55 protein-coding genes and 1 tRNA gene (2 of these 56 only partly in view) are annotated in these 57,671 nt (G+C 39.7%); 25 read left to right on the forward strand and 31 right to left on the reverse strand.

The features are described 5' to 3' along the window. From QRD02_RS02165 to rseP, 7 genes are all read right to left on the reverse strand, one after another. Positions 1–1,298 carry the 5' portion of a ribonucleoside-diphosphate reductase subunit alpha gene (locus QRD02_RS02165; protein WP_290253255.1) on the reverse strand. It extends 493 nt beyond the left edge of the window, so only the first 1,298 of its 1,791 coding nucleotides appear in the window; the start codon lies at positions 1,296–1,298; its stop codon lies off the left edge, out of view. Beyond that, on the reverse strand, positions 1,299–2,573 hold the full coding sequence (locus QRD02_RS02170; protein WP_290253256.1) for a ribonucleotide-diphosphate reductase subunit beta: 1,275 nt from the start codon (positions 2,571–2,573) through the stop codon (positions 1,299–1,301). A gap of 308 nt (positions 2,574–2,881) precedes the next feature. Continuing rightward, positions 2,882–3,871, reverse strand: coding sequence for a DNA topoisomerase IB (locus tag QRD02_RS02175; protein WP_290253257.1), 990 nt, complete (start codon positions 3,869–3,871; stop codon positions 2,882–2,884). 168 nt (positions 3,872–4,039) lie between these two features. Then, positions 4,040–4,113, reverse strand: a tRNA-Asn gene (locus QRD02_RS02180). A 159-nt stretch (positions 4,114–4,272) separates the two neighbouring features. Next, positions 4,273–5,007 carry a tetratricopeptide repeat protein gene (locus QRD02_RS02185; RefSeq protein WP_290253258.1) on the reverse strand — a complete coding sequence of 245 codons (735 nt, stop codon included), beginning with the start codon at positions 5,005–5,007 and terminating at the stop codon, positions 4,273–4,275. Continuing rightward, positions 4,994–5,581, reverse strand: coding sequence for an RNA polymerase sigma factor (locus QRD02_RS02190; RefSeq protein WP_290253259.1), 588 nt, complete (start codon positions 5,579–5,581; stop codon positions 4,994–4,996). Before QRD02_RS02190 ends, QRD02_RS02185 begins: the two co-directional genes overlap by 14 nt. A gap of 248 nt (positions 5,582–5,829) precedes the next feature. After that, a complete protein-coding gene (gene rseP, locus QRD02_RS02195) occupies positions 5,830–7,161 on the reverse strand; it encodes an RIP metalloprotease RseP (protein WP_290253260.1) in 1,332 nt (443 codons plus the stop codon). A 232-nt stretch (positions 7,162–7,393) separates the two neighbouring features. Between rseP and QRD02_RS02200 the strand changes: the two genes are divergently transcribed. The 3 genes from QRD02_RS02200 to feoB all read left to right on the forward strand — a co-directional run bounded on the left by QRD02_RS02200 (position 7,394) and on the right by feoB (position 10,578). Next, positions 7,394–8,059 carry an SCO family protein gene (locus QRD02_RS02200; RefSeq protein WP_290253261.1) on the forward strand — a complete coding sequence of 222 codons (666 nt, stop codon included), beginning with the start codon at positions 7,394–7,396 and terminating at the stop codon, positions 8,057–8,059. A gap of 110 nt (positions 8,060–8,169) precedes the next feature. Continuing rightward, positions 8,170–8,394, forward strand: coding sequence for a FeoA family protein (locus QRD02_RS02205; protein ID WP_290253262.1), 225 nt, complete (start codon positions 8,170–8,172; stop codon positions 8,392–8,394). A gap of 84 nt (positions 8,395–8,478) precedes the next feature. Then, the gene (feoB, locus tag QRD02_RS02210) at positions 8,479–10,578 is read left to right on the forward strand and encodes a ferrous iron transport protein B (protein WP_290253263.1); all 2,100 of its coding nucleotides are present in this window, start codon (positions 8,479–8,481) and stop codon (positions 10,576–10,578) included. A 409-nt stretch (positions 10,579–10,987) separates the two neighbouring features. On the opposite strand, the gene QRD02_RS02215 is transcribed toward feoB, so the two are convergent. From QRD02_RS02215 to QRD02_RS02240, 6 genes are all read right to left on the reverse strand, one after another. Continuing rightward, a complete protein-coding gene (locus QRD02_RS02215) occupies positions 10,988–11,404 on the reverse strand; it encodes a hypothetical protein (protein WP_290253264.1) in 417 nt (138 codons plus the stop codon). Positions 11,405–11,494: 90 nt separating this feature from the next. Next, positions 11,495–12,655, reverse strand: coding sequence for a metal ABC transporter permease (locus QRD02_RS02220; RefSeq protein WP_290253265.1), 1,161 nt, complete (start codon positions 12,653–12,655; stop codon positions 11,495–11,497). Beyond that, complete coding sequence (locus QRD02_RS02225) at positions 12,652–13,773, reverse strand: metal ABC transporter permease (RefSeq protein WP_290253266.1); 1,122 nt, start codon at positions 13,771–13,773, stop codon at positions 12,652–12,654. Before QRD02_RS02225 ends, QRD02_RS02220 begins: the two co-directional genes overlap by 4 nt. A gap of 59 nt (positions 13,774–13,832) precedes the next feature. Next, a complete protein-coding gene (locus QRD02_RS02230) occupies positions 13,833–14,570 on the reverse strand; it encodes a metal ABC transporter ATP-binding protein (RefSeq protein WP_290253267.1) in 738 nt (245 codons plus the stop codon). A 17-nt stretch (positions 14,571–14,587) separates the two neighbouring features. After that, positions 14,588–15,493 carry a metal ABC transporter solute-binding protein, Zn/Mn family gene (locus QRD02_RS02235; protein ID WP_290253484.1) on the reverse strand — a complete coding sequence of 302 codons (906 nt, stop codon included), beginning with the start codon at positions 15,491–15,493 and terminating at the stop codon, positions 14,588–14,590. Positions 15,494–15,549: 56 nt separating this feature from the next. Next, positions 15,550–16,203, reverse strand: coding sequence for a metal-dependent transcriptional regulator (locus QRD02_RS02240; RefSeq protein WP_290253485.1), 654 nt, complete (start codon positions 16,201–16,203; stop codon positions 15,550–15,552). Positions 16,204–16,306: 103 nt separating this feature from the next. On the opposite strand from QRD02_RS02240, the gene QRD02_RS02245 reads away from it, so the two are divergent. Together QRD02_RS02245 and QRD02_RS02250 are read left to right on the forward strand one after the other, a co-directional pair. Continuing rightward, positions 16,307–18,613, forward strand: coding sequence for a TonB-dependent receptor (locus QRD02_RS02245; RefSeq protein WP_290253268.1), 2,307 nt, complete (start codon positions 16,307–16,309; stop codon positions 18,611–18,613). Between the two features lies 1 nt (position 18,614). After that, a complete protein-coding gene (locus QRD02_RS02250) occupies positions 18,615–19,088 on the forward strand; it encodes a thioredoxin family protein (RefSeq protein WP_290253269.1) in 474 nt (157 codons plus the stop codon). 30 nt (positions 19,089–19,118) lie between these two features. Here QRD02_RS02250 and QRD02_RS02255 read toward each other — a convergent pair whose 3' ends face one another. Next, positions 19,119–19,850, reverse strand: a complete 732-nt coding sequence (locus QRD02_RS02255; protein WP_290253270.1) for a TerB family tellurite resistance protein — start codon at positions 19,848–19,850, stop codon at positions 19,119–19,121. Between the two features lie 226 nt (positions 19,851–20,076). Between QRD02_RS02255 and QRD02_RS02260 the strand changes: the two genes are divergently transcribed. From QRD02_RS02260 to QRD02_RS02275, 4 genes are all read left to right on the forward strand, one after another. Then, complete coding sequence (locus QRD02_RS02260) at positions 20,077–20,487, forward strand: BrxA/BrxB family bacilliredoxin (RefSeq protein ID WP_290253271.1); 411 nt, start codon at positions 20,077–20,079, stop codon at positions 20,485–20,487. 15 nt (positions 20,488–20,502) lie between these two features. Further along, positions 20,503–20,727 (forward strand): hypothetical protein, encoded by a 225-nt coding sequence (locus tag QRD02_RS02265; RefSeq protein ID WP_290253272.1) that lies wholly within the window; start codon positions 20,503–20,505, stop codon positions 20,725–20,727. Between the two features lie 76 nt (positions 20,728–20,803). Continuing rightward, positions 20,804–21,547: a lysophospholipid acyltransferase family protein gene (locus QRD02_RS02270; RefSeq protein WP_290253273.1), complete on the forward strand. Its 744-nt coding sequence runs from the start codon at positions 20,804–20,806 to the stop codon at positions 21,545–21,547. Continuing rightward, complete coding sequence (locus tag QRD02_RS02275; protein WP_290253274.1) at positions 21,547–22,209, forward strand: HD domain-containing protein; 663 nt, start codon at positions 21,547–21,549, stop codon at positions 22,207–22,209. Before QRD02_RS02270 ends, QRD02_RS02275 begins: the two co-directional genes overlap by 1 nt. 81 nt (positions 22,210–22,290) lie before the next feature. Here QRD02_RS02275 and QRD02_RS02280 read toward each other — a convergent pair whose 3' ends face one another. The 10 genes from QRD02_RS02280 to QRD02_RS02325 all read right to left on the reverse strand — a co-directional run bounded on the left by QRD02_RS02280 (position 22,291) and on the right by QRD02_RS02325 (position 32,916). Beyond that, positions 22,291–23,361, reverse strand: a complete 1,071-nt coding sequence (locus QRD02_RS02280) for a PA0069 family radical SAM protein (RefSeq protein WP_290253275.1) — start codon at positions 23,359–23,361, stop codon at positions 22,291–22,293. A gap of 145 nt (positions 23,362–23,506) precedes the next feature. Next, positions 23,507–23,986, reverse strand: coding sequence for an Hsp20/alpha crystallin family protein (locus QRD02_RS02285; protein ID WP_290253276.1), 480 nt, complete (start codon positions 23,984–23,986; stop codon positions 23,507–23,509). A 183-nt stretch (positions 23,987–24,169) separates the two neighbouring features. Next, positions 24,170–24,952 carry an enoyl-CoA hydratase/isomerase family protein gene (locus QRD02_RS02290; RefSeq protein WP_290253277.1) on the reverse strand — a complete coding sequence of 261 codons (783 nt, stop codon included), beginning with the start codon at positions 24,950–24,952 and terminating at the stop codon, positions 24,170–24,172. A gap of 78 nt (positions 24,953–25,030) precedes the next feature. Next, positions 25,031–26,488, reverse strand: coding sequence for a sensor histidine kinase (locus QRD02_RS02295; RefSeq protein ID WP_290253278.1), 1,458 nt, complete (start codon positions 26,486–26,488; stop codon positions 25,031–25,033). 90 nt (positions 26,489–26,578) lie between these two features. After that, the gene (locus tag QRD02_RS02300) at positions 26,579–27,118 is read right to left on the reverse strand and encodes a CopD family protein (protein WP_290253279.1); all 540 of its coding nucleotides are present in this window, start codon (positions 27,116–27,118) and stop codon (positions 26,579–26,581) included. A gap of 79 nt (positions 27,119–27,197) precedes the next feature. Continuing rightward, positions 27,198–28,295, reverse strand: coding sequence for a T9SS type A sorting domain-containing protein (locus tag QRD02_RS02305; RefSeq protein WP_290253280.1), 1,098 nt, complete (start codon positions 28,293–28,295; stop codon positions 27,198–27,200). Between the two features lie 124 nt (positions 28,296–28,419). Beyond that, on the reverse strand, positions 28,420–29,328 hold the full coding sequence (locus tag QRD02_RS02310; protein ID WP_290253281.1) for a Riean_0653 family protein: 909 nt from the start codon (positions 29,326–29,328) through the stop codon (positions 28,420–28,422). 103 nt (positions 29,329–29,431) lie between these two features. Further along, positions 29,432–30,769 carry an MATE family efflux transporter gene (locus QRD02_RS02315; protein WP_290253282.1) on the reverse strand — a complete coding sequence of 446 codons (1,338 nt, stop codon included), beginning with the start codon at positions 30,767–30,769 and terminating at the stop codon, positions 29,432–29,434. 117 nt (positions 30,770–30,886) lie between these two features. Continuing rightward, positions 30,887–31,927 (reverse strand): ferrochelatase, encoded by a 1,041-nt coding sequence (gene hemH, locus QRD02_RS02320; RefSeq protein ID WP_290253283.1) that lies wholly within the window; start codon positions 31,925–31,927, stop codon positions 30,887–30,889. A gap of 98 nt (positions 31,928–32,025) precedes the next feature. Then, positions 32,026–32,916: an AraC family transcriptional regulator gene (locus tag QRD02_RS02325; RefSeq protein ID WP_290253284.1), complete on the reverse strand. Its 891-nt coding sequence runs from the start codon at positions 32,914–32,916 to the stop codon at positions 32,026–32,028. 192 nt (positions 32,917–33,108) lie between these two features. Between QRD02_RS02325 and hemA the strand changes: the two genes are divergently transcribed. The 15 genes from hemA to QRD02_RS02400 all read left to right on the forward strand — a co-directional run bounded on the left by hemA (position 33,109) and on the right by QRD02_RS02400 (position 45,471). Continuing rightward, positions 33,109–34,368 carry a glutamyl-tRNA reductase gene (hemA, locus tag QRD02_RS02330; protein WP_290253285.1) on the forward strand — a complete coding sequence of 420 codons (1,260 nt, stop codon included), beginning with the start codon at positions 33,109–33,111 and terminating at the stop codon, positions 34,366–34,368. Positions 34,369–34,370: 2 nt separating this feature from the next. Further along, positions 34,371–35,315 carry a hydroxymethylbilane synthase gene (gene hemC / locus QRD02_RS02335; protein ID WP_290253286.1) on the forward strand — a complete coding sequence of 315 codons (945 nt, stop codon included), beginning with the start codon at positions 34,371–34,373 and terminating at the stop codon, positions 35,313–35,315. Positions 35,316–35,363: 48 nt separating this feature from the next. After that, a complete protein-coding gene (locus QRD02_RS02340; RefSeq protein ID WP_290253287.1) occupies positions 35,364–36,014 on the forward strand; it encodes a uroporphyrinogen-III synthase in 651 nt (216 codons plus the stop codon). Positions 36,015–36,061: 47 nt separating this feature from the next. Continuing rightward, positions 36,062–37,090: a uroporphyrinogen decarboxylase gene (gene hemE / locus QRD02_RS02345; protein WP_290253288.1), complete on the forward strand. Its 1,029-nt coding sequence runs from the start codon at positions 36,062–36,064 to the stop codon at positions 37,088–37,090. After that, a complete protein-coding gene (locus QRD02_RS02350) occupies positions 37,090–37,575 on the forward strand; it encodes a DUF6973 domain-containing protein (protein WP_290253289.1) in 486 nt (161 codons plus the stop codon). The genes hemE and QRD02_RS02350 overlap by 1 nt, the downstream gene beginning before the upstream one ends. Further along, a complete protein-coding gene (locus tag QRD02_RS02355; RefSeq protein ID WP_290253290.1) occupies positions 37,575–38,345 on the forward strand; it encodes an EI24 domain-containing protein in 771 nt (256 codons plus the stop codon). The genes QRD02_RS02350 and QRD02_RS02355 overlap by 1 nt, the downstream gene beginning before the upstream one ends. 26 nt (positions 38,346–38,371) lie before the next feature. Continuing rightward, on the forward strand, positions 38,372–39,274 hold the full coding sequence (gene hemF / locus QRD02_RS02360) for an oxygen-dependent coproporphyrinogen oxidase (protein WP_290253291.1): 903 nt from the start codon (positions 38,372–38,374) through the stop codon (positions 39,272–39,274). Positions 39,275–39,370: 96 nt separating this feature from the next. Then, positions 39,371–40,360, forward strand: a complete 990-nt coding sequence (gene hemB, locus QRD02_RS02365; RefSeq protein ID WP_290253292.1) for a porphobilinogen synthase — start codon at positions 39,371–39,373, stop codon at positions 40,358–40,360. Positions 40,361–40,488: 128 nt separating this feature from the next. Then, positions 40,489–40,827, forward strand: a complete 339-nt coding sequence (locus QRD02_RS02370; protein ID WP_290253293.1) for a hypothetical protein — start codon at positions 40,489–40,491, stop codon at positions 40,825–40,827. Positions 40,828–40,906: 79 nt separating this feature from the next. Continuing rightward, the gene (locus QRD02_RS02375; protein ID WP_290253294.1) at positions 40,907–41,377 is read left to right on the forward strand and encodes a hypothetical protein; all 471 of its coding nucleotides are present in this window, start codon (positions 40,907–40,909) and stop codon (positions 41,375–41,377) included. 114 nt (positions 41,378–41,491) lie between these two features. Continuing rightward, the gene (locus tag QRD02_RS02380) at positions 41,492–42,595 is read left to right on the forward strand and encodes a CNNM domain-containing protein (RefSeq protein ID WP_290253295.1); all 1,104 of its coding nucleotides are present in this window, start codon (positions 41,492–41,494) and stop codon (positions 42,593–42,595) included. Further along, the gene (locus QRD02_RS02385; protein ID WP_290253296.1) at positions 42,592–43,068 is read left to right on the forward strand and encodes a methylated-DNA--[protein]-cysteine S-methyltransferase; all 477 of its coding nucleotides are present in this window, start codon (positions 42,592–42,594) and stop codon (positions 43,066–43,068) included. Before QRD02_RS02380 ends, QRD02_RS02385 begins: the two co-directional genes overlap by 4 nt. Then, a complete protein-coding gene (locus QRD02_RS02390; protein WP_290253297.1) occupies positions 43,069–44,208 on the forward strand; it encodes a serine hydrolase domain-containing protein in 1,140 nt (379 codons plus the stop codon). It begins immediately after the preceding gene. Positions 44,209–44,261: 53 nt separating this feature from the next. Beyond that, positions 44,262–44,975 carry a 3'-5' exonuclease gene (locus QRD02_RS02395; protein ID WP_290253298.1) on the forward strand — a complete coding sequence of 238 codons (714 nt, stop codon included), beginning with the start codon at positions 44,262–44,264 and terminating at the stop codon, positions 44,973–44,975. Positions 44,976–45,057: 82 nt separating this feature from the next. After that, positions 45,058–45,471, forward strand: coding sequence for a hypothetical protein (locus QRD02_RS02400; RefSeq protein WP_290253299.1), 414 nt, complete (start codon positions 45,058–45,060; stop codon positions 45,469–45,471). Between the two features lie 76 nt (positions 45,472–45,547). On the opposite strand, the gene QRD02_RS02405 is transcribed toward QRD02_RS02400, so the two are convergent. Continuing rightward, positions 45,548–48,895 (reverse strand): GEVED domain-containing protein, encoded by a 3,348-nt coding sequence (locus QRD02_RS02405; protein WP_290253300.1) that lies wholly within the window; start codon positions 48,893–48,895, stop codon positions 45,548–45,550. A gap of 241 nt (positions 48,896–49,136) precedes the next feature. Here QRD02_RS02405 and QRD02_RS02410 point away from each other — a divergent pair, with 241 nt between their 5' ends. Beyond that, positions 49,137–50,819, forward strand: coding sequence for an ABC transporter ATP-binding protein (locus tag QRD02_RS02410; RefSeq protein WP_290253301.1), 1,683 nt, complete (start codon positions 49,137–49,139; stop codon positions 50,817–50,819). Between the two features lie 378 nt (positions 50,820–51,197). On the opposite strand, the gene QRD02_RS02415 is transcribed toward QRD02_RS02410, so the two are convergent. The 6 genes from QRD02_RS02415 to trhO form a co-directional block, all read right to left on the reverse strand. Continuing rightward, positions 51,198–51,854, reverse strand: a complete 657-nt coding sequence (locus QRD02_RS02415) for a CoA transferase subunit B (RefSeq protein WP_290253302.1) — start codon at positions 51,852–51,854, stop codon at positions 51,198–51,200. Further along, a complete protein-coding gene (locus QRD02_RS02420; protein ID WP_290253303.1) occupies positions 51,854–52,555 on the reverse strand; it encodes a CoA transferase subunit A in 702 nt (233 codons plus the stop codon). The genes QRD02_RS02415 and QRD02_RS02420 overlap by 1 nt, the downstream gene beginning before the upstream one ends. A 102-nt stretch (positions 52,556–52,657) precedes the next feature. Beyond that, the gene (locus tag QRD02_RS02425) at positions 52,658–54,970 is read right to left on the reverse strand and encodes a penicillin-binding protein 1A (protein WP_290253304.1); all 2,313 of its coding nucleotides are present in this window, start codon (positions 54,968–54,970) and stop codon (positions 52,658–52,660) included. 5 nt (positions 54,971–54,975) lie between these two features. After that, positions 54,976–55,461, reverse strand: coding sequence for a gliding motility lipoprotein GldH (locus QRD02_RS02430; protein WP_290253305.1), 486 nt, complete (start codon positions 55,459–55,461; stop codon positions 54,976–54,978). Beyond that, positions 55,454–56,728, reverse strand: a complete 1,275-nt coding sequence (locus tag QRD02_RS02435; RefSeq protein WP_290253306.1) for a PSP1 domain-containing protein — start codon at positions 56,726–56,728, stop codon at positions 55,454–55,456. Before QRD02_RS02435 ends, QRD02_RS02430 begins: the two co-directional genes overlap by 8 nt. Before the next feature lie 200 nt (positions 56,729–56,928). After that, positions 56,929–57,671: the 3' portion of an oxygen-dependent tRNA uridine(34) hydroxylase TrhO gene (trhO, locus tag QRD02_RS02440; protein ID WP_290253307.1), read on the reverse strand. It continues 289 nt past the right edge of the window; only the last 743 of its 1,032 coding nucleotides appear in the window; its start codon lies beyond the right edge, outside the window — the gene reads right to left on this strand; the stop codon is at positions 56,929–56,931.

The raw sequence follows: 57,671 nt of genomic DNA on the forward strand, positions 1-57,671 counted from the left end.
GTCGCATTGCGCCTACCGTAGCCTTTCAATACAGCGGGTTCGCCAAATATCGAAGCTAATTCTTCCGAAGCTTTATAGGATTTCTCTTTTATTACCCTAAAAATCTCACTATTTAAGTCGTAGGCCTTTTGGCTGTTCAATGGTAGCATTTTGGACTGCAATAATGAATGCCATCCTAAAACCCCTAGTCCTAAAGCGCGATTTTCCTTCGCAAAGTTGTACGCTCTTTCCATAAACAAAAAGGTTTGGCGGTCCTCTCTACTTTCTGAATCACGATAAGCTTCCAGTTTTTCAATAAATTCTGTAATTACTGCATCCAGAAAATATACCATGGTTTCTACTGCATCGGTATCCTTCCATTTGTCATAATGAAGTAGGTTTACTGAAGAAAGCACACAAACGAAGGACCAATTGTCATTGGAAGGTAGCATAATTTCGGTACAAAGATTACTTGCGTGGATGGGTAGGTTTTTATCTTTATATACATCTGCCGCGAAGTTATTGGCATTGTCCTTAAAGAATATATATGGGTAGCCCATTTCGCCTCGGCGCTGGAGCACTTTTGCCCAGATGGCCCGTTTTTCTTCGTCGCCATCAACCATTTGCTGCATCCATTGGTTAGTTACCGTTACTCCGTGCGTCAATTCCTGAATTGGGTTTCCTTCGGTTCCAATCTCCAAAAACTCCATAATATCCGGGTGTTCAACTGGCAAATATGGAGAGAAACGTCCCCGCCTAACGGAGCCTTGGCTCACCACATCAACCATGGATTCAAACAATTGCATTATATGTACTGCGCCCGAAGCTTGACCATTGTTTTTAACCTCTGCGCCGCGATGCCTTATTTTTCCGAAATATCCAGAAGTACCGCCGCCAAGCTTGGACATCATTCCCACCTCGGACTGGGTGTAAAGAATATTCCCCATGTCATCGGCTATATGGGAGCCAAAACAGCTTATGGGAAGTCCTCTTTTCTTTCCGAAATTGGACCATACCGGCGATGCCAATGAGAAAAAACCATCGGACATATATTGGTAGAATTTGTCGGAATATCCAGGAATATCAAGAATTTCCTCAGCTCTATTTGCAATTTCCCGAATTCGTTCTTCCGCTGTGACCCCGGGAGCAATGTATCCGGAGGCTAAAAAGTTGCGACTGTGCTCTGTGAGCCATTCAAATCCTTGTTTTTCTTTTTCGCCGTTTTGGTGTAGCGCTTCCTTTCGGGCATTTACAAGATTATTGGTTTCAATTTTGGCTTTTGGAAGCTGGGTCTGGAGATTTAGGTCTTGGTTGTTCATTTAAAAAAGGTCATCACTGGTTATACTTTGGGTTCTTTTGCTGTAATTGATTGATCGTTTTACGAAAAAATCGCCGTGTTTGGTGCCGATAATTTCATCATCAAACCATTCGGTTTGCATTAAAAGATTTTGGTCAATCTCGAAGATTTTTTCTATTCCTATGCTTTCAAGGGATTTATTGAACCGGTTTTTTATAAATTCATTTACCACTTTCTTCGGCAGAAATTCCAATTCGCCATCCTCAAAAATCCAGTCCACAATTCTGCTTTCTGCGGTGTAGGCTTCTTTACATATTTCTTGGATCATACTGTTGTAGCCTTCATCAAACCATTCGGGGTTCTCCTGTTTTATAATCTTGATTACGTCAATTCCGAAATCACCATGTATTTGCTCTTCTTTTGAAGTGGCTTCCACAACATTTGAAATTCCCTTGAGCATATTCTTGTGCTTGTTGAAGGCCATGATTATTAGGAATTGTGAGAACAGCGAAACGTGTTCAATAAAAAGGGAGAATAATAGGATTGACTCGGCGTATTCCTTGTTGTCTTCACTTTTGGCATTTTTAAGGGCAGTTTCCAAATAGTGGACGCGCATCATGATAACAGGTTTTTTCTTCAGGTTCTGAAATTCCTCATTTAGGCCCAAAATTTCTAGCAAATGGGAATATGCGTCGTGATGGCGTACCTCACTTTCAGCGAAGGTGGCGCCCACCGAACCTATTTCCGGTTTTGGCATACGGTGGTAAAGATCGCCCCAGAAATTCTTTACCGCCACCTCAATTTGGGAAATGGCGAGCATAGTGTTTTTAATGGCAGTTTGCTCTACGGGAGAAAGACGGGTTTTGAAATCCTGAACGTCGCTGGTAAAGTTGAATTCCGTATGAATCCAATAGGAATGGCGGATGGCCGGCACATATTCGTAAAGCGCCGGATATTCATAGGGCTTTAAATTTATACGTTTTTCGAAGATATTTAATTTGCGTTTTTGGGACTGCTGGTTTCGATATAGAATGTAGCGCTTGGCCACATCAAAAAATCCGCTTTCCATCAATTTAGTTTCCACGAAATCCTGAACTTCCTCTACTGTGGGAATATATTTTTCATCGCTTTTCTTTCTGTCCAAAAGAGCGCTATAAACATTTTCAGAAATATGTTGCGCATTTTCTGGCCCACCTTGTTCTGCGGCGTTCATGGCTTTTAAAATGGCGTCTGTAATTTTTTGTAAATGAAAGGGTTTGGTGGTAAAATCTCTTTTAATAACGTGGGTAATTTCCATGGCAACGGGACTAAATATTTAGAATAAATTAGAAGTATAAATATGAAAATATAATCGACATTAATAAACGGGAAGCTAAAATTGTTGTCCAATGTTTATCAACAATTTTTTAAAATGGGATGAAAACCGAAAATTGCAGGTAATGCAAATATTCCTGGGGAATTATTCAAAAAAATGGGATGCAACAAAAAAAGCAGGAGCAGATTTTTAGGCGAATTATCCCTAAAGACAGCATTATAAAGTAAGGGGATCATTTAGAATGAACTATTTTGGGTGTTATTTCCCTTTTTGGAAATGTGTCTATTCTATTATTTTTTATTTAAACGATTGCGAAGCAAACACAAAACACCTATTTCTTCCTTTGATAAATTTTCCGCGGTTTTCAATATTTGTGTTATTTCTTTCTCAAAATATTGGAGGGTGCGGCCATTTGTATAATCATCAATAATTCTTGGGTCTATGTATGAACTTCTGGCCACTGAGGGGGTGTTTCCGAGTAGTTCAGAAACTTTGTTTACGGCTTCTTTAATGTTTTTGTCCAATTTGGCTTGTTCCTTTTTATCCACAACTCCAAGTTCGTCCAGCGCAATTGCGGCAATCATGGTGCCGGCCCAGGTTCGAAAGTCCTTTACAGAAAATTCTTCTCCCATTATTTCGTGGATGTAGGCATTAAGATCGTCACTTTTTACATCTACTACGTTGTCGTTTTCATCCAAATATTTAAAGATTTCATAGCCGGGCATTTGATCTATTTCCCGAACAATCTTGGCTAATTTTTTATCTACAATATGCTTTTCCTGTTCTTGTCCGGATTTGCCATTATATGAAAATATGAGTTCATCACCATTTATCGTCAAATGTTTGCTGCGCATTGTGGTAAGACCATAAGTGGCGTTTTCTTTTGAATATGCTTCATTGCCGGGTCTGAAAAAAGCCGATTCCAAAAGGCGAACCATGGTTGCCATAACTTTCTCACGGGTAAGTTTTCTTTTGCGCAGATGCTGTCCCGTAACCCGCCGCATATGTTCCAGCTTGTCCGCAAATTCAATAATCCTATTAAATTTTTTTGAATTCTGCCTTTCCACATATTTTGGATGATATATATATTGTTTTCGGCCCTTGGCGTCCCTTCCGGTTACCAAAAGATCTTTTTTTCTGCTTTCGCTAATTTCCACCTCCGTCCATGCGGGAGGAATAACGAGTGACTTTATCCATTCCTTGATTTCTTTATCCCTTATTGTTTTTCCATTTTCATCTTTATATGAAAAACCTTTTCCGTGTTTCTTTCGGTAGTACATAGCTTTTTTGTATTAAAAATAGAACAAATTTAATTCTTGAAACGAGACTGGTGTATAGCAATGAAGATTTAATGCATTTGTCTCTTTATTTGGCAAATATTTGATACCGTAGAAGTCACCAAAAAGAGAAAAGCCTTTACATTTCTGTAAAGGCTTTCTCTAACTAAGCTCCTCCTCTTGGGCTCGAACCAAGGACCCTCTGATTAACAGTCAGATGCTCTAACCAACTGAGCTAAGGAGGAATTTATTTTTTGCCCTTCCAATGATTTGCCATCGGAAGCTAACGTTAATTAGCGAAGGCGGGTGCAAATATACCTATTTTTTAATTTCATCAAAATAAAAAATAAAACTTTCTCATTTTCTTTTTTGGATGGTTGTGGAACATAATTGCCTTCAATATATTATAGGGCATTTATTTCCTTGAGCAGTACCAAATTAGCGGGAGAATTACTTTTTGAAAGTACCTGTTTTGCCGCGTCTATCCTGTCTTCTTTCAAAAGCGCCAGTGCAAGATAATATTGAGCATCATCATAAAATGCACTTTCTGGCTTGTCCTGTGTTGCTTGTAGATATTTTCTTGCCTGTCGGGCATTGCCATTTGCCAAATTCGCAACACCTAGAAAATAAACCACGGTGTCATTCTCAGGATTAGCGGCATACAAGGTTTCCCAGCGTAAAATAGCTTCGTTATATTCTTCACGTTTATAATTCACCATACCATAATAAAATTCATAGTTGGAGGTGGTGCTCATAGTGGTAGGTAATCCTGGATCCGGTTTAAAATGTGTCGCAAAAACTTTTTGGGGGGAATTCCCACTGCTCAAAATGGCCCAAGTGCTAACTGAAATGAGGATTAAAAATGAGGCGGCTAATGCCAACCAGCCTGCAGATAGCCAATTTTTTTCTGGCACCGATATTATTTGGGAATGGAAACTGTCCATTTCTCTTTTTAGGGCTTGTTCCTCAACGGCAACTATTAATGCTTTTTGTTCATGAACCATTTCACGAAAATCTGGAAAAAGCTTCATTTGTTGCTCAAAATCTGCACGGGCGTTCGAGTCCAGTCTATCTAGAAGATAATCATCAATAAGCTCTTGCTTTTTTTGATGTTCCTGAATATTTTTATTTGAATCCATGGGGGATAGTTTGAGTCAATTTCCTTAGTTGTTCCTGGCAGCGGTATTTTGCATTTCTCGCCGAAGCTTCATCCATCGTCATTATTTCTGCTATTTCCTTAAAGGATTTTCTTTCATAGTAGAAAAGTTTCATCAGTAGCTGACAACGATCACCAAGTTGGCTTATAGAATCCAAAATGATTTTTATTTTTTGGTTTTTTGTTTCGTTCTCATCAACATCGGGCTGTTCATATTCAATATCCCGATTGATGAAGGTGGTATTTTTATATTTTACGGACCGAACATGGTCCAGCCATTTGTATTTGGCGATCTTAAAAAGATATCCATGGATAGCGGTTTCGCTTTCCGAAGAAAATTTATTTTCCTTTATATTTCGCCACATTGTCACAAATGCTTCTTGATAAACATCCTTTGCCTGCTGTTCGTCGCCGCTGTTTTTCAATACGTAGCGTTTCACCTTAACAAAGTTCGTTTGGTATAAATCCTCAAGGGTAGTCGCATCATTTTGTTTAATGAGCTCCACCGTATTGTTCAATGGCAAATGGTTATCATTTTTGTTGCTGATTTTGTGCATGGGATTTTAAAACAATATAGAAAGATACAATTTATCCTCCACGGTTTTAAAATTTTTGAACAACTTCGAGTAAAGTGAAATGATTTTTTGTTTAATTCAAACTCTGTCAATCCTTATTTTGTTGTTCCCATTGCCGGAAAAATTAGCTTCGCCATTTTTACAACATCGGAATGCAAGTGGAAGTATCATCACTTTGAAAAAAAATACTCGGGTTTTGGGCCCGAGTATTTTCTGATACATATTTTATGCTATTGAAATAGCCATCGGTAAATGTCGTTTCCGTTTGCGAACAGAACAAGGGCTATCAAAATGAAGAATCCTACCATTTGGGCATATTCCATAAATTTATCGTTCGGTTTTCTTCCCGTTATCATTTCATATAAAAGAAACATTACGTGCCCACCGTCCAAGGCTGGTATGGGAAGGATGTTCATAAAGGCTAGAATAATTGAAATTAAGGCCGTGGTGGCCCAAAAACTCTGCCAGTCCCAAACGTCGGGAAAAAGATTTCCGATAGCGCCAAAACCACCAACCTGGGTCGCGCCTTTTTTGGTGAAAACGTATTTAAATTGCTTAACATAATCTTTCAGTGTATTGAAACCGAAGCCAATGCCGCCAACAATACTTTCGCCAAGGGAATAGGTTATTTCAGTTTGCCCCAACTGGGAAATAACTTCTTCCTTTGAAAAAGTGATTCCGAATGTTCCTTTTTCATCGGGCGTCAGTTTTAAGGTGTCCCTTTGATTGCCTCTTTCAATAATCAATGTATTTTCCTTGTCCTTATTGGCTTTTGCTATTCTTTCGAATTCATCTAAATATTGTACGTTTTGGCCATTCACAGCCACTATTTTATCTGACTTTTGCAATCCTGCTTTTTGGGCAGGGAAATTTTCCCAAACGGAGTCCAAAACAATGGTTTGTCTTGGAACAAAAGGAAAATGAGAATCATTCTGAAACATTTTTGTGCCCGCATCCTCGGGAACTGAAATAGTTTCAACCGTCCCGTCACCACGTTTCACTGTTACTTTTGATACATCGCGCAGCAATATATAGCGGTTGATGTCCATCACATCCTCCAGGGGTTCCCCGTTTACGCTCAATATGAGGTCGCCGTCCCGAAAACCATACTCCCTAAATTGTTCTGTTACTGCAAAACCTTGTGGAATGTCCTCATTGGAAGTAATATCTCTTCCATAGAAATAGAGGATGCCCATATAAATTACGAACCCCACAATAATATTCACAGTAACCCCACCAAGCATAATAATAAGACGCTGCCAGGCCGGCTTGCTTCGGAATTCCCAAGGCTGCGGTGGTCCCGCCATTTGTTCCTTGTCCATGCTTTCATCTATCATTCCGGCTATTTTTACGTAACCGCCCAATGGCAACCACCCAATTCCATAAACGGTTTCGCCTATTTTCTTTTTGAACAGGGAAAATTTCACGTCAAAGAAGAGATAGAATTTTTCAACCCGGGTCTTAAATAGTTTGGCAGGTATAAAATGTCCCAATTCGTGGAGCACAATAAGTAGGGAAAGGCTTAATAGAAGTTGTATAGCTTTAACAGCGAATGGTGTCATAGGTTTTATGGTTATTTTTTAATAGTCTCGATATTAAATGGCTTGTTACTGAAATCGAGGCGAAATTGAATGATTGCCGTTTCTGTTTTTGGCAAAAAAATCGCACAAAAGTAACCTTTTAGGCCGTGCAAAAAAAATAAGCCGAAAAGTATATGCCCCAAAAGGACAATTTTTTAGAGTGTTTGAGTTTCGTTTAAATTAATTAGGGGCTATTTTTGCGAAAAAATTCATCATGATAGATTTCTTTAGGAAATATAAATTCTTTGCAATTTTCCTTTTAATCCTTTCTGCAATTATAATTACAGTTATTTATCAAATAATGATTCCGAAAAAATTCTTGAAAATCTACCAACCTGCAGATGTTTCGGCTGAATTGGTTGATACTACCCTTCACTACGTAAAAAAATATCATACCATAGCGGACTTCAATCTCACCAATCAAAATGGGAAATTCATAACTCAGGAAAACTATCGGGACAAAATTTATGTTGCGGATTTCTTCTTTACAACCTGTCAGACCATTTGCCCCATAATGACGGATAATATGGCCCAATTGCAGAAAAACTTGAAAGATGACGATGAGGTTTTGCTCCTTTCCCATACAGTAACTCCCGAAATTGACTCCGTTGCGCAACTTAAAAAATATGCACTAGAGAAAGGGGTAAACGACGCAAAATGGAATTTGGTAACGGGCGATAAAAAGGAAATTTATGATTTGGCGCGAAAATCATATCTGGTCGCGAAGGATGTGCCATACTCAGAAAATGATTTAGTGCATACCGAAAATTTTGTACTTGTTGACAAAAAAAAGCGAATTCGTGGCTTTTATGATGGAACCGATTCTGCAGCCATAGAAAAATTGTTGGAGGATATCCAAATCCTTAAAATGGAAGAATAGCTTGCGTCAGTTCCAAAATTCGGTGATAATCGAAATATTTTGAAAGGACTTTTCCCACGTCCTTTTTTTCCTTTACTTTTGCGTTGTTTAAAATCAATCTAAATAAAAAGATGGTTACAATTGCCTCCTTGAAAAAAGGGCAGCGCGGCATTATAAAGGAATTCTCCGTAGATGTTGTGCCCTTAAAACTTTTGGAAATGGGTTGCCTCCCGGGCAATGAGGTTTCGTTGGTGCAGATAGCGCCATTCAACGATCCGTTATATTTAAATATTAATGGCAGCCACCTTGCAATCAGAAAAGAAACTGCAAGTATGATTGAAATTGAAATAATTTAATAATAATATTTCCAATTATTGAAGTCTTCTAAAGCTTCAATACTTCTGGAACCGAAATCGCCGGTTATTGAGCGAAGCCTAAATATGGCAAAACATATTAATGTCGCACTTATTGGAAACCCCAACACCGGAAAAACCTCAGTGTTTAACCGACTTACGGGGATGAACCAAAAGGTGGGAAACTATCCCGGAATTACTGTTGAAAAAAAACAGGGCGTCTTCAAGTTTGGCCGAGCCTCCAAAGTACATCTACTTGATTTACCAGGTACTTACAGTTTGAACGCATCATCCATTGATGAGAATGTTGTGATTGAACTTCTTTTGAATAAAAATGACAAGGATTTTCCCGATGTTGCCGTTGTCGTGGCGGATATTGAAAACCTGAAACGCAATTTACTCCTCTTCACCCAGATTAAAGATTTGGGAATACCCACAATTCTGGCAATTAACATGGCAGATAGAATGAAGCGTAAAGCCATTTCGCTGGACGTTGAGTTACTTGAGGAAAAACTCAATACCAAAATTGCATTAATTAGTTCCAGAAAAAATGTGGGATTTGATTATTTAAAGCAATTGATAGAGGATTACAAACATCTTTCCACAAAACCAAGTTTGAACGCCTCAAACATTTCCCCTGAATATTTTGACAGGCTGAGAAAGGCGTTCCCAAACCAAGATCTTTACAAGCTTTGGCTGGTGATAACACAGGACGTAAATTTCGGGAAGTTGGACCGGAAGGAATTGAAAGGAGTAGCGTCTTTCCAAACGGAATCGGTCAGTAATCTTAAACGTCTTCAGCAGAAGGAAACTGTGGCCCGCTATCAATTTATCAATGAAACCTTAAAAGAAACCCTTCACATTGACAGTGCAAATGCCAAGGATTTGAGAAGTCGACTTGATAGGGTTTTAACCCACAAAATTTGGGGATACGTGATTTTTTTCGGCATATTGCTTTTGATTTTTCAGGCAATATTTGATTGGAGTGCCTATCCAATGGATTTTATTGACAGCACTTTTGCCTCCATGAGCGAATGGGCCAAAAATACCCTTCCGCCAGGTGATTTTTCTAACTTGATAGCTGAAGGAATAATTCCCGGCTTGGGCGGGATTGTTATTTTCATTCCTCAGATTGCCTTTCTTTTCCTTTTCATTTCAATTCTCGAGGAAACGGGATATATGAGTCGGGTGGTTTTTCTGATGGACCGTATTATGCGCAGGTTCGGGCTGAGCGGCAAAAGTATTGTGCCATTAGTGGCCGGTACCGCATGTGCCATTCCAGCAATTATGGCAACGCGCAACATTGAAAACTGGAAGGAGCGGTTGATTACTATTCTCGTTACCCCTTTCACAACGTGTTCTGCGCGTTTGCCGGTTTACTTAATAATTATTTCATTGGTAATTCCCGATGATCGGGTTTTAGGAATTTTCAGTTTACAAGGGCTTACCTTAATGTTTATGTATATTTTGGGGTTCGCTGCCGCTATTCTTTCAGCATATCTTTTGGATAAAATTTTGAAAATACGCTCCAAAAGTTTTTTTGTGGTGGAAATGCCAAATTATAAAATTCCACTTCCAAAAAATGTTTTGATAACCGTTGTAGAGAAGACCAAAGCCTTCGTTTATGGTGCAGGGAAAATAATTTTGGCCATCTCGGTTATTCTTTGGGTCTTGGCATCCTACGGCCCAGGTGATTTTAATAATGCCGAAACAATTGTGCAGGAAAGATATGCACAACAAAACCTGTCCGATGAAGAGTTTGAAATGCACGTTGATTCCTATAAATTGGAAAATTCCTATATCGGCCATGTGGGCCACGCCATTGAACCAGCGGTAAGGCCTTTAGGCTACGATTGGAAAATAGGCATCGCATTGATCAGTTCCTTTGCCGCGCGTGAAGTTTTTGTAGGAACCCTAGCCACCATTTATAGCGTGGGGAGCGAAGATGAGCAAACCATAAAAAGCAGAATGGCCGCAGAACGCAATCCTATTTTGGGAGGACCGCTCTTTAATTTTGCGAGTGGCGTTTCATTACTGTTGTTTTATGCTTTTGCAATGCAATGCATGAGTACGTTGGCTATCGTAAAAAGAGAAACCAACAGTTGGAAATGGCCCTTATGGCAATTGGTGGTTATGAGCGCTATTGCTTATGTGGTTGCCTTGGCGGCCTATCAATTATTGAAATAAGAACATATACAATCAATTTTATGCAATCTATATTAGTATTAATAACATTCGTTTGTGCAGTGGGATTTTTGATCACGAAATTTGTTTGGAATCCATTTAAAGGAAATAAAAAACGGATAGGATCTAAAGTTAACGACCACTCGGACTGTGGTAAATGTAGCCTTCATTAAAAATTGAAAGGACTCCATCATTACTTTTTTGAAGCCTAAATTCATTTGTGGTATGAAGGCGTTTTGAGTACCTTTGTCTTATGCAAACAATATTGGTTTTAGTAACGTTTTTGTTGGCCGCAGGCTTTTTGCTTAAAAAGTTTGTCTGGAATCCTATTTTTGAATCGCGCAGAACCTCAATGGGTACCTTGGATGGTGAAAAAACCAAATGTGGCAAAAAAGATTGTGGCTGCCATTGATTATTTATTTTGCTCCTCGCAAACCAATAACACATAATCTTTTATTTTTCCCGCTGTCTTTGAATTAGGGTACGGTTTTAAAGACAAGCCATTTATGGCGAAAACATTGGAACTATAAAGATTGGTGTTTTTTTCTTCTCCGGGCCTAATTTCTCCAAAGGTTAAAAGTTTTTCCTCAGTTTTTCCATTCGCGGTTACTTTCGTCTTAACAATGGCACGGCCTGCCCAGATACAGTCCACACCTTCCGGACACCTGGAATCTTCCACTACTTCCATAAATGTTATGGAAACATCTTTTAAAATAATAGTTTCCCCTTTAGGGATTTTAACTGCAATTTTGGGAGTTTCGGCGGAATCCTTTTGCCCGAAAGCAAATGAAGAAAAAAGAATGAGCAGTGTTACGAGAGAATATTTCATTGGAAAGTTTTTTTCAATTTTAAAGATACTATAAAATTTAGTGTCATAAAAAAGTAATTAACAATCGTCCTCTAATAATGGTATATTCCATTACCCTCGAAAAAGAAAGAAATCCTCTTTCATGGGTTCTATTTTTTCATCTTTATTGCTTAGGATGTATTGAAGCGATTTTTCAGTAAAGAGCAAGCCTTTTGGCGTAAGTAGAACTATGTTGTTCCTAATTTCCACAAGATTATTTTTTTCGGCCAAATCCAATACTGTTTTGGCGCGTACCGCATGCCAATTTATATGTTCCTGTAAGTGATTTATGTGTCTTTCACTTTCTTCTTCATGTCGGTTTAAGTGTAGCAATAAAGTAATTAATGAAACTTCAACACGTTGTTGCTTTTGCCTATAAAGTACTGAAATGAGGCCTTTTTTGGGTGCGAAAAGGTAGACGAACAAAAATATAGCCCCCAAGGTTGTAGCGATGGATCCCGAAATGGATGCATCTAAGAGGTTCGCGACCCAATAACCTGATATTGCTGAAAGAACGCCAAATAATAAAGATAGCAATATCATTTTTTTTAAATCTTCCGTAAGCATATAGGCTGTTGCCGCAGGAGCGATCATTAAGGCTACAACCAAAATTGCGCCCACGGCATCAAAGGCACCCACTACCGTTATGGAAGAAACTGACATTAGTCCATAATGCATCACCACAGGTGAGATACCCAAAACTGATGAAAGGCCGGCATCAAAAGTGCTGATTTTTAATTCCTTAAAAAACAGCAATAGTAGAATAATGGTAGCCAAAAGGATACTTCCCATTACCCAGAGCGATTTGGGTCCTAAATCTGTCCCGTTCATCATCAATCTATCAAATGGTGCAAAGGCCAGTTCGCCGAGCAATACGGCATCAACATCCAAATGCACATCATTCGCATTTTTTGAAATTAATATAACCCCAATACTAAATAATGCGGGAAAAACCAAACCTATGGCTGTGTCTTCTTTCACCAAGCCCGTTTTTTGTATGAACTCGACCAGCACAACCGTAATTACTCCCGTAAATGCGGCCAAAAGAATGAGCAGCGGAGAGTTTAAATCTTGGGTAAGGAAAAACCCCAAAACAATTCCCGGAAGTATGGAATGGCTTATGGCATCACTGATAAGCGCCATTTTCCGAAGTACTAAAAATACCCCAGGAATAGCGCAGGCCATTGCTACAATAGCCGCAATTAATTGTATTTCAATTTGCGGATGGCTCATTGACTGCTTTTTTGGTTATAGATTTCCTGCGCCTGTTTATAGCCTTTTGCTGTCATGGCCCATTGTTGCCCCTGTATAGTTATCCATCCCTCATTTTCCAGTTTTTGCAGCGATCCTCGGGTGTAGCCCTGAAAATTATTGAGAATTCGAATGGCGTGTGGATGTGAAATATTTTCGTGTTCCAGCGCTATTCCGTACATAAACTGTAGGGTCTTGAACAATTTCATATCGGCACGATTTTTTCGCAAGCGGATTTCCCGAAAAAGGATGCCTCTTGTTGGTGAAAATATAAATGAGAATAAAACAAAAACTCCAGCCACTAAAACTATCACCGGTCCGGTGGAAAGGTTATTTTGGCTCGCGCTGATTGCTGTTCCCAATACCCCTGAAACTGCACCAATTATGGCAGCAAGTAAAATCATTATGCTCAAATTGTTTGTCCATTGGCGTGCGGCTGCGGCAGGCGCCAGCAAAATTGCGCTCATTAGCACTACACCCACAGTTTGTAAGCCTAAAACAATGGCCAAAACAATCAGGAATGTAATTAGCACATCAATAAATTTTGTATTGAATCCAAGGGTTTTGGTATATTCTGCATCAAAAAGTAGAATTTTGAATTCCTTCCAAAAAAGCAACATTACGAAAAGGGAAATAGCTGTTATTATGATCATCAATAAAACATCACTTTCCAAAAGAGTAGCTGCCTGACCAAAAAGATATTTATCCAGTCCAGCTTGGTTGGCATTAGGTTGTTTTTGGATAAAGGTGAGCAGCAACATTCCGAAGCCGAAAAAAACAGAAAGAATCAACCCCAGTGCGGTATCACTTTTTAAATGTGTTTTGTTTGTAATTCCTCTAATCCAAAAAGTTCCTACTAAACCGCTCACCAAAGCCCCCATTAAAAGAACGCCGGAATCTTTGGCGCCGGTAATCAGAAATGCCAAAGCAATACCGGGAAGCGCCGCGTGGGAAATAGCATCGCCCAACAAACTTTGTTTCCGCAAAACTGCGAAACTTCCGAGCATTCCACAGATAGCGCCAAGAACCGCTGTTCCTAGGGTTATTGTGCGCAGCGTATAATCTGTCCACAGTAAGTTGAAATATTCCGTTATTGACATAATGCTAATTTGATTTCAATTGATAAAGTATTGGGGGAATGGATTTTCGCCTCTGCACATTATTTATTCACGGCTACTTTATAATTAATGCCATAAGTTTGGGTTAGGTTATCATCATTAAAAATTTCTTTAACAGGTCCAGTTGCAATTTTCTTCACATTTAGAAACGTTACCCAGTCAAAATATTCGGGTACCGTTTGCAAATCATGATGAACAACAATTACGGTTTTGCCGGATTTTCGCAGTTCCTTCAAAATATTAATGATTGCAATTTCAGTAGTGGCATCCACACCTTGAAGCGGTTCGTCCATAAAATATATAGAAGCATCCTGGGCCAACGCTCGTGCCAGGAAAACCCTTTGTTGCTGCCCTCCGCTCAATTGGCTAATTTGCCGTGCTTTGTATGCTAACATCCCCACTTTTTCCATTGCCTCCAGTGCAATTTTCTTTTCCTTTTGTCCCGGACGCCTTATCCAGCCCAAACTACCATAAGTGCCCATCATTACAACATCTAGCGCTGTTGTGGGAAAATCCCAATCCACACTGCCTTTTTGAGGTACGTAGGCAACCAATTTGCGCTGCTTGGAATATGCTTCTCCATAAATTGATACCGATCCGGCAATTGGTTTTATAATGCCTAAAATTGTTTTTATGAGGGTAGATTTTCCGGCCCCATTTGGTCCTACGATTGCCATCAAAACACCTTCTGGCACTGTTAAATCTATATCCCATAAAACAGGTTTGTAATTATATGCCACCGTTAGGTCATCTATCTGTACTGCTATTTTTTGCTCCATCGGTTTTTTTGATAGTATTATTTTAATGCATTTACGATAGTATTTACATTGTGTCTAAACATTCCGATATAAGTTCCTTCCTCTGTTCCCGGGTTTCCCAAGGCATCGCTATAAAGAGAACCGCCAATTTCCACATTAAAGTTTTTCGCACGCACCGCTTGTTGAAGTGCTTCAATTGTGCGTTTTGGAACGGAACTTTCAACAAAAATGGCTTTAATGTTATTTTTTATAATAAACTCTGATAAATTTTGAACGTCTTTAACTCCAGCTTCAGTTGCGGTGGATATGCCTTGCAAGCCCACAACTTTAAAACCATATGCCTTGCCAAAGTAACTGAATGCGTCGTGAGCCGTTACCAATATCCGCTTTTCTTTCGGGAGGGTTTCAATGATGGATTTAATTTCAGATTCAAGAGAATCTAATTTTTGCTGATATTTTAGATTATTTTCAGAATAAATTTGATCATTTTCGGGGTCTGCCTTTGAAAGTTCATCCGTTACTATCTGTGCAAACTGCTTAAAATACTGAACGTTGAACCAAACGTGAGGGTCAAAATTTGAAGCAAAATATTCAGAAGAAATCAGGTCTTCTTTTGGCAACATGTCTCCTAATGAAACAGTAGTTTTTTCACCCTCCATTTTTTCAAAAATTTCTACCAATTTTCCTTCCAAATGCAGACCTCCGTAGAAAATAATATCTGCCTCATAAAGTTTGGAAACATCTCCTTCGCTGGCTTTGTAAAGGTGTGGATCTACGCCGGCACCCATTAAGCCTTGTAGTGAAATATGGTCGCCCCCAATTTCGGAAACCAAGTCGGTAAGCATGGTAGTGGTGGTTACTACCTTAAGCTTGCCATCGTTTTTCTCCGCATTTTTACAACTTAATGTGAGGATAAAAAGGCCTATAATTAATACTTTGTTCATAGAGTTTTGGATGTTAAATTTGCCTTCAGCAAAAAGCGTTGCGTTTTTTTCCATTATTAAACAGTTTGCACATATAGGTTTTCCGCAATTTTGTGTGAAATAAAAAATTGTTCACTGCCAACCTGAATTATCATTGAGCCATCAAAGAATTCCTTTCCCAGCACGGTTATTTTTGTACCGATGCTAATTTTTTTCTTATCTAAATATTGAAGAAATTCTGCGCTGCTTTCCTTTACGCCCACACATACGCCTTGATGGTTTTTTTCAATTTCTGCTAGTAATTTTTTCTCGGTTCGTTTTAATACTCCATGTTTATCTGGAATTGGATCGCCGTGTGGATCAAAATCTGGACTGCCTAGAAATTGGTCGAGCCTCGTTATTAATTCTTCGGACTGAATGTGCTCTAACTGTTCGGCTATTTCATGCACTTCATCCCAATGAAAATTCAATTTTTCAACCAAAAAAACTTCCCAAAGTCGGTGCTTCCGTATAACACCGGCGGCAATTTTCCTTCCGGATTCTGTTAGTTGCGCGCCTTTGTAACGTTTATAGACCAACATTTTTTTCTCTGCAAGTTTTTGAACCATATCTGTAACCGAGGAAGGTTTTGTTTCCATGCTTTCCGCAATGGCGTTGGTGCTTACTTCCCCGGCGCTTTCCAATTCTAAATGAAAAATGGCCTTTAAATAGTTTTCTTCCGCAAGGGTCATCATAAATTTAAGTTTATACAAAGATATATTTTTTTGTATTAAAACAAATATTTAGCTTTGCCTAAAAATAATATTACCCTTAACTAATTAAATCCATTTTTATATGAAATCCTTTATTATTTTATTTTTATTAGTCGTTCCAATTGCTACGGCACAGAATTCAAAAGTGAAAATTATGGGAACGGTTTCGGCTAACGGAAATCCAGTTCCATACGCAAGTGTCTATATAAAAGACGGGAGCGATGGCACCAATGCAGATGCCAACGGCAATTTTGAATTTGAAACCGCGGCGGGCATTCTTATTGTTATTGTACAATCCCAAGGTTTTAAAGCGCAAAATATTACTGTGGATACTTCAAATGAAGAAATTATATTATTGAATTTTGTCTTGGAAGAAAGCGATGAGGAATTGGAGCAAGTTGTAATAACCGGCACCCGAACCAAAAAGAGACGCATTGACTCTCCTGTTATAGTGAATTTAATAAATAGCGAAACATTGGAAAACGTTGTAGCCACTGATCTTTCTGAAGGGCTTCGGTTCCAGCCCGGGCTGCGTGTTGAAAAGGACTGCCAAACCTGCAATTACACTCAAATTAGATTGAATGGATTGCAGGGCGGTTATTCGCAAGTGCTGATCAACGGGCGGCCAATATTTAGTCCGTTAACCGGATTGTATGGTCTCGAACAGATTCCCGTGAATATGATTGAGCGAATTGAAGTGGTTCGCGGTGGCATTTCAGCATTGTACGGTTCTAGCGCTATCGGGGGTACGGTAAACGTAATCACTAAAATTCCTAAACAAAATAATTACAGTTTGGCCTATACTTATGAAAATATTGATGGCAATGCAGATCAAAATATAATAAATGGAAATGCTACGGTTGTAAGCAAAAACTATAATGCCGGCGCGAATTTCTTCGTCAGTAACAGACAACGAAAAGCCTATGATGCGAACGACGACAATTTTTCGGAAATGCCCGAACTAAAGGATAATTCCTTCGGAATGAATGCTTTTTATCTTCCTTCGGAAAATTCAAAGCTGGAATTTAATTTTAGCAGTCTGTACGAATATCGGTTTGGAGGTGAAATGGTAGAAAAACCGGCTTATTTGGCACAACAGGCCGAAGAACGCACCCACAATATTTTAATGGGAGGTGTGGATTATCAAATAAATTTTAATGAAAACAAAAGCTCATTTATTCTTTATTACGGCGGGCAGCGCACAAATCGTGACCATTACACGGGAATTATTCCTGATACTTCCGCTGATCAGCAAGAATTTTTTGCCGCACCTCCTTATGGAATTTCCAAGGTTTATACCCACCAAGGCGGTGCGCAGTTTAACAACCGGTTTGATGAATTTTTTACCGGAACAACTGTATTAACCGGAGGGATAGAATATACTTTCGATGATGTTTTTGACCAAATCCTATCCTATAATTACCTGATTGATCAAACCACAAAAAACCTCGGCGCTTTTGTGCAGAATGATTGGAACATCACGGAAAATCTAAATTTTCTTTCGGGCTTTAGAATAGATAAGCATAATTTATTGAACCATGCCATTTTCAGCCCAAGGCTTTCCTTGCTTTATAAAATGAAAGAAACCACACAGTTCCGTCTGGGTTGGGGAACAGGCTTTCGGGCACCACAGGCTTTTGATACCGATTTGCACATAGCATTCGCCGGAGGCGGCGTATCCAGAATTTCATTGGCTAATGGTTTAATGGAAGAAAAATCCAACAGTTTTACGGCCTCGGTCAATTATGATAAAGCCTCGGAGCATTTTATCGGCGGTTTTACCTTGGAAGGTTTTTATACCCATTTAGATAACGCATTTTATTTATTTCCAATTGGGGAGGACGAATTCGGAGATCTTTTTGAAAAACGGAATGGAAGTGGAGCAACGGTAAGTGGCATAACGGTGGAAGCGAGAGCGAATTTTGACTATTTGGTAGAAGTAGATGCAGGGTTTACCTTTCAAAAAAGCCTATTTGACGAAGCCATAGAAAACATAAACGGACTGCCACTGAAACGGGAATTTTTGCGAACTCCCAATCATTACGGTTACGCAACTTTAACGTACGCACCCACTAAAAAATTCGGGATAAGTGCGAATCTAGTTTTCACCGGACCTATGGACATTCTACACCTTGCGGGCGAAAATACTGGGCAAGAAGTGGATGAATATTACAAAACAAAAAGTTTCACTGAAATTAGTTTTAGAATGGGCTACACTTTTTCCATTCCAAAAGTAAGCACCGGACTGGAACTTTTCGGAGGCATTAAAAACATCACGAACAGCTACCAGAATGATTTCGATATTGGAAAAAATCGAGATAGCAATTATGTTTACGGACCGGGTTCGCCTAGGGCAGTATTTTTCGGTCTAAAAATTCAATCTCTTTAAAATGAAAATGGTTCTTGGTTTCCAAATTTCAATTCTATTTCTAAGTACCGCATTATTTTCACAGCCGTCCGTGCGTTGGCTAAAATTTGAACAGTTGGATGATTCGCTTCAAATGAATCCGAAAAAGGTATTTATTGATTTTTATGCAGATTGGTGCGCGCCGTGCCTGAAAATGCAACGTGACGTTTTTACAGATGACAAAATCATCAAAATTTTAAATGAAAATTATTACGCCGTAAAACTGAACGTGGAAAGCACGGACACCATTCATTTCGGCAATCAATTTTTTATAAATGAAAGAATGCATCGGCCGAACCCGATCCATCAAATTCCGCTCTTAATGGCAAGTCAAAAAAACAAGCCATTTTCGTTACCGGCAATTGTGATTTTAGATGAAAAATTTCAAGCGCGCGCTCGCTATTTCCAATATTTGAATGTTGAACAGTTAAATAAAATTCTAAATTCCTACCCTTGAAATTATGATTTCAGTTTAAATGGATTAGGTTTAAAACCCTCGTTCCTTTTGAAGCTGTTCATACGCTTCCTGCACTTTTCTAAATTTCTCCTCGGCACCTTTTTGGTAGGCTTCATCCATATGCTGAAGTTTGTCCGGATGGTATTTTTTCGCCATCGTTCGATAGGCAGATTTTATTTCTGAAACCGTTGCGCTTCGCTCAATTTCCAAAATTTTGTAAGCACTGTCCGGATTTTTGAAAAACATGGCTTTGATACTTTCAAAATCACGGGCATAAATTCCCAAGAAATTTGAAATCTTGTTTATTTCATTCACTTCGGGCGTGGAAACGCTGCCATCTGCATTCGCAATGCTGAAAAGAAAATGGATAATCTGCAAACGGCTTTCATAACGCGTACGCTGGCGCAGCAAATTGCAAATATTCTGTGCAGAAATTTCACGTTTTTTAATTACTTCATTAAAAACCTTAAACGTAGCATTGGCGCGCTCCCGGCCATAGGCCTGTACAAAATATTGCCGCACGTAATCAAGCTCCGTTTGGTTCACATTTCCATCGGCTTTAATTACCAATGAAGCCAATGACAACAAATTCAATTCAAAATCTGCGTGGGAAACCTCTTGCCGATTTGGCCCAAATGACGTTTGGAAAGTTTTGTTCCGGGAAGCGAAGTTATCGATGAGACTTCCCAACAGAAAACCCATAATGGCACCGGGAAAACGATACAGCATAAAACCTATTACAGCGAAAACCAGTCGGAACATAGTTGAGGGATTTTTCTTTTTTTGAGCGGACAAAGGTAAGGTTTAAAGCATCAAATTTCAAAATAGAAAAGATGCGGAAGCACCAAACATCATATTGCCAATTCCAAAAAAAGAAATGTTTTTTCACATTGTAATTTGGTACTTGTAATTCGGAAATTCAAACTTTTTCATTTTCAGAATTTGTATCTTTGAAAACTCATTATAATACACTTTAAATTTAGAAATTATGTACCCACCCGATTTAGTGAAACCGATGCGTGAAGACCTGACCAGAGTAGGTTTTTCAGAATTACATACTGCAGACCAAGTTGAGGATGCTTTGAAAAAAGATGGAACTACGTTGGTAGTTGTGAATTCCGTCTGCGGATGCGCTGCCGCAAATGCTCGACCCGGAGCTGCAATATCACTTCAAAATGATAAAAAACCTGACCATTTGGTAACTGTTTTTGCAGGCGTGGACCGCGAAGCCGTTGATGCCGCGCGTGCAAATATGGTTCCATTCCCACCCAGTTCGCCCTCTATGGCGCTCTTTAAAAATGGCGAATTGGTGCACATGTTGGAGCGCCACCACATTGAAGGCCGCCCCGCGCAGATGATTGCTGAAAATTTGAAAGGTGCCTACAACGAATTCTGCTAAATTACCAATCGCGTTTTGATACAGCTCAATAAACCGCTAACCGTGGTAATTGGAATTCTTGCACTGGGAGCGCTCGTTTATAATATTTATGACAACCCAAAAGTTTCGCACCTCTTTGGAAGAGAAATAAATGATTGGCTCTATAGGGCATTTTGGCTGGTAATCTTTGCAATTTGCGTTTACAATTATATTTATTTGGACCGAAATATGTTGAAGAATAAATCAAAAATAAAGCGTTGACTTCAATTTTATAAACAGAAACAAGCAAACAGGAAAACCGTCTTTTTTAAGACGGTTTTCTTACTTTTGAATAGCAATGGCAACACTCTTAAAAATTATTAGCTATCCTTTTTCAATATTGTTTTACCTGCTTTTTGGTATAACGATCATCGTTTTTCATCCTATACAATGGATTTGTTTTAATTGGATTGGCTATCACGCCCACAAAAAAAGCGTGGATTATTTGAATTGGACCCTGCTTCGCTGCCTAAATGTTTTGGGAACAACATTTCATGTGGACATAAACACCAGTATTCCCAACAATGTGCCAATTATAATAGTTTCAAACCATCAAAGCATGTGGGACATTTCACCCATTGTTTGGTACCTGCGGAAATATCACCCAAAATTTATTTCGAAAGTGGAATTGGGAAAAGGAATTCCGTCAATTTCATACAATCTACGCCACGGCGGAAGCATTTTAATTGACCGAAAAAACCCGCGGCAAGCAATCGTTGAAATGGTGAAGTTTTCAAAATATCTTCAAAAATTCAACCGAAGCGGGGTCATCTTTCCCGAAGGAACGCGCAGCAAAACTGGAGTTCCAAAGCCTTTCCGAAGAAACGGGTTGCAAACGTTGTTCAAAAAAGTTCCCAATGGCTATGTGCTTCCCGTTACCATAAACAATTCCTGGAAACTGCAGCGATGGGGAATGTTTCCCATTCAAATGGGCGTTCGTTTGGAAATGACCGCGCATCCCGCCATTAAAATTGAAGGATCCGATGTTGAGGCACTTATTGATAAAGTGGAGGAAACCGTTACTTCAAAAATCCATAAATAATGGCATTGTTTTCTTCGGAAGAAATTATACAGAGTACCGTCAATTTCGTAAAAATTGAATTGAAAGACGCCGAAGGGGGCCACGATTGGTTTCACATTGAGCGCGTTTATAGGAATGCAATCCTTATTTCCGAAAATGAAAATGTGGATAAAATTGTTGTGAAATTGGCTGCGTTGCTGCACGACATTGCGGATTATAAATTTACCGGAGGTGATGAAAAAGTGGGACCCGCAAAGGCCCGTGAATTTCTTTCTTCTGAAAATATTCCGGAGGAAACTATTGAGCATGTCATAAAAATAATCGAGAGCGTTTCCTTTAAAGGTGGAAATGTTGAAGGAAAATTCCATTCAAGGGAATTGGAAGTAGTGCAGGATGCGGACCGGTTGGATGCGATGGGAGCCATCGGGATTGCCCGTACGTTTAATTACGGCGGTTTCAAGAACCGAAAGCTCTACGATCCCGAAATTGCACCGAATTTACATATGACGCCCGAAGAATATAAAATTTCAGATGCGCCAACAATCAATCATTTTTATGAAAAACTGTTGCTTCTAAAGGATCGGATGAATACTGAAACCGGACGAAGGATTGCTGAAGAAAGACACCTTTTTATGGAAAGTTTTCTACGGCAATTTTATGATGAATGGAAAGGAAAAAAATAAGTTCCCCATGAACCTCTTCGTTACTTCGAGGAATAATTTTCACATAGTGGCTCAGAGAGTCACGGAATTTTTAGGAATAATTTAAAAAAGTTTCATCTGCGGGTTTTTAAGCTGAAGAAAATGGGAAGCGTCCAAGGGTTCAGTTTTTCTATCTTTTAAATATTTATTTTTTGCGATTGCCATGGTGCTTTTTACCTGTTCGCTGATGGTTCCTTCACCTTTCATCCGCCTTCCCCAATTGCTGTCGTTGAGTTTTCCGCCATGGCACTCAGCAATTTGGTTTAAAATCCGTTCTGCTTTATCGGGTATTGTTTTGTGCGCCCAATCCTTAAAGATTTCTGCAATTTGTCCATTCAATCGAACAATGGTATAACCAACCTCCTGCGCGCCGAGCTCCGCAACTTTTTTTACCAACGGAAGAATTTCGTGGCTGTTTAATGAAGGAATAATGGGCGCCATCATGACTCGAACAGGAATGCCATTGGCCGCAAGTGTTTCCACAGTTTTTAAGCGCTGTTTTATACTAGCGGTGCGAGGTTCCAGCAATCTTCGGGTATTTTCAGAAAGCGAAGTGATTGAAATATTTGTTGAAATAATATTCAGCTTAGCCATTTCTTTCAAAATATCTAAATCCCGAAGTATCAATGAATTTTTTGTGATAATGCCAGTGGGGTGCTTCCATTTCAGCATTACTTCAAGACATTTTCGAGTAATTTCCAACTTTCGTTCCAGCGGTTGATAACAATCGGTATTTCCTGAAAATACGATAGTATTGCCCTGCCAATTCTTCGAAGTTATTTTTTCTTCCAAAAGCTGTGGCGCATTTTTTTTGAAAAGAATATTTCGTTCAAAATCCAACCCTGCTCCGTAACCCCAATATTCGTGGCTGTTTCGGGCATAACAATACACGCAGCCATGCTCACAGCCTTGGTATGGATTTGCTGAAAAGCCCATTCCCACGTCCGGACTTTCCACTTTGTTTACAAAGGTTTTTGGAAAAACTTTTATGTAATTTGTTTTGTTATTGCCGGCTTCCTCGCCTTCAATTTCACAATAATTCAAATAATCGTCCAGCACTTCGTGGCTGTTTTCAAAAAAACGATTGTGTACATTTTTCTGTGCGCCCCGTCCTTTTCGACCATTCTTCAACATATAAATTATTTTCAAAAACAAAGATAAGTGCGAATAGGAAATATTCCAAACGTAATTGGAATAAATCCTAAATATTATATTATATTATCGAATGGGTGAATAGAAAAAGGGCTCGACTGAGCCCTTTTTCTTGGATATAAATATGTTATGTGATTTTAATATTTCTTGGAGGCTTTTGTTTTGCCTCTTCTTTCTTAGGGAGGTGGATGCTTAATATCCCTTCGTTATAGTTGGCCTTTATATTATTTTCATCCACCGTTTCGGGAAGGTTGAAGCTTCGTTTAAAGGAAGAATAACCAAATTCCCTACGGGTATAATTTTCCTCCTTTTCTTCATTTTTTTCTTCCACCTGTGTGGAGATGGAAAGCACCTGGTTTTCCAAATCTATTCGGAAATCAGATTTTTTTAAACCTGGCACAGCCATTTCTACATAGTAGGCATCGGAGGTTTCTTTAATGTTTACCTTTGGAAGGCTCATTCCCGTATTAAAATTTTGGGAAAAAATTCCGGTCAAGTCTCTATTGAAAAAATCATCAATCAAAGAAGACCAATTGGGGAGGTGGTTAGAACTGTTGCTTGTTCGTGATAAACCTCCATTTTTAGGAACATTCATTAGTGCGTTCATAATAATTAAGATTTAAGTTAAACAATATTTTTTAACCACTTTAGGCAAAAAAAATGCCATCACGATGAATGTGTACGATTTTTAGATTTTTTTAAAAAATCAAAAATCATTTGATGCATTTTTAATCGATTTTCAATGTCATTTTGACATTTCGAAATGTCATTTTTTCCCAGTGAGTATAGCTTAAAGTCCTGGGAAATTCGCTTTTCGTTTTTGAAGAAAAGCCTGTGTTCCTTCTTTAAAATCTTGAGTGCCGAAACTTTTTCCAAATTCTTCAATTTCAGTGTCAAAACCGTTTTCGCCATCTTCATAATTCGCGTTAATTGCTCGGATTGCGGAAGCGATAGCCACAGAGGAATTCTTCATAATTTTTGTGGCAAGTTTTTCGGCAAATTCCAATAATTCCTCGGCGGTGGTTACATGGTTTACCAAACCGTATTGCAATGCTTGGTCTGCGTCAATCATACCAGCAGTCATAATCATTTCCATTGCACGACCTTTGCCCACCAATTGTGGCAAGCGTTGCGTACCGCCGTAACCGGGGATTACGCCCAATGAAACTTCTGGCAAGCCCATTTTGGCATTTTCCGAAGCAATTCGGAAATGTGCCGCCATCGCCAATTCGAGTCCGCCGCCAAGTGCAAATCCATTTATGGCAGCGATTACCGGCGTGGAAAGATTTGCGACGAAATCAAACAATAATTCTTGTCCTTTTGCCGCTAAATTTCTGCCTTCTTCCACAGAAAAATCTGCGAATTCGCTAATATCTGCGCCGGCAACAAATGCTTTTTCGCCACTTCCGGTAAGGATAATAACCTTAGTTTTTGTTGAATTGTTTGCTTTTTCAAATGCATCGTGCAATTCGTTGATTGTTCCACGATTTAGCGCATTCAATTTTGAAGGACGATTTATTGTAATTGTTGAAATTCCGTTCGTGGTTTCTGAAAGTATGTTTTGATAATTCATTTTATACGTTTAGAGTTGAAGGTTTAAAGTTGAAAGCCTTTAACTTTAATCCCAATAGTTACAAAGCTACTAAAATCCTTATACCATTGCGGGAAATGAAACCTGAAAAATAGTTTTTTCTTCGGTGGATTGTAGGGTTATATTTCCGCCGTAGGTTTCCACAATATTTTTTACCATTCCTAAGCCAAGACCCATCCCGCTGGTTTTGGTGGTGAACTGAGGTTCAAAAATGAAATCTCTGTTTTTTTCGGGAACGCCAACGCCATTGTCAATTACTGAAATGCTTACCACATTTTCGTGATGTTCAACAATAACATCAATTCGAGGCTCGTCAGGATTTTTTTGTTCTATGGATTGAATGCTGTTTTTTACCAAATTGGTAACCACACGAATCAATTGTGTTCGGTCAAACCGCGCACGAACTTCATCTTTTTCCGAAAAGAAATAAATATAATCTTCATTAAAAATATCCAACGCCAACTTACTTATTTTCACCACATTCAACGTTTCGTCTTGTTGCGCCGGCATTTTGGCGTAGGTCGAAAAGGCTGATGAAATGGAGCTTAGCGTATCGATTTGCTGTATAAGCGTATTGGTATATTCGGTTACTTTCTGGTCCACCGCGGGATCGTTACAGTCAAATTTTCGCTGGAAGCTTTGCACCGTCAATCGCATTGGCGTAAGCGGATTTTTAATTTCGTGCGCCACTTGTTTGGCCATTTCGCGCCAAGCAGTTTCCCGTTCACTGGCGGCAAGTTGGGCGGCACTTTTTTCGAGCTCGTCAATCATTCCGTTATATGAATTTACGAGTGTCGCAATTTCCTGTGGCGTATCGCTGAGGTGAATTTTTTTGTTGCGGGTGTCAAAACGGGTGCCGGAAAGCTTATCGCTAATTTCCTTTAGTGAACGAGTAATGTATTTTGATAGAAAATAGGCCAGCGCTATTGCCGCCAAGAGCATGAAGAAATAGGCCATTCCAAGCCTGTAAAGATATTCGGTAAGTTCTTTTGTAATAAAACCGTCATCTTCAATATATGGCAAGTTTAATATTGCTAAGGGTTTAAAATAATTATCGGTGATATAAGTATAGGAGGATTGATATTTCTGGCCGCCTTCCTCAAATTCCTTAATATAATTTTTTGTGGGAGAATTTTGCAGCATTTCCAGAGCATATTCGGGCATTTTCGGCGAAGCGGTATCTTTAAAGAAGGAAGGTTTTGAAGATTTTAAAAGATTGCCCTCAAGATCGTAAAGAAAAATTTCGAGACTGTGAATATCCTTTATTTCATAAATTTTATCCTTAAATATCAAGGGAATTTGCGCCGTCTCAACCGGATAGGTTGTTGTTTTCAAAATGTAGTTTATGTTTTCCCTGATTGCCGCCTCCTTTCTCAATAGCCTGTCGCGGTGATAATCCTGCGCCTCTTCCTTATATTGAAAAACAGTAACAATTGCAATAAGTACCGATGCTCCCAAAACTAAGAGGATCATTGAAAGAAAAATGCGAGTGCGGAGGGATTTTTTGTAAAAGTACATTTACCTTTTTTTGAAAAAAGAAAGATAGCAATAATTAAACCGTAAACGGAAAATCATAAAATCCAAAAACCAAGTTCCAAAATGGAAAGATTATTTCTCGCGAATCCGTTTGTAAATTTTATACCCCATCATCAGCAATATTGCAAAAACTATAATCCCAACGGTGCCGTAAATCCAATTAACGCCATCCTTCAAAATAACCAGAAAAACTACTGAAAATAATATAATTGTGGGCGCTTCGTTGAAAAGACGCATAAAATTAGAGGAGTATTTCACAACTCCATTCTGAAGTTGTTTGAAAATCTTTTGGCATTTTAAATGGTAAAGAATCAAAAGAAAAACAAATGCCAGCTTCACTTGCATCCACGCATCTGCCAAAAAAAACGTACGCATTAAAAGAAGCCAAATCCCGAAGAAAAGCGCTAAAACCATGGACGGCCATGTGATAATATTCCATAATCTTGAAGCCATGACTTTTAGCTGTTTCTCTAAAATTTCCTTTTCGGGGGAAGGTTTTTGTGAAGCTTCAATTTGGTAAACGAACAGGCGCACTATATAGAAAAGACCTGAAAACCAAGTAATAATAAAGATGAGGTGAAGGGATTTTATGTACGGGAAATATTGCTCCATCAACGGCTCGTGGCTTTAAAATTTTAGCGTAAAGATATTCAAATAATGCAATAGCGCTGGTGCTTGTTATTCTGGGCTATCAATATTTAATGAATTTACGGGTAGTGTTTCCTTCAGAAGATTCAAGAGTTAAAAAATACATTCCTGCTTTTAAGCCTGAAACATCAATTTCACTTGAGGGATTTTCGTTTGAAATAATATTTCTTCCATTCAAATCGGTTATGGAACTTGAAGATATGGGAATTGTTGATTTTACAAATAATTTGTCCTGTGTTGGATTTGGATAAATTGAAAAGGAATTTTTTTCTATATCGGGCACCGACAGAGGATAGTTGTAAAAATGAAAAAGGAAACCTGGAGCTTTTTCAAATATAAAATATCCTTCTTCGGTAGAGGGATCTTCCGCAACTAGAAAATATAATATACCATCATTCTCAAATTGTGAAAAGTAATAATTTTCGAAATCAATATGAAAATCGCAAAGAGTGAGAGTTGCGTCAAAATTGTTGGGAATTAACATCGTACCGTTGCTTGGGGACTCTGTAAAATTAAAATTGCCCATAAATTCATTGCAGGAGCCAAAGCCCGTGAAGGATAAATCGGGATTAATGGTAATAGAAGGAGAAATAGACGGCGTGTATTCAGAGATAAAGACAGTGTCGCCAAGATCAAATTCCATATAGTGCAAATACCAAGTCTGGAATAAAACTTCATCTATCTCCTCCAAGGGCTGATCTGTAAAAGTGGCACGATTTCCATTTGCATCAGTAATGCGAAATGTCTTTCTGCCATTGGATATAACTTGATAGTAATATGTAAAAGTCTTGTCATCTAAATTTTGATTGCTCAATAATTCATAAAAATATAAATCCTCAAAATCGCAGTTTGCAGCAGTACAAACAGTTGATGAAACCGCTATTGAAGTAAACGCAATTTGGTCATTATTGAAGGTGGCATTTGCAGTAAATGTGTTCTCGACACCATTGGTACTTACCGTGTAGTTTGGATTGTTTCCGCCAAAATTAAGCTCAATGGCTTCACCGTCTGGAACGTAATGCCAAGTATCGTTAATCTGTATATTTCTTAAATACCAAGTTTGTTGAACAATATCCTGAATTTGGGCAAAAAGGCTATTTCCTATAAAAAGAACACAAATAAAGAGTAGAAATTTTTTCATATTTGAATAGGTTAGATAATAAATATAGTGAAATGTTATATCAATAATTTGGAATATCGCATTAAAATAATAAAAAAGGCATTGGAATTTTCCAATGCCTCTTTAAACCTTAATATTACTATTTCTAAAATTCCGCAGAAAAACTTCCTTCGGTAATCTCGTAGGTTACATCCGGATCGTTCGGATCTAAACGCTTTGCTGTAAAACTGAAAGTGCCTTCAACCGTTCCTGCATTTATGTTGATTGCAGAGATGGTCAAAGTTCCCGTTTGTGCGGCATAATTGTTTGTGCCGCCACCCAAACTTGGGTTGTACATGCCCACAAATTCTGAAGCGCTGTAAGTTCCTACAGTTATATCGCCAGGAAAACTTAAAGAAAGATTTTGGTTTGTGGAATTGTTGTTGGCCGTAATCGCAATTGTCGTATTCCCTCCAAAAGTTATCTCAAGAGCTGTCACGCTATCGGCGTTCAAATCACTTCCGTTTACCTTAGCTTGAAGTGTGCTATTCCCGCCGGCAATAGTGGTCGCAAGCGCAACATTGGTGAATGAACCCTCAGTGATTTCCACAGTTTCGGTAATGATATTGCCATTTGCATCAAGTGTTTGACGCACCGCGGTAAAGCTAAAAGTTCCACTAGCGATTTCGTTTTCCAAATCAAGTTTGGTAATTTTTATTTCGCCACTTCCGCCTTCACCCACAGAACCATAAGCGTCCTGGCCGCTTATCATATATACTGCGCCATTTTGGGCATTCGCATTAGGACCTAAATCGAAAGTTCCTTCTTCGGCGTTAGAAACTGTAATTACAATAGTTTCGCCGGTAGAAGGCTGGACAGCAGTAATATTGAAAGTTCCTGCATACAAGGTAGCGCCTACTTGGGTGGAAACCTTGAATTCATCGCCATCAACCTTTGCCACCAATTCGCCATCAGCCGCGCCATTGTTGTTATTTGAATCATCGTCTTTGTTACAGCCCACTGCAATTAAAGTTAAAAATGCAATCAAGCCAAATTTCATAAATTGTTTTTTCATCTGTTGTTTTTAAGTTTTTACAAGGCGGCAAATATATAATTTTAAATTAAATGTGAAGTTTTGCGAAAAAACCCTGCAAAATGATAATCGGAAAAGCGCAGATTTATTTCAGCGTTTTTCGAATTTCCCGATTCAAAAAATAACCTGTCACAATTGTTGAAAGTACATCGGCAACAGGAAAGGAAATCCAGACCCCAAGCTCGCCAAAATAATGCGGAAGAATAAAAATAAGTGGGATAAAGAAAAATCCCTGCCTCGATAAAGTCAGCAGTAGCGCCGGAACCGCCTTCCCGATTGCCTGAAAATATGCCGAACCAATAAGCTGTATGGCTATAATGGGCGTGGCCGCGAAAACCCACCGCATATAGTGGGGCGTTTCTGTAAGTATTTCGGCATCATCCGTGAAAACAGAAACAATTGATTCCGGAAAAGCCATAATCAACGCAAAAATCAACAAACCCAACCCACCGGCATACATTATAGCTTTATTGATGCTTTCGCGAACGCGGGAAAATTTGTGCGCGCCGTAATTGAAACCAGCAATTGGTAAAAATCCTTGGGTGACACCCAACACTGGAAATAGCGCAAACATCAACATTCGCCCAATAATTCCGTAAGCGGCCACAGAAGCTTCGCCACCAATATTGAAAAGAATGTTATTCATTAATAAATAGGTAACACTAACTACGGCCTGTCGAGCCAATGTCACAAACCCGAGCGCGGACATTTCTTTTAAAATGGGAAAGTCGAGTCCAAAATGTGGCAAACGTATTTTTAATTCCGAATTTTTACTAAGGAAAAACCAAAGCACATAAAGAAAACAAAGCCCGTAAGAAATGGTCGTAGCCCACGCGGCGCCCGCCATTCCCATATCCATCAAATAAATGAAAACGTAATCCAGAATAAGATTTCCCACGGAAGGGATAATCATTGCTACCATTGCAAATTTCGGCTTTCCCTCGGCGCGAATCACGTTGTTGCCCATCATACAAAGCGCCAACAGTGGCACGCCGTACAGCACAATTCGATAATAAATTTTTGCGGGTTCAAAAATATCGCCCTTCCCTCCAAAAGCGGGGATAATTTCATTGATGTAAATAAGCCCAAAAATTACCATTGAAACGCTCAACAATAGCGTAAGCGTAATTTGATTTCCGACGGTTTTCAATGCACGCGCTTTATTATTTGCGCCCAAAGCGCGCGAAATTATTGACGAACCACCAATGCCAATGGCCATTCCCAATGCGGCGATAAAAAAAGAAACCGGCAAAACCACATTTATGGCGGCGATGGCAATGGAGCCAATCCAATTTCCAACAAAAATGGTGTCCACCAAAATATTCAACGACATCACCAAAATACCGATGGAAGCCGGAACAGCCTGTTTTATCAATAAATTTCCAATGGAATCGGTGCCAAGCGCGGCGGAACTATTGTTCATTGATTTTATATTTTCAATATTTTTCAAATTCTACTCCGCTTAAACTTTAATGGTTTTCGCTAACCCAATAATTATAAGAAATGGCAATAAAAAATAATAATAGACAATTAAAAATAATTAGGCAATCGCAGTTTTCGTGTCCACAATTCGCCAACGGTCAATCCAGCCTGTCAGGATTTCCGCCCAATCGTCGCGGTCGTTCAAGCAAGGAACTACGGTAAATTCCTTCCCTCCGGCTTCGTGGAAAATTTCCTGTCCTTCCATCGCAATTTCTTCCAAAGTTTCCAAACAGTCGCTTACAAATGCCGGCGTTACAATTGCCATTTTCTTTGTGCCTTCAAGGGCCAGTCGCTCTATTGTTCTATCGGTTGGCGGTTTTAACCACGGATCAAAACCCAATCGCGATTGAAAGGCATTGGAGTAAGTTCCGGGTTTTAAATTCAGTTTTTCCGCAACCAAAGCAGTTGTTTGCAAACATTGGTGCCGATAGCAGAATTGATGCGCAGGCGAAGGCGTCACACAACATGTACCATCAATTTTGCAATGACTTTTGGTGACATCCCGTTTGTAAATATGCCTCTCCGGAACGCCGTGATAGCTAAATAGCAAATGTTCGTATTCTATATTTTTTAATTTTTCAGAAATACTTTTTGAAAGCACTTCTATGTATTCCGGTTTGTTGTAAAAAGCCGGCAGTGAAGCAATTTGAAGCTGCGGAAAAAATTCCTTTCGCAGTTCTTCAATTTTCACGTCAATAGTTTCCGTAGTGGCCATCGCAAATTGCGGATACAGTGGAATTACCAAAATATCGTCCACACCTTTATCCACCAATTCCTGCAAGCCTTTTTTTAAGGTCATGCTTCCGTAGCGCATTGCCAGTGCAATGGGAGCTGTAGTTTTCTGTTGAATTTTTTTCTGAAGTCTTTCGGAAATAACTATCAACGGCGACCCTTCCTTCCACCAAATTTTTTCATACGCTTCAGCCGATTTTTTCGGACGCGTATTTAGAATAATTCCTCTAACTATAAAGGAACGTAGCCAAAACGGAACGTCAATTACCCTCGGGTCCATTAAAAACTCATCGAGGTATTTTTTTACGTCTTTTGGGTCAGTGCTGTCCGGCGAACCGAGGTTTACGAGGAGAACTCCTTTCTTCATTTTTAATAATTGATTTGCAAAGGTAGCAAGTGAATAATAAAAATCGCTAAATATTTAAATAAGTGAAGCAGTTTGCAATCATAGCAAATGCGCCTCTGTTATGCATTTAACCCCATCAAAAACTTTTTCGGCGTAGTGCCGAATTTCTTTTTGAACGCGGCAATAAAGTGGCTGGCAGTACTGTAGCCAACTTTTAGGCCTACTTCGTTCACGTTGTGTGAGCCAGTGGCCAAAAGTTGGCGCGCAACTTCCATTTTATAATCAAACAAAAAACTGAACACGGAGTCACCATAAACTTGTTTGAAACCTTCTTTCAATCGGTTTATGGGAAGGTTTATTTCATCCGCCAATTGCTGTAAAGTTGGGGGTTCCGCCATTCTTGCGACCATTATCTGCTTTGCTTTTTTTATTTTTGAAACGTTATCCTCATCCGCCAAAAAAGGGCATTGTTCAACATCCGCATCTGCGGGCCGGTTGAAATACAAACTCAATAATTCATAAGCCTTAGCCTTAAAATAGAGCGGTTTTATGGTTGGGTGCAGATTGTAATTCATCAATTGATTCAACACGATTGCCATGGAGGGCGAAATTGGAGCATCCTTGTAATATTTTCGATCCTTATTTTCGTCACTCAAAAAAGTGATATAATTTGCTTCGGTTGAAAAAAGACTGTGGAATTTTTTGATGGGAAGCAAAACTGAAATTACCCAAGAATGTTTCTGTAAAAAAAGGTCCAGCGGAAGATCGCGCTGCGGATTATACAGCAACAATGAATTTCCTTCGTGAATGGGCAACTTATAATTTCCTTCATTAAATACAAAGGATGCCGAGCCTTTTATAGAAAAATGGAATTGAATGAAATTCGCGCTCACTTCTCGTTTAAAGGTTTGGAAATCATCCGATTCATTGTTGAATTTTAGGATGAAGAAACCCGGTTCAATAACCGTTTCGTCATAGAAACTTTGAGCGACATTTTTAAGTGGATCCATAGGCTTTTTAAAATCAATTTATTTAGAATAGTTCTAAATAAAATTTTCCATTGTTTCTTTGAAGACCGCGAATTTAGGGCTTAAAGTATGATAAATATCATAATTAATCCATTTTTAACACACATCGACATAAAAGATACCGCTGGCGTTATTTTTTAAAAAACAATGCCCTTACATTTGCCCTTGTTTTATATGGAAAATCTGAAAACATACGCTGGCCAATCCCTTGAAGGAAATTTTTATGCCATTGGCCTGAACTATAAAAAAGCTGACGCCCACATCCGCGGCAACTTTAGTATTAGCGAAAATGCCAAGGAAGAAATTCTTTTACAGGCCAAAACGGATGGCATTCCCTCGCTCACTGTAATTTCCACCTGCAACCGAACCGAACTATATGGCTTTGCTCAGCATCCATATCAAATCATCAAATTGCTTTGCGAGCATACCAATGGCACCATTGAAGACTTTGAAAAAGTAGCTTATATATATAAAAATCACCAAGCGGTGGCCCATCTTTTTAATGTGGGCACCGGGCTAGACAGTCAAATTCTGGGCGATTTTGAAATTATTAGCCAATTGCGTCGTGCCTTTCGCGAATCCAAAAAACATGATATAATCAATCCGTTTATGGAGCGGTTGGCCAACGCTGTAATTCAGGCCAGTAAACGTATTAAAAACGAAACAGGAATTTCATCCGGAGCTACCTCCGTCAGTTTTGCGGCGGTACAGTATATAATGGCCCGCGTTCCGAATATTTCTGAAAAAAATCTTTTGCTCTTTGGTACCGGTAAAATTGGAAGAAATACTTGTGAAAACCTTATAAAGCATACAAAAAATAACCACATTACATTAATCAACCGCACGAAGGAAAAAGCTGAAAAGGTGGCGGGTAAATTTAATTTGATCGTGAAGGATTACGCCGATATTCAAAGCGAAATTGCCCAGACCGATGTGTTGATTGTAGCAACCGGCGCCCAGCAACCCACTATTTCCAAGGAACTTTTATATTTGAAAAGACCACTGTTAATTTTGGATCTTTCCATTCCGAAAAATGTCTCGGATGATGTTTTGGAAAATGAAATGGTAACGCTAGTACACATGGATCAACTCTCTGCCGTTACTGACCAAACTTTGGAGCAGCGTTCCGCGCAACTTCCATTGGCGAAGAAAATTATTGCTGAAATAGAAAAGGAATTCAACCAATGGGCAGATAACAGAAAATTTGCGCCCACTATAAAAGCATTGAAAAATAAACTTGCCGAAATTAAAGCTGCAGAAATTGATAATCAGCGTAAAAAAATTGCCGATTTCAACGAAGTACAGGCCGAGATTTTAAGTGATCGGCTTATTCAAAAAATTACAACCCATTTCGCAAACCATCTTAAAGGCGAAGAAGGCTCCGCCGAAAGCATTGAACTCATTAGAAGGGTTTTTCAACTTGAAACCGCCTAATTTTGAAAAAAACAATCCGCATTGGAACCCGCGACAGTGAACTTGCGCTCTGGCAAGCGAACACCGTAAAATTACAGCTTGAAAGTTTAGGTTATACTACACAATTAGTGCCCGTTAAATCCGAAGGCGATTTAATATTGGACAAACCGCTTTACGAAATGGGCATTACCGGAATTTTCACCAAAACCCTGGATATCGCAATGCTCAATGGCACCGTGGATATAGCTGTGCATAGTATGAAGGACGTGCCCACCCGGTTACCCTACGGAATAGTGCAGACCGCTGTTTTGGAACGAGCTACTTCGGAAGATATTTTGGTGTCAAATACTAAAATTGATTATGAAAAACCTTGCACGATCGCAACCGGAAGTTTACGAAGAAAAGCACAATGGCTACATCGATACCCTCACCACACGGTGGTGGATTTGCGCGGAAATGTAAATACGCGCCTTCAAAAGTTGAAGGACAACAATTGGGACGGGGCTATTTTCGCGAAAGCGGGAATGGAAAGATTGAATTTTATATTCGAAAACGAGATACAAAATCCCACATTTAAAGGAGTTTGGGAGCCATTAGATTGGATGATACCTGCGCCGGCCCAAGGAGCAATGGTGGTTGTGGCTTTGGAAAAGGATGAATTTTCAAAGGAAGCTACTTCAAATTTGAATCATGAAAATTCAGAAATCTGCACTTTTGTTGAACGCGAATTTTTAAGGATTTTGGAAGGCGGTTGCACCGCTCCAATTGGGGCATTCGCGGAAATTATTGGAGAAGAAATTCTTTTTAAAGGTTGTCTTTTTTCGCTAGACGGAAAAACGAAACTTGAAATTGAAAAACGAGTTTTGATTACATCTTATAAGGGATTTGGAAAGGAATGTGCCACGTATATTTTGAAAAATGGCGGCTCGGAACTGATGAAAATAATCAAGGCCCAAACCAAATTGTGAAAAAATAAAACCTCATAAGTTTTAAAAATCCGGGAGTTTTAGCTGATAATGAAAACCATTTTATCCACAAAAAAACTGAGTCTTTCGCAAATGGAACTGCTGTTGAATGCAGGAGTTTCGCTTGTAGAATATAACGCAATAAAAATTGAAACCGTTTCTTTTGAAGCTCCGCTGAAAATTGAGAACGCAATTTTTACGAGTCAAAATGGGATAAAAGCATTTTTTGAAAACGGTGTCCGTTCAAGCGCAGTCGAGAACTGCTTTTGTGTGGGTGAAAAGACAAAAATACTTTTAGAAAACAATGGGTTCCAAGTAATTAAAATGACGGAATATGCTTCAGAATTGGCCGATTATTTAGTGAAAAACCATAAATCGGAAGCATTTCATTTTTTCTGCGGAAATATTCGAAGCGATGAAATTCCGACAAAACTGAATAAAAATAAAATTCCTTTGGAAGAAATTGAGGTTTACAAAACAACATTGAATCCAATGAAATTTAAGAGAAATTTTGACGCTGTTTTATTTTTTAGTCCCAGCGGCGTTCGAAGTTTTTTTACGGAAAATGAAGATATTGAAATGGCGGTTTGTATTGGGAAAACAACCGCTTCCGAAGCAAAAAATTATACCGATAAAGTAGTAATTTCGAATGCAACCACTGTGGAAAGTGTGATTGCGAAAGCGGTAAAAACTTTAAGATAAATTTAGTTAAACAGTAAACAGATTCCCGTCTACACGGGAATGACATTATGATTAAAAATGACCTATTCTTAAAAGCTCTTCGCGGCGAAACTGTGGAACGGCCACCAGTTTGGATGATGCGCCAAGCCGGAAGATATTTGCCTGAATTTCAGGAAATAAAAGCGAAATACGACTTTTTCACCCGTTGTCAAACGCCTGAACTTGCCAGTGAAATTACGGTGCAACCTATCCGCAGATACGGAATGGACGCTGCGATTCTGTTCAGCGACATTTTAGTAATTCCGCAGGCGATGAACATTCACGTTGAAATGAAACCAAACATCGGCCCCTGGGTGCCAGAGCCCATTCGTTCCCAAAAGGATTTGGAGCGCGTAATCGTTGCCGATATAAGCGAAACTTTGGGTTACGTAATGGAAGCCATAAAAATGACCAAGGAAAAACTGAACAACGAAATTCCGTTGATAGGTTTTGCTGGCAGTCCGTGGACCATTTTGTGTTATTGCGTACAAGGGCAAGGCTCCAAAAATTTTGATAAAGCAAAGGAATTTTGCTTTACACAACCAAAAGCGGCGCACGAATTACTTCAGAAAATTACCGATACCACAATTTTATATTTAAAAGAAAAGGTAAAGGCAGGCGTTAATGCCGTGCAGGTTTTTGACAGTTGGGGCGGAATGCTTTCACCCACTGACTATCAGGAATTTAGCTGGAAATATATGCAGCAAATTATTGACGCGCTGAAAGATGACACGCACGTAATCGCCTTCGGGAAGGGGTGTTGGTTCGCTTTGGACACGATGGCGAAAAGCGGTGCTTCGGCCTTGGGTGTGGATTGGACTTGCTCACCTAAAAACGCACGTTATTTAACGGGGGGCAAAATTACTTTGCAGGGAAATTTTGACCCAACTCGACTTTTCAGCCCACCATCCGAAATTAAAAAAATGGTGAAGCAAATGATTGATGAATTTGGAAAAGACCGATATATCGTGAACCTCGGCCACGGAATTCTGCCTAATATTCCATTGGAAAATGCGGGTGCATTTATTGAAGCGGTAAAGGAATACAGGGCCATTTAATGAGCATTCTGTCGCGGATACGAGAGTTGAGTTTTTCGCGATTGTGGCGGCTTGGTTGGATTGGCATTCAAAATCCCTTAATGGTTTGGCCAACTTTTAAGGCGACAAAAAAAACGATGGAAATTTGTGATGCACTATTTGGAAAAGCCCATCACAGAAATAATAGCAGCAATTCTTTTCGGCATGCGCTGTGGAATATTTTGATTTGTAAAAACGCTTTTCAGGTTATGAATGATGGCGAAAAAGCAATTTCTTGGGCGGAAAAAATTACAAGTTTGCACGAAAAATTAATGCCGAACAATGCTTTGGAAGAAGCGATGGATCTTCATAATAATGAACTCGGAAGAATTTATTTTGGCGAACTTGAAAATACATCCGAAGAAGAAATTGTTCATTTTTTGAAATTAAAAATGGACGAGGCGATAAAAATTTCAGAAGTATCTGAAATTCAGAATCACAGACATAACTTAGTTTATATAGTATAATGCTCAAAAACATTCTAAACGCAATAAAAGCATACGGCGGAACTTTAGGGCTTATTAATAAACTTGGCCTTTGGAAGTATTTTGTAGTGCCAATGGCCATCAGTTTTTTCACGGCAGTTTTAATTGGTTTTACTGCTTGGGGTTTGAGCGATAATTTGGGAAATTTCATTTCGAGAATTTGGTTTTGGGACTGGGGTGCGGAAACTTTTAGGATTATCAGCGATTTCATCGGTGCACTTATCATTATCGCTTTGGGAATTATTCTCTACCGGCACATTGTTATGGCATTGAGCGCGCCTTTTATGAGCCCTGTTTCTGAAAAAATTGAAAGACATTTGTATGGCATCAGTCATTCACATCGCAACACTTCAAATGCAGAACAACTTTGGCGCGGAATTCGCATAAACGTTCGGAATTTGCTGTTGGAATTGCTCTTTACCCTTCCCATTTTGTTGCTGAGTTTAATTCCTATTCTTAATATTTTTACGACTGTTTTGCTGTATTTGGTGCAAAGTTATTACGCGGGTTTTGGAAATATGGATTATACATTGGAGCGACATTTCAAGTATTCCGAAAGTGTAAAATTCGTCCGCCGAAACCGGGGATTGGCAATTGGCAATGGAATTGTTTTTATGCTCGTTTTGCTGATTCCGGTCGTGGGAATTGTTTTGGTCCTGCCACTTTCGGTAACTGCGGCGAGTGTGGAAACTCTCCGAGTTTTGGAAAATTCTAAAGAGATAAACACTAATAAAAATTTCGTAAAGAATTAAAAGATACCCGCCTTCGCGGCATAGCAATGAAAGAAAAATTTGTAGCATATATTAAGAATCTGCAGAATGAAATCACTTCCGGTTTGGAGGAAATTGACGGGTCTGCAAAATTTAAAGAAGATATTTGGGAACGACCCGAAGGTGGTGGCGGTCGAACACGCGTGATTGAAAATGGTGCAGTTTTCGAAAAGGGCGGTGTCAACATTAGTGAAGTTTTTGGGAAGTTGCCCGAAAGCATGCAACAGTATTTCGGGGTAAAAGATGCCGATTTTTTTGCCTGCGGTCTCAGTTTGGTAATTCATCCAAAAAATCCTTTTGTGCCCACGGTGCACGCCAATTGGCGCTATTTTGAAATGTATGATGCTGACGGAAAAATTGTGGACAGTTGGTTCGGCGGCGGGCAGGATTTGACGCCTTATTATTTATTTGAGCAAGACGCAAAACATTTTCACCAAGTCTGCAAAACCGCTTGCGATAAGCACAATTTATCATTTTACGAAAGTTATAAAAAACGTTGCGATGAATATTTTTGGAACGCACATCGCGAAGAAGCTAGAGGAATTGGCGGTTTGTTTTTCGATTATTTAAAAGCTTCCGAAGAAATGAAAATGGAAGATTGGTATAATTTTGTTACCGAAGTTGGCAATAGTTTTTTGGAAAGTTACCTTCCCATTGTTCAAAAAAGAAAAGAAAATCCCTATTCCGAATCAAACAGAAATTGGCAGGAAATCCGCCGCGGTCGCTATGTTGAATTTAATTTGGTGCACGACAAAGGCACATTATTCGGCTTAAAAACGAATGGTCGGATTGAAAGCATTTTGATGAGTTTACCGCCAATAGTCCAGTGGAAATATGACCACCAGCCGGAAGCGGGAAGCCAGGAAGAGAAGTTGGTTGAGGTGTTGAGAGCACCGAAAAGTTGGATTTAATGAGATATCCCCTCGAGCGCGGTCGAGAGGTTTTTAAAGAATATTGAATGCAAAAGAGGTCTCAGCTGCGCTCGACCCGACATAAATTTTAAAATTATGTACCCATTACGAAGAAACCGAAGATTACGAACCACCCAAACAATGCGAAACCTCGTTCGGGAAACAATCATTTCCCCGAATGATTTTATAGTTCCACTATTTATAGTTGAAGGAAAGGGCGTGAAAGAAGAAATTGCTTCGATGCCCAACTATTACAGATTGAGTTTGGACTTGCTTCAAAAGGAAGTAAAGGAACTTTGGAAACTTGGTTTAAAATCTGTTTTGCTTTTTGTGAAAGTTGATGATAAATTGAAGGATAATACGGGGAAAGAGGCCCTAAATGCCGACGGTTTGATGCAACGGGCCATTAAAACCGTGAAAAATGCAGTGCCGGAAATGATAGTAATGACCGACGTTGCATTGGATCCATTTTCAATATATGGTCACGACGGTATTATTTCCGAAGGAAAAATTATTAATGATGATACCAATGCTGTCTTGGCCGAAATGGCGCTAAGCCACGCAAAAGCCGGTGCCAATGTGGTTGCGCCCAGCGATATGATGGACGGAAGGATTTTTGAAATTCGTACGCTTTTGGAGGACGAAGGTTTCTTCGACACTGCAATTATGAGCTATAGCGCAAAATATGCCTCGGCGTTTTATGGGCCTTTTCGGGATGCACTGGATTCTGCGCCTGTGGATGTGCAAAATATTCCAAAGGACAAAAAAACCTACCAAATGGATTTTGGGAACCGCGAGGAAGCAATACGCGAAACCTTGATGGATATTGACGAGGGCGCAGATATTGTGATGGTAAAACCTGGGCTTTGCTATTTGGATGTTGTACGCGAAATAAAAAATACGGTGCTTGTTCCCGTTGCGGTGTACCAAGTAAGCGGCGAATATGCAATGCTAAAAGCCGCTGCGGAAAAGGGTTGGCTGGATCACGATGCCGTAATGATGGAGCAGGTTACCGCTATAAAAAGGGCCGGTGCTTCAATGATTGCTTCTTATTTTGCAAAGGATGTTGTAAAATTGATTTCATAAATTCCTGTCACTCATAGCGAAGTCAAAGGGTCGCAAAAGATGTAGTTAAACTAATTAATTAGCAAAATTTTATATCTGCGCGATCTATTTTCGCATACATTTGCGGCGTGAAAACTATTGAAAAACAAATGGGTAAGTTTCTAATTTCGATTGCCATTTTATTGGTTTTCGGAAATTTGTCCTTTGCCAATTTATCTTTTGACGGAAAGGAAAAAACTACGGTTATTTCTGATCTCCAAACGGATGAAAACGGCAAACCTTTCGTTTTTAATGAAATTTCAATTGGCGAGGCTTCGCAAACTGTTTCCCAAAATGAATATTTAGGTTTTGGCATTGGAGCGATTTTTTCTTCAAACCAAAATTTTTCACTTACTCGGGATTATTCCATAATTCATTCTTCATTTATTTTAAAGGACAAGCGGGAGCTCATCTTTCGGCATTTGTTTCCCTTTCACTTTTTCTGGTAATTTTTTTGATGTTTTTTAATGTTCGAAATGTAATTTGAACAAACTTATTCAAAATTATTCATCTTAAAATTTATTCAGTATGGAATTTAATGCAACCTCTGTGGGGGTTATTGTTACGTTGTTAATGTTGGTGCCGGTAGTATTTTTAATCATGAGCGCCAGTGGAAAAGATAAAAAAGTGAAAAAAACGGTATCGCAACTGTCACAAAAAAATGGCATAACATTGGAAAATATTGATGTTATCGGTAATTGTGTGATTGGGGTAGACCAGGTTTCAAAAATATTGGTATATACTTCAAAACGAAATCCTTCCGCAGATTTTAAAATAATAAATATGGAAGATGTGAAGGATTGCCGCGCAAAAAGTGTTAAGCAAACCGAGAAAACCCTCGATTGGGTAGGCCTGGAAATAATGGAAAAGACTGGCCGTCGCGAAATTGCCTTTTACAATGAGCATGATGAAGATGAACTTTCCACCGATGCATTTGTGTGCCTGCAAGACGCCAAACGTTGGGAAGAGAAACTTAGGCCGCTGTTGAAAGCTTCGTAAAATTTAGCAAAAGGAACCGTCCGAATGGACGGTTTTTTTTATGTAATTAACAAAGCCTTACCGAAAAACAGCAAATAAATCTTTATTTTAGACGCACTATAAGTCTAACCGAATATGACCCTACTTTTTGTTTATGCAATTCTATCCATTCTGGTTTCTTTTTTATGTTCTATACTTGAAGCCGCACTGCTCAGTTTTACACCCACCTATCTGCGAATGAAAACAAAGGAGGGCAAAAGTTATGCTATCACCCTCACTAATTTTAAAAAGGACATAGACAAACCGTTGATAGCAATATTAACGCTAAACACCATTGCGCACACTGTTGGCGCAATTTTGGTTGGGGTGCAGGCTGAAAAATTACCATATAAAGTGGAGGTTTGGGGCGTAAATCTTGTGGGCATTGTTTCCACAATAATGACGTTGCTAATTTTAATAGTTTCTGAAATTATCCCAAAAACGATAGGTGCAACGTATTGGAAGAAAATGGGTTCGTTCACCGCTATTTTTTTGAATGCCATAATCCTTCCCTTAAAATATACGGGAATTCTTTGGGTGTTGATGTTGATTACCAGAATGGTCGGTAAATCTGCCCACGTGAGCACGATGAGCCGTGAGGAATTTATGGCAATAACCGATGCCGCCGAGGAAGAAGGCGTTTTTGAGGAAAGTGAAACCACCGTTATTAAAAATTTATTGGTTTTTAAAAGCGTGAAAGCAAAGGATGTAATGACCCCATTTACGGTTGTTACCCTAGAAGATGAAACAAAAAGTCTTGATGATTTTCACCAAAGCCATAAAAGTTTACGATTTTCCCGAATTCCCGTTTACAAAGGAATGACCCATAATATCACTGGTTTCGTGCTTCGTGATGATGTTTTGGAAGAAATTGTGGAGGATAGGGGCGATAAATTGTTGAGCGACTTAAGAAGGGATATTTTTGTCATTTCCGCGGAAAAACCCATCCCTGAGCTTTTTGAAACTTTCATTAAACAACGCGTGCACATAGCCTCGGTAGTGGACGATTTCGGAAACACCATAGGCGTTGTCACAATGGAAGATATTATTGAAACCCTTTTAGGTTTGGAAATTATGGACGAAAGCGACAATATAGAAGACATGCAATTGCAGGCTCGAAAAAACTGGGAAAAGCGCGCAAAAAGGATGGGCATTCAGTTAGGTCGCGATGCAGAGCCCCAAGATGAGGAGGAGCCATGAAAACTGCATTTATAAAAACCCCCATAGGAATTTTGGAAATTAAGGGAAATAGTGGCGGCGTGGTTTCAGTGCTTTTTAAGAATAAAGAAAATTTTTCCATTGCTGAAACAATTCCGAAGGAATTAAAGGAAGCCATTTCCCAACTCGAAGAATATTTTGAAGGAAATCGCAAATCCTTCAGCATTAAACTTTCACCCGAAGGAACCGATTTTCAAAAAAGGGTTTGGAAGCAATTGGAAGAAATTCCTTTTGGGAAAACCACCAGCTATCAGCAAATGGCAAACCAATTGGGCGATCCAAAAGTGATTCGCGCAGCGGCTTCCGCCAATGGAAAAAATCCTATTTCAATCATAATTCCGTGCCACCGCGTTATTGGCAGCGATGGCTCCCCCACAGGTTACGCCGGTGGAATCCACCGAAAAAAGTGGTTGCTCGAACACGAAAGTCCAGCGCCACAGCAATCATTATTTTAAATGAAAAGAATTCTGAAATTTTTCAAATGGCTCTTTATTTTGCTGCTTGTTTTTGTAATCGGGCTTTACATTACAGGCTACGGCTACATTTTGAAGGGTGCGTGGGTGGTCTATTTCCACGGGTACACCACGGCATATATTGACGATTTTGAGTTTTTTGAAACCGAAGAAATTCCTGCCAGCACAAACCCGCAGCCATGGCCAATTCACGAAAATTACAACACGGTTGAAGCCACAAAAAAACTTTCTGAAATCAATAACACGCTGGGAACGGTTGCTTTTTTGATTATAAAAAATGACAGCATTTGGTATGAAAAATATTTTGATGGTTTTGGCAAAAATTCGCAGACCAATTCTTTTTCAATGGCGAAAAGCATCACTACTGCATTATTGGGGAAAGCAATGGAGGATGGGTTTATAAAGAGTTTGGAACAACCGGTGAGTGATTTTTATCCGCAATTTGCCGGAACCGGAATGAGTGTTGGCGATCTTGCGTCGATGGCTTCCGGCCTAAACTGGGATGAATCCTATTCCAATCCTTTTAGAATGACCGCACGGGCCTATTATGACCACAATCTCGCCGAAACTATTTTGGAATTGAAAGTGATCGATGCGCCCGGCGAAGAATTCAAATATTTAAGTGGAAACACCCAACTTTTGGCAATGGTAATTCAAAAGGCAACAAAGAGGCAATTGTCGGATTATTTATATGAAAATTTTTGGAACCCAATGGGTGCTGAGAATTCCGTCCTTTGGCAAATTGATGATGAAGAAAACCGATTGGTAAAAGCCTACTGTTGTTTGGGCAGCAACGCCCGCGATTTTGCCCGTTTCGGAAAACTTTATAAAGATTTTGGAAAGTGGAATGGCAAACAAATATTAGATTCCACATTTGTAGCGAAATCAATTAAACCGCGATTTTCAGAGAGCCCGGAGTACGGTTACGGATTTTGGCTGAGCGATTTTATGGGAAAGGAAATTTTTGCGATGCGAGGCATTTTGGGGCAATATGTAATTACAATTCCGGAAGATGATTTGATTATTGTCCGCTTGGGGCACCAACGCGGCAACCAAACCGAGAAACCGTTTAGTGCGGATTTTTATGTTTTCGTTGAGGAGGTTTATAAAATAATGGATTGAAATCATTAATTTTTCGTAGTTTTAAACTTCTCCCCGATTGAAATTTTCAACATATGATCAAGCGAATAAACTTGGAGCATATCCTATTTTTGGATATTGAAACCGTTCCGCAGCACCAATATTTTGAGGAATTGGATGATTCTTCTAAAATGCTTTGGGAAGTAAAAAGCCAATACCAAAGGAGAGATGATTTTACAGCGGAAGAATTTTACGACCGTGCCGGAATTTGGGCGGAATTTGGAAAAATTGTCTGCATTTCCGTGGGCTATTTTGTGCTGAAAGGCGACATCCGGAATTTTCGTGTTACCAGTTTTCACGGCGATGAAAAAACTATTTTAAAGGAGTTTAAAGCACTTTTGGAAATACATTTCAACAAACCGCACCACTTGATTTGTGCGCACAACGGCAAGGAATTCGACTTTCCATATATTGCCCGACGAATGATTATAAATGGCATAGACATTCCTTTTAAATTGGATCTTTTCGGAAAAAAGCCGTGGGAAGTACCGCATTTGGATACGTTGGAATTATGGAAGTTTGGCGATTTTAAAACGTTTACTTCACTTAAATTATTGGCGCATGTGTTGGGCATTCCTTCGCCTAAGGACGACATTGATGGCAACCAGGTGCGAAGTGTTTTTTACGAAGAAAATGATATTGACAGAATTATTACATACTGCGAAAAGGACGCCGTAACCATGGCCCAAATATTCTTAAGGCTTCGAAACGAGGAAATTTTGAGTGAAAGCGAAATACTTTCGGTGTAGCAGTTCGCCGTGAAGTTTTATTAACGTGGATTTCTCTATTTATTTTAGTAGTTTTATCGCCCTTAATAAAACAACTATTTATATGAGAACTTCAATGTTTACCCCAAAAACTTTTTATATAGCGCTAATGGTTGCGGCTCCGCTTTTCATTTCCTGCAAGGACAAGGAAGTTACCGAAGCTAATGCACCCGCCCCCACGCAAGAGGCAACACTAGAACAGAAAAAACAGGCCTTACAAAATGTTGCGCCTACAACTACTTCGAATAATAATGCGGCAAACTCCAATGGGGGAGCCGTGAATCCGCCGCATGGACAGCCTGGGCATGATTGTGCCATTCCTGTTGGCGCGCCATTAAACGGTGCTGGCGGTACCAATACTGCCCCGGTATTAAATAAGACAGAAACAGTTCCGGCAGCCGTTTCGGGCAAAGGGATAAATCCTCCTCACGGGCAACCGGGTCACAGATGTGATCTTAATGTGGGCGACCCGCTATAATCTTTCGAACTAACAAATATAAAGAGGCCCGTTCCACAATTGGAAGGGGCCTCTTGGGTTATCAATATTAACTAATCTATTCCTTTACGAAACGCTTCATCAATTTGTTGTTTTCGGTATTTACTTCAATCATATAAACGCCACTTCCCAAAGCCGAAACATCTATACTTTCAGTAAAAATTCCTTTATTTACAATCTGTCCAACCATATTGTAGATTACGAAATCCTTTCCTTCTGCGTCAAGCAATGAAACATTCAGCGTCTGCTTTGCCGGGTTTGGATAGAGCGACATTTCTGCATTGCCCATTATATTGCCTTCAGCCATATTTTGCATGCCGCTGCCTCCAATATTTACGGTATAATCTTCCACTTCACCATAGCTAAACGATTCGCATGCCGTTTGACTTGCATTATATTTCATGGAAACACGCATTCTTGTGGGTCCCGGCAAGGCCGAGGTAGGTATAGTGAAATTTGTGCTCAAAGTGCCGCTGCTTGTTGAATTTCTGTTTACGACCAATTCGTTGGAATCAAATGTTCCGTTTTGGTTATAATCTATCCAAACTCTCCAGTATTCCCGGTAGCTGCTGCTTGAAAATCCAGCGCTATATCGAATGGTATTTGAGCCATAGGCCACATTTGTGTTCAAATTTGTATTGTCCTTGTAACCGCCATCGTTGCCGGAAGTATGATTGATAGTGTTGATTCTCACAAGGTCTATCCACTCAAAGCTTGAATTATTTCCGTTTGATGGGCAGTACGTTACGTTATTCGAAAGAGTAGTGAAATTCACAATATTGCTAAAACTAGAATTATTTCCGGCAGCATCATGCGCACGAACTTTGAAGGAATAAGCCGTGGCAGCCGTCAATCCCGTAATGTTTGCTGAAGTTCCGGTAACGGTGCCAATGTTGGTATTTCCTTGGAAAACATCATAACCCGTCACGCCCACATTATCTGTGGAAGCAGTCCACGAAAGCGTTGCCGTTGTTTGGGTAATATTCGAAGCAACTAAATTGGTCGGAGACGATGGTGGTTGCGTATCCCCGCCTGTTCCGCCCAATATAACGGTATAATCTTCCACCTCGCCATAGCTGAATGTTTCACAGGAAGTGGGGATTCCATTATATTTCATTGAAATCCTCATGCGTGTGCTACCATCCAAAGCTGAAGCGGGAACAGTAAAACTTCCTGTAACCGTAGGATTTGTAGTTGCCGCCTGAGTCCAAACCTGTTCTCCAGGATCGGTAAAACTGCCGTTTTGGTTATAATCAATCCACGCGGCATAGCCTTCCGGATAGACTGTTCCCGTCCATGTGGGTGTTACCGTAATGGAAACTGTGCTGTTTTTGTTTAAATTAGTATTAATGTTTGTAAAATCGGAATAGCCATTGCCAGAGCCCGAGGGATTGTTGATGGTTTCAAACTGAACCCTACCTATATATTCATCAGCTACACTATTACCTTTTGAAGCGCAATAGGTTAGTTGTACATTTGTCGTCGTAAAGTTTACGGAAGCAGAATAATTTGAAGTGGTTCCGTCAGCACATTTACTTCTTACCTGCGTTTCGTAATTTGTTTCTGGAGTTAATCCATTTATGGTTGAAGAAGTGCCACTCGCTGCTTGCACGTTCCAAGTACTAGCACCTATTTGCCGATAGCGAACGTCATAAGTTGCACCCGCGACAGCGTTCCACTGCACAATTGCTGAATTTGAACCTATGCCGGAAACATTCACGCCAGCGGGAGTAGTTGCATCACAAATTGCAGCTTCATCGGTAATTCCTGTAACAATCAAACTGAAATTTTGGCTTCCGCCGCTCAACGAGCCTTTGTGCGTTACTGTAATTGTATAAGTTCCCGAGGCGCCGGAAACATCAATCCTTTCATATGGATCCACAATATTATCGCCGGTTCCGTTAGTGGTTATTGAAGTTAATCGATAGGGCATAAAAGTAGTGCCCCCTTTGGTTATGCGTATATCCAAATCATTTATCAATCGTGGAGTAGGGGAATTGGCCTGAGTGGTAGCAACCCCGGGAACATCCGTCCACGAAATGGATGCCATCAATTTATTGATTCCATCGGACTCTACGGTTATTGTATAGGTTTGTCCCGGGGAGAGCGTCAATTCATCAATTTTTGAATTCATTCCTTCACCGGAAATCACTTCCGCAGCGCGCTTCGCATTTAACAGGCCCCAGCCATAAATCGCGTCTGGTCCTGAAGAACCGGCATCATCTGCAGTATGCAAGGCCAAACCTTTTAAAGTGCTGGCACGCATAAAACTTCCATTTAAATTATTGTGGTGCTGTTGAAGCAAGAGCAGTGTTCCTGTTACGTTGGGGGAAGCCATAGAAGTTCCGGTAATGGTTCCGTAAGCACTATTGCTTGATTCGTATGTTGAAGTTACCGAAGTTCCGTTCCCGGTGATATCTGGTTTAATTCTTAAATCATCTGTTGGGCCTTCACTGCTGGAACTATTGATGCTTAGGCTTATCAAGTTTCCGCTTCCGTTGATGCTGGCGTCATTGGCATTCGCTACCACCAAATTGTTTTTTGATGTCGCGTGGCCAGTTAATTTATCATACGCAGAATTTCCATTTAAGGGATTCCCATTATAATTAGTGTTGCCATCATTTCCTGCGGCCACCACCATTAAATAATAGGGGGCGTTGTACATAACTTCGTCCCAATCGCGAGAATCAGTAATATATGCGCCAAAATAATAATCTGGAACTAAATCTGACCGATACCCATAACTGTGGTTTGAAAGAAGCATTCCGCTGGACGCCGCGGCAGTTGCTTCGGCCACATCGTTGTTCCACATATAGCCGCGCACTTTTGAATGCGGCGCCATTCCTTTGGCATTCGATTGAACTCCCGAGGCAGCAATAGTTCCAGTTACGTGGGCAGCGTGGAAATTGAGCTGGGTGCCACCTTCGGAAGCCGCATCTTGTACAGAAACACGATTGGTGCCCCCCGCTCCGTCATATTCTTGATGCAGTATTCGGGCATGCCCCCCATCCCAAACATATGCGGTCATATTTTGCCCGTCAACACTCAAGCCAAGGCCACCGCCACTGTTTAGGTAATTAGTCCGTGTGGAAATTGCGGCGTTCACATTGAAAGTCCTGTAATAGATCGGACTGCCATCCTCCGCAATATATTGCAGCTCAGCAAAACCGCCGTCCGGCAAAATCACCACCTGTGGAATATTCCTTCTTTGGGCCTCAGTGATGGCATTTTGTTTTTGTAATTTGTCCTTCGTTTCCAACCTGTTTTCAAGTGCGGAAAGATTGCCCAAATTATAGCGGCTAATTATTTGATTTCTTTGGCTTTCAGTTTGCGAAAAAGCCATTCCAGATGCTAAAAATAGGAAAAGAAGAATTATCCTCTTTACCTTTGGGTACTGTAGTTTCATAATGTTTGGGTTTGTTAAAATTAATGAATAATCTGAAATAGTAAATATTTATAAAAATTCGCTAAAGCGTAAAATATAATTTATCAAAGGTCTTTTTAGTTGGAAGTATATTATAAAAAATCTTAAAAAAATTGCAATACTTAATACTAGACAATGAATTTACGAAAATATCTTTCAACAAGTAATCTGAATTAAATGTATTTAATCGGATAAAACATAATATATCTTGAATCAAAATTTGATGAATAAATTATTAGCCATAAAAAACTTAACTATTTCTTTCGGAAAAAAAGACACGTTTTCGCCTGTCGTACATGATATTTCATTTGACGTTTTTGAAAATGAAATTCTGGGAATTGTCGGCGAATCTGGCTCTGGAAAATCAGTAACCTCGCTGGCTATTTTAGGTTTATTGCCGAAAAAGGAAACGAAATTAAATGGGCAGATAAATTATGGTGAAAGGAATCTTCTTTACACGGATGAAAAATCCTTTCGAAATATCCGCGGAAAGGAAATTGCAATGATTTTTCAGGAACCGATGAGTGCGCTAAATCCATCTTTAAAATGCGGTTTTCAAGTTTCCGAAATACTTCGCCATCACTTCAATATGAATACCTCCGAAGCAAAGAGAGAAACAATTGCATTATTTGAAAAGGTAAAACTTCCACGTCCGAAGGATATATTCAACAGTTATCCGCACCAAATTAGTGGCGGGCAAATGCAGCGGGTAATGATTGCCATGGCCATCGCTTGCAAACCCAAACTTCTTATTGCAGACGAGCCTACGACTGCGCTCGATGTTACCGTTCAAAAAGAAATTATTTCGCTCTTAAAATCGCTTCAGCAGGAAACCAAAATGGCAATGCTGTTTATTTCGCACGATTTAAGTTTGGTTTCAGAAATTGCGGATAGGGTGGTGGTTATGTACAAAGGAAATATTGTGGAGAATGCAACAACGATCGATATATTTAAAAACCCAAAAGCAGAATATACAAAGGCGCTACTGGCATCGAGACCCGCGCTCGATGTGCGTTTGAAAAAATTGCCGACAATCGCCTCAATCGCAGATAAAAGTTTTGTGCCGCATGAAATGAAACTCACTGAACGCGCCAAAAGACATAAACAGATTTATACTAAAAATCCAATTTTGGAGGTTCAAAATTTGGAAAAATATTATTTCAGTAATGTGGGCATCTTCGGAAAAAGGAAAATTGTGAAAGCTGTTGATAATGTAAGCTTTTCCGTTTTTGAAGGTGAAACACTGGGATTGGTGGGAGAATCCGGCTGTGGCAAATCAACTTTGGGAAGAACCATTCTTCAATTGGAAAAAGCTACTTCGGGAAATATTAAATATCGCGGGAAGGAACTTTCAAAACTTTCCCCTAGCGAAATCAGGAATCTGCGGAAGGAAATACAGATTATTTTTCAGGATCCGTATTCGTCATTGAATCCGCGTTTGATGATTGGGCAAGCCTTGATGGAACCAATGCAAGTTCACAAATTGGGAAAAACTTCAAGGGAACGAAAGGATAAAGTTTTGCATTTGATAGAAAAGGTGGGGTTGGACGAAAGCTATTTTTATCGATATCCACACGAACTTTCGGGAGGCCAGCGACAGCGCGTGGGCATAGCCCGAACCATTGCGATGGAACCAAAACTTGTGATTTGCGACGAATCCGTTTCGGCTTTGGATATATCGGTACAGGCGCAAGTGCTGAATTTGCTAAATGAGTTAAAAAATGATTTTGGGTTTACTTATATTTTTATTTCGCACGATTTAGCCGTAGTAAAATATATGTCCGATCAACTCTTGGTAATGAATAGTGGAAGGATAGAAGAACTGGGCGATGCTGATGAGATTTATGCTAATCCACAAACGGAATATTCAAAAAAACTTATTGACGCAATTCCGAAAGGTCTTTGAAGACATAATTATGAATAAAAAAAACCCGTTCTAACCTCACGAAGAACGGGTTTTGTGGATTATCTGTGTTTATGACAGATTTGGGGCATAAACAACCATAAAAAAAGATTAGAACACTAAAAACACTTTCTTAAAAATGAAAAGCACGTTTGCTAATAATTCCTTTGTGCTTTTAAATGATCTAATTACTTTTTCCATATGAGGTTAAGTTGGTAAGATTTGGGACTGCTAAGATGGCAACTATTTTCGAACAGAACGACTAAAAGCATTTAATTTCGATGAAATACATTAAAAATTAACATTTCAACATATATTAGTAGTATATTAACATCGAATACTATAATCCCGGCCCTGAAAATCTATGGATAGAAGTAAAATTTAAAACACCATTTCAGGTATATTTCCTTTAATTATTAAATCTCCTTCAGTTGCTTTTTGAATTTCTTCAACGGAGATGCCCGGCGCACGTTCCAATAGGTGAAACTTACCCTCAATAATTTCTAATACCGCTAAATCGGTCACTATTTTTTTTACGCATTTCACACCTGTCAGCGGAAGGCTACATTGCCTTAGAAGTTTCGATTCACCTTCACGATTGGTGTGCATCATGGCTACAATTATGTTTTCTGCGGAAGCTACTAAATCCATTGCCCCGCCCATTCCCTTCACCATTTTTCCAGGAATTTTCCAGTTTGCAATATCACCGTTTTGAGAAACCTCCATCGCACCTAAAATTGTAAGATCCACGTGTTGGCCACGAATCATTCCAAAACTCATTGCCGAGTCAAAGAAAGATGCGCCGGGCATTGCGGTTATCGTCTGCTTTCCGGCGTTTATTAAATCTGGATCTTCCTCGCCTTCAAATGGAAAGGGTCCCATCCCGAGAATTCCGTTTTCGCTTTGGAATTCCACACTTATATCGTCGCGTACAAAATTGGCCACTAAAGTTGGGATGCCGATACCTAAATTTACGTAGTATCCGTCCTTAACTTCTTTTGCAATTCGTTGCGCTATTTGTTCTTTTGAAAGTGCCATTAGTTTGTTTTTCTTACAGTTCGTTGCTCAATTCTCTTTTCATAATTTTCACCTTGAAATATTCTTTGGATAAAAATTCCAGGTATATGGATATGGTTTGGGTCCAATTCGCCAGCCGGCACAAGCTCTTCCACTTCAGCAACGGTTATTTTTCCCGCACCGCACATTGCGGGGTTGAAATTTCGGGCGGTCCCTTTAAAAATCAGATTCCCGGCTTCGTCGCCTTTCCAAGCTTTCACAAAGGAGAAATCTGCCTCAAACGCTTTTTCCATTACATACATTTTTCCGTGAAATTCCCGTGTTTCCTTTCCTTTGGCAACTTCGGTTCCGTAGCCGGCCGGGGTGAAAAATGCAGGAATTCCGCTTCGGGCAGCTTCGCATCGTTGTGCCAATGTTCCTTGTGGCACCAATTCAACTTCCATTTCGCCACTGAGCATTTGGCGCTCAAACTCAGCGTTTTCTCCCACATATGAAGAAATCATTTTCTTTATTTGATGCTTTTTTAGCAAAAGCCCGAGCCCAAAATCATCTACACCGGCATTGTTTGAAATGCAGGTAACATTTTGGATATTTCTTCGGACTAATTCTGCTATTATATTTTCCGGAATACCGCACAGGCCAAAACCGCCTAACATAAAAGTCATTCCATCAGCAATGCCCTCACAGGCTTCGCGGACATTTGCAACTGTCTTTTTAATCATTTTTTATTTTTTCTGAAAATTACAAAATTTCAATCTATAAAAAAACCTCACAGCGCGTGCACGCTAGTGAGGTTGTTATTGCTGATCACTAAATGAAAGGGATTAAATTCCAAATTCATCGGGTATTTCTTCAATGTCAGAGTTGCCCTCGCGCCATTTTGAACAGTCCGTTTCAATGGAGAGTTTTGCGGGCCGCTTAAAATGTTCGGTTGAAACATTCAGATCTTCATCGGCATAACAGCTTTTCATATACATTCCCCAAATGGGTAGTGCCATAGTTGCACCCTGTCCGTAGGCGGTTGAAGCAAAATGGGTCGCACGGTCGTCCCCACCTACCCATACGCCGGTCACAAGGTTCGGAACCATACCCATAAACCAACCGTCACTATTATTTTGGGTTGTACCGGTTTTGCCGGCAATAGGGTTTGTGAAGTTATAGGGATAGCCGGTAACTGCATTTTTATAAACCGCGGATCCTTCACGTCCCGTACCTCTCAAACGGCTTCCGGAGCCGGATTGGGTAACTCCCTCCATTAGGCTTACGGTTACATAGGCTGTTTCGTTACTGATTACGTCCTTCGTTTTGGGAACATTTTGATAAAGCACCGTACCGTTTTTATCTTCAATTCTTTGAATTAAAATAGGCTCCACGTACACGCCTTCATTGGCGAAGGTGCTGTATGCGCCAACCATTTCATATACTGATACATCTGGTGTTCCCAGGGCTATGGATGGAACGGCAGGCATTTTTTCGGTGTCTACCCCCATTTTTTCAACTAAATCAATTACCGGTTGTGGTCCAACGCGGTCAATTAAGCGTGCCGTTATTGTGTTAATTGAATTTGCAAGAGCATATTTTAAGTTCACCATACCGCCATAGCCACCTCCGGCGTTTTTTGGCGTCCACGGCTGTAGAAGACCGTGTTTGCCTGTTGGAATAGTATAAATCGTATTTGGCAATGTGTCACAGGGCGACATGTGCATTTGGTCTATGGCCGTTGCATAAACAAAAGGTTTAAAAGTAGAGCCAATTTGGCGCTTCCCTTTCTTTACCATGTCATACTTATAGTGTTTGTAATCTATCCCGCCTACCCAGGCTTTTACCTCGCCGGTTTGCGGAGTCATGGACATCATGGCTGCCTGTAAAAATGATTTGTGGTATCGGATGGAATCCATTGGCGTCATAACGGTATCAATATCGGCCTTCCATGAGAAAACGCGCATGGGCACCTTCTTTTTAAAGCTTTTTATAATATCTTCTTCATCAATGCCTCGGTTGGACATTTCTCGCCATCTATCGCTTTTTCGCATTGCGGAATTTAGAATGCTTTTGGTTTCTTCTTCCGTAATATCGCGGAAAGGTGCAGTTTTGTTCTTTTTGTTTTGTTCGTCAAAGGCCTTTTGAAGATGAGCCATATGTTTCTTGACAGCCTGCTCTGCATATTCCTGCATTTTACTATCTATGGTTACAAATACTTTTAGACCATCCTGATAAATATTGTATTTGCTGCCGTCGGGTTTTGGATGTTCCTTTATCCAATCCTCCATAAAATGACGTGCATATTCACGGAAATAAGTTGCACTGCCTTCATCGTGGCCTTGAGGTGTAAACTTTATATTTAAAGGAAGTGCTTGCAGGGAATCCTTAACTTTTTCTGATATATAGTCATATTTCTCCATTTGGGAGAGAACAACATTCCGTCTATTGGTTACTCCCACTGGGTTGCGCACTGGGTTATATAGCGATGCATTTTTGAACATTCCTACCAAGGTTGCAGATTCTACGGTTGAAAGCTGTGAGGGAGGTTTGTCAAAATAAATATTGGCGGCAGATTCGATCCCGACCGCTTGGTTCACGAAATCATATTCGTTAAAGTACATGGTAATAATTTCTTCTTTCGTGTAACGGCGTTCCAAACGGGTGGCAATAATCCATTCCTTAATTTTCTGTAAACCGCGCTGTAACTTGTTTCGCGACACTTGTTCGGTAAAAAAGAGTTTCGCCAACTGTTGCGTAATAGTACTGGCCCCACCACGCGAGCCAAGAAATGCAACGGCGCGTATGGTTCCTCTTCCATCAATCCCCGAGTGATCATAAAAACGTACGTCCTCGGTGGCGATCAAAGCGTTCACGAGATGATCGGGCAGAGTGTCAAATGGAACTGGGGTTCTGTTTTCCTTATAGAACTTTCCGATGGTCTTTCCATCGGATGAAATGATTTCAGTAGCCAGATTTTTTTCAGGATTCTCGAGGCTGGTTTCATCTGGCAGACTTCCGAAAACCCCCCACGAAGCGAGAAGGAAAAATAAAATGATTAAAAGAATGAACCCTGCGAAAATTTTCCAAAAGGTTTTTATGTGAGGGGACAAATTGTTGTCGGTTTTCTTTTTGGGAGCTGATTTTTTCGTTGCCATATTTTTTACTCTTTGGAGGCCTCTTCAACACTGAAACCAACATCCGTAATTCCTTCAAGTTTGGTAACGCCGTCCACTTCGCCATTATTGCGTACTGCATGGCCTATGTGAACGGTGTAATTTCCCTCTTCAAAGAACTGGACATTTTCTTTATACCACAATTTGTTGTCTTTAATATCACCTATTCCATGGCCCATCCACGAACCGTCAGGATTGGCCATGCGATATTCAAGTGTATCCGTAACTGTTTTTCCATTGGGGAAATTCATGGAAACTATACAAAATATATTGTTGAATTTATATTCGTTGGTGTTTCTAATGTTTAGGTAAAGGTTATATTTTTTTAAGGAATCCAGCTGCGGCAATTGAAATGCAACAACTTCTTCAGCGCCCCACTGGCCGTCCAGCGCTTGAACTTCGCTAAACACTGTATTGGTTTCGCAGGATGCAAGCAAGGCAGCGGTAAAAAAAAGTGCCAATAGTTTATTCATTTTTGGGTGGCTTGGAATTCCTGTTTTGGTTTGTAGGTTTTTTTCTAGGCCTATTACCAGATTTTTTTGACTGCTTATGCTTAGGATTGTTTTTTGCAGGATTATCTGCCGTGGCAACCGCCGTATTTTTATTTTTGTTTCTGGATTTATTTCTTCGTTTTATGCCTTTATTTTTTGGTTGGTCAAAACGGGTTAAACTGTCTTGGCCCACTACATTGCTATAAGGCTCTTTTTCTTGTTTTGGTATTTCGGGTGTATATTCCTCGAGCGCAGTAGGTTTTATTCCTTTTTTGTTCAATTCAATTATTTCATTGGCCTTTTCCGCGGTCAATTGGTGCCAATTCATAAATTCCTTTTCATATGCGTACCAGAGCAACCCCTTAAAAATATCAATCTTTTGGCAAGTAGCGTTTCCTTTTTCTGTTTGTAATTTTGTTTCAGTATTCGGAAAACTTTCCAATGCCTCCAAATACGTATCCAATTCATAATTCAAACAGCACTTCAGCTTTCCACACTGCCCAGCAAGTTTTTGAGGATTAAGCGAAAGCTGCTGATAGCGAGCCGCGGAAGTATTTACGGATCGAAAATCCGTAAGCCAAGTGGAGCAGCAAAGTTCGCGGCCGCAACTTCCAATTCCGCCCAAACGCGCGGCTTCCTGTCGGAAACCAACCTGTTTCATTTCAATACGTGTATTGAAGGTGCGTGCAAATTCCTTGATAAGTTCCCGGAAATCCACACGGTCTTCGGCAGTGTAATAAAAAATAACTTTTGAAGCATCTCCCTGAAATTCCACATCACTGATTTTCATTTGAAGCCCTAGCCGAATAGCGATTTCCCTCGAACGCTTCTGCACATCGGCCTCTCTATCACGAACCCCCTGCCAAATATCAATGTCTTTTTGTGAGGCTTTTCGGTATATTTTTGGAAGCGATTCCACTTTCAGCGGCACTTTTTTCTTTTTCATTTGCACGCGCACCAATTCGCCGGTAAGCGTTATAATGCCAATATCGTGTCCTGGTGAGGCTTCGGTAGCAATTATATCACCAATACTTAAAGTAAGATTTTCAGGGTTTTGAAAGAATTCCTTTCTTCCGTTTTTAAAGCGCACCTCCACCGCATTGAAGGGTTCCATGTTTGCGGGAAGTTGCATATTTGAAAGCCAGTCGAACACCGTAAGTTTGTTGCAGCCATCGGTTCCGCAAGTACCATTGTTCTTGCATCCCTTTGGCTGTCCGTTGGCGCCCGTGGCACAGCTGGTACAGCCCATATTTTTTATATATAATGCCCTTTTTCCGAAGAATTTGGGGACGAAAAATTAAACAAAAACTATTAAGGGGTAAAGATACCCAAATTAATTTACGATTGCAGATTTGGGATTTACGATTTTTGAAGTCCTTCCCCGACCCCTGCAAAGAAGGGGAGCAATTGAAAGTAATTATTCTACTTCGGGGGTTAGGGAGACCCGTACTATTTTTTAAACTTTAACTTTTCCGAACGTCCCTTTTTAAAAATCTTATTGCTATTTGGAATTCCTTGGCGAAGCTTTTTTTGTTCTTCTATCGGCAAATGGATTACTTCAATGCATTCTTCACTGCAACAATTTTCCATTGCAACTTCACATTTTTCACATTGAATAAATAATAAATGGCAAGCTTCATTTGCGCAATTTGTGTGCGTATCGCAAGGTTCTCCGCATTGATGGCAGTGCGAAATTACATCATCCGTAATTCGTTCGCCACGGCGATGGTCGAAAACGAAATTTTTTCCGATAAATTTATTTTCTAAACCTTGGTTTTCAACTTGCCGTGCATATTCAATAATGCCCCCTTCCAGCTGAAATACATTTTTAAAACCTTTGTGTTTATAATAGGCACTGGCTTTTTCACAACGGATTCCGCCGGTGCAGTACATTACGAGTTTTTTGTTTTCTTTGTGGTCTTTTAAATCGGCTTCAATAATATCCAAAGAATCGCGGAAGGTGTCAACATCTGGCGTGATCGCGTTTTTGAAATGGCCGATTTCGCTTTCGTAATGGTTTCGCATATCTACCAAAACCACATCAGGGTCTTCAATTAATTCATTGAATTTTATCGCATCCACGTGAGTTCCTTTGTTAGTAACGTCAAAGGTTTCATCGTTCAAACCATCCGCAACAATCTTATCGCGAACCTTGACCTTCAATTTTAGAAATGATTTTAAATCTTGCTCTA

Origin of the sequence: Aequorivita aurantiaca, from assembly GCF_030410135.1 — a bacterium.
Taxonomy (GTDB): domain Bacteria; phylum Bacteroidota; class Bacteroidia; order Flavobacteriales; family Flavobacteriaceae; genus Aequorivita; species Aequorivita aurantiaca.

What these genes read in the sequence shown, in the direction of transcription:
- QRD02_RS02245 (WP_290253268.1), top strand. Translation starts at nt 16,307, where the DNA reads ATGAAATCCTTTATTATTTTATTTTTATTAGTCGTTCCAATTGCTACG.
- QRD02_RS02230 (WP_290253267.1), bottom strand. Translation starts at nt 14,570, where the DNA reads ATGGAGCAAAAAATAGCAGTACAGATAGATGACCTAACGGTGGCATAT.
- QRD02_RS02175 (WP_290253257.1), bottom strand. Translation starts at nt 3,871, where the DNA reads ATGTACTACCGAAAGAAACACGGAAAAGGTTTTTCATATAAAGATGAA.
- QRD02_RS02250 (WP_290253269.1), top strand. Translation starts at nt 18,615, where the DNA reads ATGAAAATGGTTCTTGGTTTCCAAATTTCAATTCTATTTCTAAGTACC.
- hemA (WP_290253285.1), top strand. Translation starts at nt 33,109, where the DNA reads ATGGAAAATCTGAAAACATACGCTGGCCAATCCCTTGAAGGAAATTTT.
- hemH (WP_290253283.1), bottom strand. Translation starts at nt 31,927, where the DNA reads ATGAAGAAAGGAGTTCTCCTCGTAAACCTCGGTTCGCCGGACAGCACT.
- QRD02_RS02430 (WP_290253305.1), bottom strand. Translation starts at nt 55,461, where the DNA reads ATGAATAAACTATTGGCACTTTTTTTTACCGCTGCCTTGCTTGCATCC.
- hemE (WP_290253288.1), top strand. Translation starts at nt 36,062, where the DNA reads ATGATTAAAAATGACCTATTCTTAAAAGCTCTTCGCGGCGAAACTGTG.
- QRD02_RS02425 (WP_290253304.1), bottom strand. Translation starts at nt 54,970, where the DNA reads ATGGCAACGAAAAAATCAGCTCCCAAAAAGAAAACCGACAACAATTTG.
- QRD02_RS02260 (WP_290253271.1), top strand. Translation starts at nt 20,077, where the DNA reads ATGTACCCACCCGATTTAGTGAAACCGATGCGTGAAGACCTGACCAGA.
- QRD02_RS02190 (WP_290253259.1), bottom strand. Translation starts at nt 5,581, where the DNA reads ATGCACAAAATCAGCAACAAAAATGATAACCATTTGCCATTGAACAAT.
- QRD02_RS02225 (WP_290253266.1), bottom strand. Translation starts at nt 13,773, where the DNA reads ATGTCAATAACGGAATATTTCAACTTACTGTGGACAGATTATACGCTG.
- QRD02_RS02240 (WP_290253485.1), bottom strand. Translation starts at nt 16,203, where the DNA reads ATGACCCTTGCGGAAGAAAACTATTTAAAGGCCATTTTTCATTTAGAA.
- QRD02_RS02200 (WP_290253261.1), top strand. Translation starts at nt 7,394, where the DNA reads ATGATAGATTTCTTTAGGAAATATAAATTCTTTGCAATTTTCCTTTTA.
- QRD02_RS02300 (WP_290253279.1), bottom strand. Translation starts at nt 27,118, where the DNA reads ATGGAGCAATATTTCCCGTACATAAAATCCCTTCACCTCATCTTTATT.
- QRD02_RS02395 (WP_290253298.1), top strand. Translation starts at nt 44,262, where the DNA reads ATGATCAAGCGAATAAACTTGGAGCATATCCTATTTTTGGATATTGAA.
- hemB (WP_290253292.1), top strand. Translation starts at nt 39,371, where the DNA reads ATGTACCCATTACGAAGAAACCGAAGATTACGAACCACCCAAACAATG.
- QRD02_RS02295 (WP_290253278.1), bottom strand. Translation starts at nt 26,488, where the DNA reads ATGTACTTTTACAAAAAATCCCTCCGCACTCGCATTTTTCTTTCAATG.
- QRD02_RS02280 (WP_290253275.1), bottom strand. Translation starts at nt 23,361, where the DNA reads ATGTTGAAGAATGGTCGAAAAGGACGGGGCGCACAGAAAAATGTACAC.
- QRD02_RS02290 (WP_290253277.1), bottom strand. Translation starts at nt 24,952, where the DNA reads ATGAATTATCAAAACATACTTTCAGAAACCACGAACGGAATTTCAACA.
- hemF (WP_290253291.1), top strand. Translation starts at nt 38,372, where the DNA reads ATGAAAGAAAAATTTGTAGCATATATTAAGAATCTGCAGAATGAAATC.
- QRD02_RS02340 (WP_290253287.1), top strand. Translation starts at nt 35,364, where the DNA reads ATGAAAACCATTTTATCCACAAAAAAACTGAGTCTTTCGCAAATGGAA.
- QRD02_RS02400 (WP_290253299.1), top strand. Translation starts at nt 45,058, where the DNA reads ATGAGAACTTCAATGTTTACCCCAAAAACTTTTTATATAGCGCTAATG.
- QRD02_RS02170 (WP_290253256.1), bottom strand. Translation starts at nt 2,573, where the DNA reads ATGGAAATTACCCACGTTATTAAAAGAGATTTTACCACCAAACCCTTT.
- QRD02_RS02215 (WP_290253264.1), bottom strand. Translation starts at nt 11,404, where the DNA reads ATGAAATATTCTCTCGTAACACTGCTCATTCTTTTTTCTTCATTTGCT.
- QRD02_RS02390 (WP_290253297.1), top strand. Translation starts at nt 43,069, where the DNA reads ATGAAAAGAATTCTGAAATTTTTCAAATGGCTCTTTATTTTGCTGCTT.
- QRD02_RS02415 (WP_290253302.1), bottom strand. Translation starts at nt 51,854, where the DNA reads ATGGCACTTTCAAAAGAACAAATAGCGCAACGAATTGCAAAAGAAGTT.
- QRD02_RS02420 (WP_290253303.1), bottom strand. Translation starts at nt 52,555, where the DNA reads ATGATTAAAAAGACAGTTGCAAATGTCCGCGAAGCCTGTGAGGGCATT.
- QRD02_RS02325 (WP_290253284.1), bottom strand. Translation starts at nt 32,916, where the DNA reads ATGGATCCACTTAAAAATGTCGCTCAAAGTTTCTATGACGAAACGGTT.
- QRD02_RS02350 (WP_290253289.1), top strand. Translation starts at nt 37,090, where the DNA reads ATGAGCATTCTGTCGCGGATACGAGAGTTGAGTTTTTCGCGATTGTGG.
- QRD02_RS02375 (WP_290253294.1), top strand. Translation starts at nt 40,907, where the DNA reads ATGGAATTTAATGCAACCTCTGTGGGGGTTATTGTTACGTTGTTAATG.
- QRD02_RS02205 (WP_290253262.1), top strand. Translation starts at nt 8,170, where the DNA reads ATGGTTACAATTGCCTCCTTGAAAAAAGGGCAGCGCGGCATTATAAAG.
- QRD02_RS02305 (WP_290253280.1), bottom strand. Translation starts at nt 28,295, where the DNA reads ATGAAAAAATTTCTACTCTTTATTTGTGTTCTTTTTATAGGAAATAGC.
- QRD02_RS02385 (WP_290253296.1), top strand. Translation starts at nt 42,592, where the DNA reads ATGAAAACTGCATTTATAAAAACCCCCATAGGAATTTTGGAAATTAAG.
- QRD02_RS02275 (WP_290253274.1), top strand. Translation starts at nt 21,547, where the DNA reads ATGGCATTGTTTTCTTCGGAAGAAATTATACAGAGTACCGTCAATTTC.
- QRD02_RS02380 (WP_290253295.1), top strand. Translation starts at nt 41,492, where the DNA reads ATGACCCTACTTTTTGTTTATGCAATTCTATCCATTCTGGTTTCTTTT.
- QRD02_RS02355 (WP_290253290.1), top strand. Translation starts at nt 37,575, where the DNA reads ATGCTCAAAAACATTCTAAACGCAATAAAAGCATACGGCGGAACTTTA.
- QRD02_RS02270 (WP_290253273.1), top strand. Translation starts at nt 20,804, where the DNA reads ATGGCAACACTCTTAAAAATTATTAGCTATCCTTTTTCAATATTGTTT.
- QRD02_RS02435 (WP_290253306.1), bottom strand. Translation starts at nt 56,728, where the DNA reads ATGGGCTGTACCAGCTGTGCCACGGGCGCCAACGGACAGCCAAAGGGA.
- QRD02_RS02315 (WP_290253282.1), bottom strand. Translation starts at nt 30,769, where the DNA reads ATGAACAATAGTTCCGCCGCGCTTGGCACCGATTCCATTGGAAATTTA.
- rseP (WP_290253260.1), bottom strand. Translation starts at nt 7,161, where the DNA reads ATGACACCATTCGCTGTTAAAGCTATACAACTTCTATTAAGCCTTTCC.
- QRD02_RS02185 (WP_290253258.1), bottom strand. Translation starts at nt 5,007, where the DNA reads ATGGATTCAAATAAAAATATTCAGGAACATCAAAAAAAGCAAGAGCTT.
- QRD02_RS02410 (WP_290253301.1), top strand. Translation starts at nt 49,137, where the DNA reads ATGAATAAATTATTAGCCATAAAAAACTTAACTATTTCTTTCGGAAAA.
- QRD02_RS02310 (WP_290253281.1), bottom strand. Translation starts at nt 29,328, where the DNA reads ATGAAAAAACAATTTATGAAATTTGGCTTGATTGCATTTTTAACTTTA.
- QRD02_RS02405 (WP_290253300.1), bottom strand. Translation starts at nt 48,895, where the DNA reads ATGAAACTACAGTACCCAAAGGTAAAGAGGATAATTCTTCTTTTCCTA.
- QRD02_RS02220 (WP_290253265.1), bottom strand. Translation starts at nt 12,655, where the DNA reads ATGAGCCATCCGCAAATTGAAATACAATTAATTGCGGCTATTGTAGCA.
- feoB (WP_290253263.1), top strand. Translation starts at nt 8,479, where the DNA reads ATGGCAAAACATATTAATGTCGCACTTATTGGAAACCCCAACACCGGA.
- QRD02_RS02285 (WP_290253276.1), bottom strand. Translation starts at nt 23,986, where the DNA reads ATGAACGCACTAATGAATGTTCCTAAAAATGGAGGTTTATCACGAACA.
- QRD02_RS02235 (WP_290253484.1), bottom strand. Translation starts at nt 15,493, where the DNA reads ATGAACAAAGTATTAATTATAGGCCTTTTTATCCTCACATTAAGTTGT.
- QRD02_RS02370 (WP_290253293.1), top strand. Translation starts at nt 40,489, where the DNA reads ATGGGTAAGTTTCTAATTTCGATTGCCATTTTATTGGTTTTCGGAAAT.
- QRD02_RS02255 (WP_290253270.1), bottom strand. Translation starts at nt 19,850, where the DNA reads ATGTTCCGACTGGTTTTCGCTGTAATAGGTTTTATGCTGTATCGTTTT.